This window comes from Gordonia liuliyuniae (genome assembly GCF_021739025.1).
Classification (GTDB): Bacteria; Actinomycetota; Actinomycetes; order Mycobacteriales; family Mycobacteriaceae; genus Gordonia; species Gordonia liuliyuniae.
The window spans coordinates 457,581-506,419 of the sequence record NZ_JAKKOT010000005.1 but is presented as its reverse complement, the minus strand read 5'-3'; the positions used below and the strand labels follow the sequence as shown (position 1 = coordinate 506,419).

Genomic DNA, 48,839 nt, shown 5'->3' with positions numbered 1-48,839 from the left:
ATTCCGAACCCGGAAGCTAAGCCCTCCAGCGCCGATGGTACTGCACCCTAACCAGTGTGGGAGAGTAGGACACCGCCGAACTAAACCCGAGTTAGAGCCCCCAACACCACGTGTTGGGGGCTCTAACCCTATCTCGGCGCTTACCTCTATCTCGGCGCTCGCGCGTCGTGGGCGAGCGGTCGCCGATAGACTATGCAGTCCAGTTGAGGTAGTCGGCCATGGCGCCGGACCACAGACGGGTTTGCACCGTCCGAGGATGGTCGCCTGCCCGCCGGCGCGGAGCGGCGGTACGCCGCGTACGCCCTGGAGTAGACCGCGCAGTTGGACGCCTTGTTGTCCGCGATGGTCCCCGCACGTCCGTGATGTCGTAGGCATCGCCTACACTCGGCGAGTGTGAGACTCGTGATTGCCGAATGCCAGGTCGACTACGTCGGCCGTCTGACCGCGCACCTGCCGATGGCGAAGCGTCTGATTCTCGTGAAGTCGGACGGTTCGGTGAGCATCCATGCGGACGATCGCGCGTTCAAGCCGCTCAACTGGATGAGCCCGCCCTGCTGGCTGTCCGAAGAGGCGGCGCCCGAGGGCAGCGACGCGCAAGCGGTGTGGGTGGTGACGAATAAGGCTGGCGAGCAACTGCGGATCACCGTGGCCTCGGTCGAGCACGACTCGTCGCACGAGTTGGGGTTAGATCCCGGGCTCGTGAAGGACGGTGTCGAAGCCCATCTGCAGGAGTTGCTCGCCGAACACGTCACGACTCTCGGCGAGGGGTACACGCTGATTCGCCGCGAGTACATGACAGCCATCGGGCCGGTCGACATCCTGTGCCGCGACGCGGACGGCGGCACGGTCGCCGTCGAGATCAAGCGACGCGGCGAGATCGACGGCGTCGAGCAGCTGACTCGATACCTGGACTTGCTCAACCGTGACGCGACCCTCGCGCCCGTCGCGGGAGTCTTCGCGGCGCAGGTCATCAAACCGCAAGCGCGGACCCTGGCAACCGATCGTGGAATCCGTTGCGTGACACTGGATTACGATCAGCTCCGCGGTACTGAGAGCACCGAGTTCAGGCTGTTCTGACTCTCGACTCAGGCGCTGGCCGTGCGGTGCCCGTCGTCGCTCGGCGCCTTCTCGTCACGCCCAGACGGGCCGTAGCGGTCCTTGTCGTAGTCGTCGATCGAGTATTCGTCGTCGACGGCGTCGAGCACATCGGTCGACTGAGTGGCCGGGGTGTCGGCGTCCGGCTGATCGCCCGCGGTGAAGCGGTCACGGCCCGACAACGTCCGGTTGAGCAGATCCAGATCGTCGGATTCGTCGATCGCCACCAGATCCCGTTCGTCGCCCGACAGCGCGAGCGCCTCGGGCAGGTCGGTGAGATGCTGGCGCAGAGCGTCCAAGTGGTCGAGGATCTGGCCGTGCGCGTCGTGAGCGGCGCCCGCCAGTTCGCGCGAGCGCGCGAGCCGACTCATCGCGACCGAATGCGCGGCGCCGCCCAGTCGCGCACCCTCCGCCTCCGCGTCGGCGACGATTTCCTGGGCGCGACGACGCGCGTCGTCGAGAGCGGCTTCGGCCTCTCGTCGGATTCGGTCGGCCTCGGCGTCGATGTCGGCGGCGCGTCGCTCGGCGTCGGTGATGAGGGAGTCGGAGTGCTCTTGCGCGAGTTCCTTCGTGCGCTCCGCGGCGGCCGCCGCGTCGTCCCGCTCCTGCTGGGCGTTCTGACGGGCGACGCTCAACGTCTCCGCAGCCTCGTCACGGGCGTTCGCACGAAGTTCGGCGGCTTCGTCGGTGGCGAGTTGAAGCATCCGGGACACACGGTCGCTCATCCCGGCGACGGTGGTCGGCGGCACCGACAGGGTGTCGACCTCCCGCTGAAGACCGTGCATCTGGGCGCGAGCCTGCTCGAGGCGTTCGTGCAGGTCGTCGGCGCTCGCGTGCGCGGAGTCACGATCGGCGGCCATCATCTGAAGCTCGGCGTCGAGCCGTCGAATGTGGTCGGTGACGTGATCGCGGTCGTACCCGCGCATGACGATCGGGAACGGGCTCTGACGCTGGCCAGGAGTTGACATGCCTCTAGTGTAGGGCGGCGAACTCCGGTACTACCGGACCCGCCGCCCCGTGTCCTCGCACAGTTTGGTAGAAGCCGGGATGCTAGTGCGCGTCAGCTGCGGGTTCGACGAGTTCGAGGAGGACCCCGCCCGCGTCTTTCGGGTGCACGAAGTTGATCCGCGAATCGGCGGTGCCGCGCTTGGCCGTGGGGTAGAGCAGACGCACGCCTGCATCGGTCAGACGCGTCGTGATCGCATCGAGGTCGGTGACCCGCACCGCCATCTGCTGAAGTCCCGGACCGTTGCGGTCGATGAATTTCGCGATGGTCGACTCCTCGTTCAACGGGGCGAGAAGCTGGATCAGTGCGCCGGTACCGCCGCGCGGGCCGACCATCGCCTCGCGGACGCCCTGCTCTTCGTTGATCTCCTCGTGAAGATTCTCGAAGCCGAAGTTGTCGCGGTACCAGGCGGCGGACGCGTCGAGGTCGGCGACGGCGATGCCGACGTGGTCGATGCCGACGACGAGGTCGCCGACCGAGGCCAATGCGCCGTCGTCAGAGGTGGTGCTGTTCACATGCTCGGATGCAGAGTTACTCATTCCCTAACGGTAGCTTGGAGGGGACTATGCACTGTTTTCGACTAGGAGTTGGCTGAATGTCCGACAACACCACCGTCATCGTCTCGGGCGCTCGCACGCCGCTGGGACGCCTCATGGGAACGCTGAAGGGACACTCCGGTGTCGACCTCGGCGCCGTCGCTGTCAAGGGCGCACTCGAGCGTGGCAACGTCGATCCCGCAGAGGTCGACTACGTGATCATGGGCCAGGTCCTCACCGCGGGCGCCGGGCAGATGCCCGCCCGCCAGACGGCGGTCAAGGCGGGCATCGGCTGGGACGTCCCGGCGCTGTCGATCAACAAGATGTGCCTGTCGGGCATCGACGCCATCGCTCTCGCCGACCAACTCATCCGCGCCGGAGAGTTCGACTGCGTCGTCGCGGGCGGCCAGGAGTCGATGACGCAGGCGCCGCATCTGCTCCCGGGGAGCCGCGGCGGCTTCAAGTACGGCAACACCGAGCTCGTCGACCACACCGCGTACGACGGGCTGCACGACGTCTTCACCGACCAGCCGATGGGCGGCCTCACCGAGGAGCACAACGCCACCGACGGCTTCACTCGGGAACAGCAGGACGAGTTCGCCGCACGCAGCCACCGGTTGGCCGCCGCTGCCGCTGCGAACGGCGTCTTCGACAATGAGATCGTTCCGGTCCAGATCCCCCAGCGCAAGGGCGACCCGGTCACCTTCACCACCGACGAGGGGGTCCGCGCCGACACGACCGTCGAGTCGTTGAGCAAGCTGCGCCCCGCATTCGCCAAGGGTGGAACGATCACTGCGGGCAACGCGTCGCAGATCTCCGACGGTGCGTGCGCCGTCGTGGTCATGAGCAAGGCGAAGGCCGAGAAGCTGGGTCTCACCTGGCTCGCCGAGATCGGCGCCCACGGCGTCGTCGCGGGCCCGGACTCGTCGCTGCAGGAGCAGCCGGCCAACGCCATCCTCAAGGCGTGCGCGAAGGAGGGCATCACGCCCGCCGATCTCGATCTGCTGGAGCTCAATGAGGCGTTCGCCGTCGTCGGCCTCGCGTCGACCAAGTCTCTCGGCGTCGACCCCGAGATCGTCAACGTCAACGGCGGTGCGATCTCGCTCGGCCACCCGATCGGCATGTCCGGCGCTCGCATCACGCTGCACCTGGCACTCGAACTCGCCCGCCGCGGCGGCGGGGTCGGCGCTGCCGCACTGTGCGGCGCAGGCGGCCAGGGAGACGCGCTCATCGTGCGCGTCCCGAAGGCGTGATCGGCATGAAAGACTTCTTCACTCTCACCACTCCCGCGAAGTGCTTCCGCTTCTTCGCCGTCGTCGAAGCCATCACCTGGGCCGCGCTGCTCATCGGCATGGCGTTCAAGTACGGGGGCGGCATCGATTCCGCGGTGCGGTATCCCGGAATGGCGCACGGCGCCGCGTTCGTCATCTACCTGATCGTCACCGTGTGGGCGGCGATCGCGTTGAAGTGGAACATCAAAACCCTCATTCTCGCCGGCCTCGCGTCGATTCCGCCGTTCTTCACGGTCTGGTTCGAGGTGTGGGCCCGCCGCAACGGGCACCTGGGTGAACTGTCGCACGATGCGAACGCACGTGGCGGCGATGAAGCCGACCGTGACAAACTGACAGTGTGAGCAGTCCTATGAACCGCAGGCAGACCGCAGCAGCGGCCATGCAGCAGGCAGGCGCCATGTCGGGTGCCGTCGATCTGTCCGTTCTGAAAGAACGTGCCGAGGCTCAGCGGGCGCGGGCCGCAGCGCCCGCCCCGCAGCCGGGCGCCGAGCAGCAGGCTCCCGGCCCGCCCCCCGAGGGGGCGTCGATCATCGACGTCACCGAGGCGACCTTCGAGTCCGATGTCGTCGCGCGGTCGGACAGTCAACTCGTCATCACTCTCCTGTGGGCGGGGTGGAGCGAACCGAGCGTCCAGCTGGCTCAGCTCCTGGAACAGCTCGCGGCACGTGCGGCAGGTGCATGGACGCTGGCGCGCGTCGACGTCGACGTCGCTCCGCGGATCGCGCAGGCGTTCGGCGCGCAGTCGGTGCCGATCGCGATCGCGCTCGCGGGCGGGCAGCCGGTGTCGGCGTTCGACGGCAGGCAGCCGCTCGAACAGGTCGGTGCGTGGCTCGACGAGGTCACCTCGAAGATGGGCATCCCGGCCCCCGACGCGGGTGTCGACGAGCCCGAGCCGGAAGACGATCCGCGTATGGTGGCCGCCGAAGAACTGTTGAACTCCGGCGACTTCGACGGCGCACTCGCCGCCTACGAGGCGATCGTCGCGTTGGAGCCGACCAACACGGAGGCCGCGTCGGCGGCGCGGAACGTGAAGTTCATGATCCGCGCGCAGGAACACGACCCGACGATCTTGGAGACCGCGCAACCCGGCGACATCGACGCCCAGTTCGCGGCCGCCGACGTCCTGCTGCTCGGTCAACGTCCCGAGCAGGCCTTCGATCGGATCATCGACGTCGTTCGCTCCGCTGACGGCGACGACAAGGCCCGCGCACGCACCCGCCTGTTGGAGCTCTTCGAGCTCTTCGACCCCGCGGAGCCCTTCGTGGTCTCGGCTCGCCGGAAGCTCGCCGCCGCGCTCTACTGAGTAGTCAGACCGGGCGCGACACTAGTGCTGAACGTCGTTGTCGGGCGCGAGCCAGACCGACGAGCGAGCGGGCAGGGCCACCCAGGCGCTGGCGCTGCGGCCGTGACTGGGCTGCGGGTACGCGTGGACGGCGCCGAGATTGCCGACGCCCGACCCGCGATAGTCGAGGGCGGCGGTGTTGAGGATCTCGCGCCAGCGTCCCGCGACCGGCAGCCCAATCCGGTAGTCCGGGAGATCGTCGTCGGAGAAGTTGAACAGGCATGCGACGAGATCGTCCCCGTCGGGGTCGCAGCGCACGAACGCGACGACGGCGTGCTCCGTGTCGTTCGTGTCGAGGATGTCCAGACCGGCGGCATCGGCATCACCGCGATACAGGGCGGGTCTGGCCCGCATGAGTCGGCCGAGGTCGCTGACCAGACGTGCGATCCCGCGGTGGACGGGCCCGTCGTCGCCGTGGAGCGCACCCCAGTCGACACCGAGATGATCGGACCATTCGCCGACCTGACCGAATTCCTGGCCCATGAAGAGCAGGTTCTTCCCGGGATGCGCCCACTGGTAGGCGAGGAGCGCGCGCACGTGGTCGGCACGCGCCCGGTCGTCGCCCGGCATCCGCGTGGTGAGCGTGCCTTTACCGTGCACCATCTCGTCATGGCTCAACGGCAGCACGTAGCGTTCGCGGACGGCGCCGGTCAACGAGTCGAGCAGGGCCGGGTTCTGCCCGCCTCGGTCGGCGGGTTCGGTCCCGAGGTAGTCGAGGGTCCGGTGCATCCAGCCGAGGTCCCATTTGAAGTCGAAACCCAGCCCGCCGTCGGCCGTCGGTGAGGTCACGCCCGGCCACGCCGTCGACTCCTCGGCGATCATCAGCACACCCGGATGATCGCCGCGGACCAAGTCGGTGAGGTCGCGCAGGAAGTCGACGGCCTCCTCGTTGCGGTGACTGCCGTCGGGCGCGGGCCGCCAGTGGCCCGGACCCCGCGAGTAGTCGCGGTAGAGCATGGCGGCGACGGCGTCCACGCGCAACCCGTCGACATGGAACTCGTCGCACCAGTAGCGGGCGCTCGCCAGCAGGAAGCTGCGCACCTCGTCGCGCCCCAGATTGAATGCGTACGTTCCCCAATCGGGTTGTTCGCGCCGCAGCGGGTCGGCGTGCTCGTAGAGCGGGGTGCCGTCGAACTCGCCGAGCGCGAACGGGTCCTTCGGAAAGTGCGCGGGCACCCAGTCGAGGATCACCCCGAGTCCGCGCCGGTGGCAGTGGTCGACGAGGTACCGCAGATCGTCGGGCGCACCGAACCGTGCGGTCGGTGCGAAGAATGAGCCGACCTGATACCCCCACGACGGCCCGTACGGGTGCTCGGTGAGCGGCAGCAGTTGCAGATGGGTGAAGTTCAGTTCGGTCACATGGTCGGCGAGCAGATGTGCGGCACGCCGATAGTCCAGACCCGGGCGCCACGACCCGAGGTGCACCTCGTAGACGCTCAGCGGGCGGCGGACCGGGTCGGCCAGCTCCCGGTCGGTGATCCAGTCGGCGTCCGACCACGCGTACTGCGACGGGGCGTCGACGATTGACGCGGTCTCCGGTGGACACTGTGTTCGATGGGCGAGGGGATCGGCCTTGTCGCGGATCAACCCGTCGGCTCCGACGACCCGATACTTGTACCGGTCACCGACGGAAGCGCCCGGCACGAACAACTCCCACACGCCGTCGCGACGGGACATCGGATACTGCTGCGCACCCCACGCGTCGAAGTCGCCGAAGACGGCGACGCCTCGCGCGTTGGGCGCCCACACGGCGAAGTCGACGCCGGATACCTGGCGACCCGACGCTGTGGTTCGACGGCGGGCGAACGCGCCGAGCACGTCGACGACGCCGTCCGGGCCCGCCCCGATCGCGACGCGCTCGGCCGCGCTCGACCGCGGACCGAACAGATACGGATCGTCGACGTCCACCGTGACGTCGCCGTAGTCGACCGAGAACCAGTAGTCGGTGCAGGGGAGATCGGTGCGGGGGAAATCTGGGCGGTCCGCTGTGAACAGCGGGCCGTCGACGTGGCGCAGCGGCTCACGGCTCCCGTCCGACGAGACGATGTGGCCGCCGCGCGCTCCGGGCAGCAGTGCGCGGACGATGCCGTCGTGCGCGCCGAGCACCGTCTGCGGGCTCGGATGCGTGCCCGCCAACAGTCGTGCGATCGAATCCACGCCCGGCTATCCCGCGGTCAACCGTCGGAGCGCGGCGACGACGGCGCCCTTGTCGCGCGTCTTCCAGAACGGTGGCAGGCCCGCCATCAGGTATCCGCCGTAGCGGGCGGTGGCGAGCCGGGGATCGAGGACGGCGACCACGCCGCGGTCGGCCGTCGACCGCAGGAGACGACCCGCGCCCTGCGCCAGCAGCAGGGCTGCGTGATTCGCCGACACGGTGAGGAATCCGTTGCCGCCCCTGGCGTCCACATCGCGTTGGCGTGCCGACAGGAGCGGATCGTCGGGCCGCGGGAACGGGATGCGGTCGATCATCACCAACTGGAGCGACGGCCCGGGAACATCGACGCCCTGCCACAGCGACAGCGTGCCGAACAGGCACGTCGCCTCGTCGTCGGCGAACCGTCTGATGAGCGTCGACGTCGCGTCGTCGCCCTGGCACAGGATCGGGAAGTCGACACGTTCGCGCAGCTTCTCGGAGGCCTCCTTCGCGGCCCGCATCGACGAGAAGAGACCGAGGGTCCGTCCGCCTGCGGCGGTCATCATCTCGACCATCTGGTCGAGCGTCGCCGCCGCGATCCCGTCGCGGCCGGGTGGCGGCAGGCGGTCGGCGACGTACAGGATCGCCGCCTTCGGGAAGTCGAACGGCGAGCCCGCGTCGAGTCCGCGCCAGCCGTTCCCGCGTGCCCCATCGTCGTTGACGTCCCCGTGCGGTGGCAGGCCCCATGTGCGCGCGAGCGCGTCGAAGTTGCCGCCGAGCGTCAATGTCGCAGACGTGAGAATGACCGTCGAGTCAGTGAACAGCGACGTCCGCAGCAGGCCGGCCACCGACAGCGGGGCGATCCGCAGCGTGTGGCGCGTGTTGTTGCGGAAGTCGTCGACCGCCTTCCAGACGACGTCGAACCGCTTGGTGATGTCTGCCTCGCCGAACACGGTGAGGGTGCGGACCACGGTGTCGTGGAGCGAGTCGGTCGCCGACATCGCCATCTGGCGGGCGGCCGCGGCCTCCGGGTCCGTGCCGGGTTTGGCGGGTCCGATCTCGCTGCGCGCGTTCCACAGCCGGTCACGCAGGGAGGCGAAGATCTCGCCTGCACCGTTCGGCAGACGGGTCCACTCGCCATTCTGCGACTCCTCGAGGAGGATGCCGAGCTGCTCGCCCGCGCCGACGAGCGCGTCGGCCGTCTCGTCGGAGACGAGCTTGCCGAGGCGGCGGGCCACCAGGGTGACGCCCGCGGCGGAGATCTCTTCGGTGGTCACCGACGTGATGCGGTCGACCAGTTCGTGGGCCTCGTCGATCACCACCACTTTGTGTTCCGGCAGGATCGTCGCCGGACTCATCGCGTCGATCGCGAGCATCGCGTGGTTGGTGACGATGACGTCGGACGCCCCGGCCTTGCGCCGGGCGATCTCGGCGAAGCAGTCTTCGCTGTACGGGCAGGCGTTGGCGCCGAGACACTCTCGGGAGGTCACACTCACCTGACGCCACGAGCGGTCTGACACGCCTTGCGGCAGGTCGTCGCGGTCGCCGGTCTCGGTGTCGGAGGTCCACTCGCGCAGACGCGTCACCTCACGGCCGGTCCGCGACAGCTCGAAGGCGTCGAACAGTTCGGTGTCGGGTTCGTCCGCGACACCCGTGTGCACTTTGTTCAAGCACAGATAGTTGGCGCGGCCCTTGAGGATCGCGAACTTGGGTTCGCGACCGATCGGTTCAGCCAACGCCGACGCCAGCCGCGGCAGGTCGCGTTCGGTCAACTGGCGTTGCAGCGCGATGGTCGCCGTCGAGACGACCACCGTCTCGTTCGATTCGACGGCGTGCCGGATCGACGGGACCAGGTACGCCAACGACTTGCCGGTGCCGGTGCCCGCCTGCACGGCCAGATGCTCGGCGTCCTCGATCGCTGAGGCGACGGCGGTCGCCATCGTCACCTGTCCGTCGCGTCGGGTGCCGCCGAGCGCGGCGACCGCGTGGTCGAGGAGCTCGGGGACCTCGGGGACGCTCACGCGGCAGGCGTGCCGGTGTGCAGCAGCGTCCCGGTCACCTCGACGCCCGCCTCCCGGAGTTCGTGCAGGGCGGTCGTGGTGGTCGCTTCGGCGACGGCCGCGGTGAAGTCGAGCAGGACGCGGGTGTGCAGGCCGAGGCGCGCCGCGTCGACGGCGGTGGCGCGCACACAGTGATCGGTCGCGATGCCGACGACGTCGACCGCGGTGATCTCGCGGGCGCTCAACCAGTCGGCGAGCGACGTCCCGTGGACGTCGGCCCCCTCGAAACCGGAGTAGGCGGCCGAGTAGGCGCCCTTGTCGAAGACGGCTTGGAACGGTTCGGTGTCCAGCGTCGGATGGAAGCCGACACCGTCGGTACGCGCCACGCAGTGCGGTGGCCACGAGTCGACGAAGTCCGGATCGTCGGAGAAGTGTGACCCGGGATCGATGTGGTAGTCGCGGGTGGCGACGACGGTCGAGTAGTCGCTGGTGATCGTGTTGACACCGGCTGCGACTGCGGCCCCGCCGATGACGGCGAGTGACCCTCCCTCGCAGAAGTCGTTCTGCACATCGACGACGATCAGGGCTCGGTGGGTGGACATCATTTCTCCGGTCGCGTGATGTAGCGGGTGCCGACGGCGGGATCGCCATGGCTCAGGCCCAGGCCCTCCCACGGCAGGGAGACGAGGCCGCGTGCGAGATGCTCGCGGGCGTCGGCGAGCGTCGGAACGTCGTCGACGGCGCGCCCACCGCGCACCAGCGGGATCTGTAGATCCCTGGCCTTGAGGCTACCGAGTCCGTCGACAGCCCAATAGCCTGCCACACCCTCATCCGCCACATCCCCGTCTGCGATACCCCCGCCGGTCACCACGATCTCCTCGACGATGGTGCCGGTGTCACGCGCGGCGCGTAGTGCGCGCTTGGCCCCGCCGTGACTCTCTTTGCGGCTCGAGCGTTTGGCGACCGGGACGCCGTCCACCTCGACCAGCTTGTACACCATGCCCGCGGTCGGTGCGCCGCTGCCGGTGACCAGCGCGGTGCCGACGCCGTAGGTATCGACGGGCTCGGCCCGCAGAGACGCGATCGCGTACTCGTCGAGGTCGCCGGAGACCACGATCTGGGTGGAGGTGGCGCCCAGGCCGTCGAGTTGGGCGCGGACCTGGCGCGCGAGGACGCCGAGGTCGCCGGAGTCGATGCGGACACCGCCGAGTTCAGGTCCCGCGACGGCGATCGCGTTCTCGACGCCCTGCCGGATGTCGTAGGTGTCGACGAGCAGCGTCGTCCCGGTGCCGAGTGCGTCGATCTGCGCGGCGAACGCGGCCTTCTCATCGCTGCCGTCGGCCGTCGCGAACGACAGGGTGAAGGCGTGTGCCGCGGTGCCAGCACTCGGGACACCGTAGGTGCGGGCGGCTTCCAGGTTGCTCGTCGCGGTCAGTCCCGCGAGGTAGGCGGCGCGCGCTGAGGCCACCGCGGCCCGCTCGTGGGTGCGCCGCGAACCCATCTCGATGATCGGTCGACCGGCGGCCGCGCTCACCATGCGGGCGGCAGCCGAGGCGATCGCACTGTCGTGGTTGAGGATCGACAGGATCACCGTCTCCAAGACGACGCCTTCGGCGAAGCCGCCGCGCACGGTCATGATGGGGGAGCCGGGAAAGTAGAGCTCGCCCTCTCGGTAGCCGTCGATGTCGCCGGAGAAACGGTAGTCGGCCAGCCAGTCGAGGGTCGGCTCGTCGACGATGCCGCGCAGGGCGGAGATCTCGTCGCCGGAGAAGCGGAACTCCTCGAGAGCTTCCAGGACACGGCCGGTGCCGGCGACGACGCCGTACCTCCGGCCGTCGGGGAGTCGTCGGGCGAACACCTCGAACACGCACTGACGATCTGCGCGCTCGGCCTTGATGGCGGCGGAGATCATGGTCAGTTCGTACTGGTCTGTCAGCAGCGCGGTACCGGTCACATTCGCTACCCTATTACTCATGGTGCGCGATGAGTCGACGCCGGGCACGAGCACCGGTACCGCGGTGGCAGAACCCGAGGTCGTGACGGACCGACCGTGGGTGGCCGTGGTCTGGGACGACCCGGTGAACCTCATGAACTACGTGGCGTACATCTTTCAGAAGCTGTTCGGATATTCGGAGGCGCGAGCACGCGAACTCATGATGCAGGTACACAACGAGGGCAAGGCGGTCGTCTCCTCGGGCGACCGCACCAAGATCGAGATCGACGTCCGCAAGCTGCATGCGGCCGGTCTGTGGGCGACGATGCAGCACGACTCGTGAGGCGACCCCGATGAGGACGTGGCGTCGGACCGGGACCGGCACACAGGTGCGGATCTGCTCGAACCTGGAGACCTACGAGTGCCAACTGCTCGCCTCCATGGTCGAGTCGATCTCCGAGTTGCTCGTCGAACGCGGGGACTCGGCGCCGAGTGACGAGTTGTCGGCGCTCACCGGCATCGCCACCGGCCATTCGCGTGCGCCGGAAGACGTGACGCTGGGACGGCTCCTGCCCGACTTCCATCGCCCCGACCAGGAGGACGAGTTGACCGCCGCATCGGTGGCCTCGGACCTCAACGGCGGACTCCGAAGCGTCAACGAACCCCACATCATCGACGCCAAACTCGACGCGGCACGTACCGTCCTGGACACCCTGCCTCCCGGTGGCGGCGACATCCGGCTGACCGAAGCGGAAGCCGACCGCTGGCTGTCGGCGCTCACCGACGTGCGGTTGGCGCTCGGCGCGATGCTCGGCATCGACGACGAGCCGATGCGGCTGCCGCCCGACCATCCGCAAGCCGCGCACCGTGACGTGTACGACTGGCTGTCGGTGGTGCAGGGGCTGCTCGTCGAAGCGTTGATGTCAGACGAGTGGACGCAGTCGGACTGGGACGTCCCCGAATGACCGATCGACTGCCCGTCGCGCAACCGGGGAACCGGATCACCGACGTCGCCGGAATCGGCGTCGGACACCACCATTTGATCGACGACGTGGTCGTGGTCGGGACGGCTACCGAGCCCGGGGCGGGCTGGGCGACCGGCGCAACCGTCGTGACCGTCCCGAGCGGGGCGACATGCGCGGTCGACGTGCGCGGCGGCGGTCCGGGCACGCGGGAGACCGATCTGCTCGAACCGGGCAACAGCGTGCGCGGCGCCGACGCCGTCGTGTTGACCGGCGGCAGCGCGTACGGACTGTCCTCGGCGGACGGCGTGATGCGCGGACTCGAATCGGCGGGCATCGGGCTGCCGATGGACCGTCAAGGCCACGTGGTGCCGATCGTGCCCGCAGCGGTCATCTTCGATCTGCCCGTCGGCGGGTGGGAGAACCGACCGGACGCGGAGTTCGGGGAGCGTGCGCTCGCCGCGGCGGGAACCGAGTTCGCGGTCGGCTCCGTCGGTGCGGGCGCGGGCGCGCGCGCCGGGGTACTCAAAGGCGGAGTGGGGACCGCGTCGATCACGGTGACTGACGGGCCCGCACGGGGGCTGACCGTCGGAGCCCTCGTCGTCGCGAACCCCGTCGGCCAGGTGGTCGACCCGCAGACCGGGCTGCCGTGGGGTGCCGAAGACCTCGCCCACCACGGGCTGCGGCCGCCTGCCGTCGCCGAGTTGACCCGGCTGCGGGCGCTCGAAGCGAAGGGCACCGTCCTGAACACCACGATCGGCGTGGTCGCCACCGATGCGACGTTGTCGGTGCCCGCCGTGCGCCGGCTCGCGATGTCCGGGCACGACGGGATCGCCCGCGCCGTCCGACCTGCCCACTCGCCGCTCGACGGCGACACGCTGTTCGCGGTCGCGACCGGTGCGCGGATCGCCGACCCGGACGCCGCCGTCGACATCCCGTCCGGCATGGAGTCGGACATCGCCGTCGTCGCCGCGCTGGCTGAGGCGTCCGCGACGGTCGTCCAACGGGCCATCGTCGCGGCCGTCGTGACCGCGCGCACCGTGGCCGGGATCCCGTCATACCGCGACGTCGTCGCATCAGCGTTCGCAGGCGGCTTCGCGTTCGGGGCTGGAGACGAGTGACCGCGAACCTGCCGGATCCGTTCGCGGACCACTCTGCCGGCCGAGCGGCGTCGAGACCCTGGGACCGCTGGTTGCAGATCGTCATCGTCCTGGCGGTCGTCACGGCGATCATGTTCGCCGTCGAGCTGCTCGACGTCGTGATGGACGGTCGCCTCGACACACACGGCATCGTGCCGCGCACGTGGTCGGGTCTGCCGGGAGTCGTCTGGGCGCCGTTCCTGCACGCTGACTTCGCTCACCTGATCTCGAACCTCATTCCGGGCTTGGTACTCGGGTTCTTCGTCCTGTTGAGTGGTCGTGCGCTACTGGTGACCGCCGTCGTGTGGGTGGTGTCTGGGCTCGGAGTGTGGTTGACGTCCCCGTCGATGTCGATCACGGTCGGCGCCTCGGGAATCGTCTTCGGATGGTTGACGTTCTTGATCGTGCGCGGCCTGTTCAATCGTGACGTGTGGCAGGTGGTCGGCGGCCTCGTCATCCTGGTCGTCTACGGCGGCATCCTGTGGGGTGCGTTGCCGGGGACGTCCGGCGTGTCGTGGCAGGGGCACCTGTTCGGCGCCGTCGGCGGCGTGCTCGCGGCGTGGATGACCGCGACCTCGGCTTCCGGTAAGCCGTCCACCGGCCGGAAGGCCATCCAACCGGGAGGACTGTCCTGAACCACGGACCCATCGGAATCTTCGATTCCGGCGTCGGCGGCCTCACCGTCGCGCGCGCGGTGATCGATCTGCTGCCCGACGAGGACATCGTCTACATCGGCGACACGGCGAACGGTCCCTACGGACCGCTGACGATCCCGGAGATCCGGGGTCACGCATTGTCGATCGGCGACGAACTGATGCGGCGTGGCGTCAAGGCGATCGTGATCGCCTGCAACACGGCGTCGGCCGCGATGCTCCGTGACGCACGGGAGCGGTACGCGCCGATCCCGGTGATCGAAGTGATCCTGCCCGCCGTCCGACGTGCCGTAGCGGCGACTCGCAACGGCAGGATCGGTGTCGTCGGGACGGAGGCGACCATCGCCTCGCGCGCCTACCAGGACTCGTTCGCGGCGGCCCGCGACATGGAGATCATGGCCGTCCCGTGCCCGCGGTTCGTCGACTTCGTCGAACGCGGTGTGACCAGCGGACGCCAGATCCTCCAATTGGCCCAGGGATATCTGGAGCCGTTGCAGGAGGCGAGCGTGGACACCGTCGTTCTGGGGTGCACTCACTACCCGTTGCTCTCGGGCGTCATTCAGCTGGTGATGGGCGACGAGGTGACCCTCGTATCGAGTGCCGAAGAGACGGCGAAGGACACGTTTCGGGTGTTGACCGAGACCGAGTCGCTCAATCCGCACGACGGGCGTGAAGCCCACCGGTTGTTCTCTGCGACAGGCGATCCGGAGCAGTTCACGAAGTTGTCGCGACGCTTCCTCGGCCCGCAGATAAACCATGTGACGCACTTCTGACGAGTCTCCTGTGATCTGTCTCGCTTCAGGTGTGCCGCGAATCGGTCGATCACCCGCGCCCCGTTCGATGCTTGATTCCGAGTTGAGCATGGCAAAGTGGGCTGTATGCGATTGACGGTGCTCGGGTGTTCGGGGAGCGTGAACGGCCCCGGTGCCGCGTGCTCGGGCTATCTACTTCAGGCCGACGGCCACGAGCCGGTGCTGATCGACTGCGGGCACGGGGTGTTCGGCGAACTGCTCCAGCACGCCGATCCGAATCGCGTCGCCGTCCTGCTGAGTCACCTGCACGCCGATCACTGCATGGACATGCCCGCGATGCTCGTGTGGCGTCGGTGGGCGCCGGAGATGGCGACCGAACGGTCGCTCCTGTACGGTCCGGCGGGCACCGCGCTGCGCATCGGTGCGGGGGCGTCGGAGTACCCGGGGCAGGTCGACGACATCTCCGACACCTACGACGTCCGAGAATGGGTGGACCGGACGGCGGTCGACATTCACGGTCTGCACATCGAGCCGTTCAAGGTGGACCATCCGCCGAGCACATTCGGTCTGCGCATCACCGGACCGGACGGCGAAGTGTTCGCGTACAGCGGTGACACCGGCGTGTGCGACGAGGTGGTCGAGCTCGCCCGCGACTGCGATCTGTTCCTGTGCGAGGCGTCGTGGACTCACGAGCCCGCCGCGCGGCCGATGGGGCTGCACCTGTCCGGGACCGAAGCCGGCCAGGTCGCCGCACGCGCTTCGGCGCGCTCGCTGGCCTTGACCCACATCGTCCCGTGGAGCGACGCCGACGCCATCTTGGACGAGGCGTCCGCCGCCTACCCTGGACCGCTGCAACTGGTGCACCAGGGACAGGTCATCGAGGTCCGCCCGCCGCTGTAAGACGCCTGGGGATCACGCCCTGGGCGTGAGTAGTTTGCGCTCAGGGCGTGATCGTTCCTGCCCAGGGCATCACTTTGTGCTCAGGCCTCAACCCTGTGCACAATCTCGTGCCCTGGGCGTGGGCGAGCGGTCGGCTGTCACGCCCTGGGCGTGACATGCTCGATGTATGGCCAAGCGATTGTTGGACGTCGCCGTGATCGTCGTCGCGACCGCCATCGCGATAGCCGTCGCACTGTGGGTCACCCCGATGCAGACGGTGGAGGCGGTCGGGCAGACGGTCCGTGTGGGTGCGACGCAGCCCTCCTTATCGTGGAGCGGACTGTCGTGGAGCGGCCCGGGCGAAGTGGATCTGTTCGGGCAGGAGCTGCCGACCACTATCGAATTCTCCGGACCGATCCGGCCGCGCCTCGAACTGACCGATCTGCAGTTGACCGGGCAGCTCACCGATCTCGCCGGACCCGACAGCGACGAGTCCGCGCGGTCGGCGGCGCAGCAGGAGTTGACGGATGCGCTCGTCAGTGGCTGGCGAAACTATCTGATCCTGCAAGTCCTCATCGTCGCGGCGGTGACGGTGCTGCTGCTCGGCGCGATCGCGGGCTGGCAGCGGCGGTCGCTCAAACCGTCGATCGCGTTCGTCGCCGTGGGGGCGCTCTTCGCGGTGGCTGTCAACGTCGGGGCGTTCGTGTCGACGGCGTTCTCCACCACCGACCAGCTACGAGGCATCGATTCGCTCGCGTCGCTCGTCGGCGCCGCGCCGGCGGCCGTGGCCGCACCCCGCGAGACGCCGACCGGAGTGGCGGGCAAGGTCGTGGTGATCGGCGACTCGACAGCGGCCGGGATCGGCAATCCGGCGTTGGCCGCGCCGACGCGGGAGGACTCCGCCTGCGAGCGGACCAGCGGATCGTTCGCCGTCGCATTGGACCGATCCACCGGGTGGGAGGTGGCCAATCTGGCTTGCAGCAGTGCCACCATTCGAGAAGGGCTGCTCGGCGATCAGGAGCGCGGAGGCGACGAGGTGCCGCCACAGCTGCCCCGGGCGTTGGCCGACGCACCGGGCGCGCTGATCATCAGCGTCGGCGCGAACGACGTCCGCTGGTCGCAGATGATCGGTCTGTGCGCGACACTGCCGGACTGCGGCGGGGCCGCGACGGACGCGTACTTCCGGCAGCAGTTGTCGGTGTTCACCCGTGACTATCTCGTCTTGCTCACCCAGTTGCGGTCGTTGCCCAACCCTCCGACGGTCGTCATCAACCAGTACTACGATCCGCTGTCGGACGACACCGCCTGCGTGCGCGACCTCGGCATCACCGAAGAGAAGGAGAAGGTTCTGCGGGGTTGGCTGCAGTCGCTGAACACGGTGCTCGCCGAGGGGGCGCGGGCGTCGTCGTTCCAGACGGCGCTGCCGTCGTTCGCCGGGCACGGGGTGTGTTCGACGGCTCCGTTCGTGCAGTCGATCGACGGAGCCGCGCCGCTGCATCCGACCACTGCAGGGGGTCTCGCGATCGCGCTCGCCGACCAGGCGGCGCTCCTCGAATCTGGATTCCGGTAATGACCCGCGCTCAGAACGGCGGCTCACCCCAGTAAGCGTCGGATGCGCTCTCGGCAGCGAGGCGAGCACGTCGATTGACAGCGCCCACCGTTGAGCGACCGACAGCGCGCGACGTTGCGTGAACTTCTGCGACCGATCCGGGAACGTCACCCTCGCGTCCGCGGGTGCCGCGTAGTCGATCGGCTGCCCGCACAGATGACACGGCTTGCCCGGCGTGCCCCTGAGCATGGACACGGACCGGCGGACACGAGACGACGGGTGCAACGAGAAGCCCGCACCGATTGGTGCGGGCTTCATTTGAGCAGCGGGCGTCGCTGCGCTTCTGGTTCTAACCCCTGCTGACCTGGGCTGCCAGGTAGTCACGGGCGGGCGTGTTGGAGGCACGCGGTCGTGACCGAAAGCATGTAGCTGTATGTACTACAGTTGTAATACACTAGAGGCGTGGACGTGGACTGGAGTCACCGGGGCGAATACATGCGAGCCAAGCATGGCATCACGGTCGCCTGGGCAAACGAGGCGCTCGCCGACCCGGATGCCTTGGTCGAGGTACCCGACCCAGCCAGCAAGTCCGGGGTCAGCGACCGAACGACAGGATGGTCCACCGGTGCCGGAGACCTCGTGGTGGTCATCACCACCACCGAGGAGGACGGCACGACGTACGGACTCAACGGGTGGCTGGCCAACTCCACCGCTCGACGCAAATACGACAACCAGAAGGGATCGACAGCATGAGCACCAAGAAGATGGGCAGACTCGAGCAGGCCCTCGCCGAAGCTGACGAGATCGAACAGAACCCCGACCGAGTAGTCCGCAACGATGTGAAGGTCACGCGCGGGCATGGCCGCGCTCGTACACTGCAGGTCAGGCTCAACGACGACGAGATGGACGCGATCGAGGCGATCGCTGCCGAGCGTGAGCTGCCGGTCTCTACTGTCGCCCGGGACATTCTCCTGCAGAGTCTTGACCGCGTGAACGTCCTAGGTCATCACGTCGGACCAGAAGAGATCGACTACGCGATCGAGACCTTGGCTATGCTGCGCGACGATCCTGCGTTGATCGTGCGCGTCAAAGAGACTACCGAAGACAGCCCCGCCGGAGGTCAGCGTAGGACCGTCGTCGCTGACAGTCCGACCTCCCGTAGGCTCCGTACGTCATTGAGACGGTAGAGCTTCTCGTCCTCGCTGGTGATCCAGTGCGAGAGCACGCGCCCGTTGTGCCGCCATGCCCTCGGCTGGAGCTTGCCCTTGGCCCGCCAGTTGTGCCAGGTGCTCTTGGCGATCGGCTCCCCGAGCTCACGCATCACACGTTGAATCTCGTCGGCGCGCATCAGGTAGCCGGACAGCTCGGTGAGCAGCTTCTGTTCGAGTGCCCGAGCGTCGTGGGTGGTGCCGCATCGCACGCACACCACGACGTCGGCACCGACGGTGACTGTCTCCCCCGGCTCGGTGCGGGCTGCGTACAGCGGCACCCACACACCTGCGGTGCGCCGTGCGACATGGTGCCCACGACTGCCGGACACGGCCCCGGTAGATCGGCGGCAGCGGACGGTCGATGGTCTCGAGTCTGCGCCGGGCCACCGTCGTCGGCTCGTCGAGGGCGAGCGCCGCGTCCGGCGAGCACGCTAGCCGGTCAACGTGGGCGGCCAGGTCGAGTCGCGCTGTGTCCTTGCATTCGATAGTTACGCGCTGCCCGTGCAGGCGCACGCCGCCGATGTCGCCTTGTCGCGGCTTCCGTTCTTGACGCGGCGGTCGATCCGGTCGTCGACGTGCGCAGCGAGGCAGTCGGCGATCTCACGTTCGAAGCGCGACCCAGCAGCCTTCGTAGATGACCTCGTGCGTGTCATCGGCTCAGCTCCTGCGCGTCGAGGCGACGGCAGCGGGTGAGCGCGCCGCTTTGGGTTTCGATCCACCCGTTGGGGTCACACCGGCTGCACTCGTCGATGGCTCGCCGTCGCGAGTCGAGCAGAGCGCGGTCCATCGTCACCTAGGGGGCCTTCTCGCATTCGCTGCTTTGGCGGCGGATTTCGCGAGCGACGGAGATGATCTCGCCGGGCTCGGGTGCGGTGACCGCAGTGTCGGCGGCCCGGCATACGACAGCATCGAGCAGGTCGCGCTTGCCGAGCTTGTGTCGGTTGAACATGTCGGCCCACACGTCGGCGGTGACGCGGGTGGATACCTGGCACCGCCGAGGACGGCGCGGACGGCCGACCGGTGGACCGGTTCGGCGCGCGTGCGCCGCGGGTCCTTCGATGAACAGGGCGCGATGTTGCAGACCGCGACCGGTAGGCCGTGGCTGACCCGCAACGAAGGCTCCTCGAATCTGGATTCCGGTAATGACGGTGAGTCAGAGATACTGACGGTGACTCAGAACGGCGGCGTGCCCCAGCGGGCGTCGGACTCGGCCTCGGCGGCGAGCCGGGCACGTCGGTTGACGGCGCGCCGGTGGGCGCGGGCCCGGTGTTTGCTCGCGGTGCGTGAGCTCTCTGCGCGGCTCATCGGCCGGATCGATGAGCCCGGGCGAGCTCTGTGGGCCGTGCCTGCACTGCATGTGCCCGAGTTCAGGGACCAACCAGTTGTTCAAGGCCTGCTGGCGCACCGTGTATCCGTCCGGTGTGGTGACCTCGGTCCAGACGACGCCGTTCGCATCGACGAATTGACTGTCGACCCAGCCGTCACCGTATGTCTTGAGCAGGTGATGGAACCGGCACTTGGGATTGAGATTGCACGGGCAGGTGGCCCCGCCGTCGGCGGGGGCGTCGTGGTTGTACTCGCACACGTGGTCGAGATCTGATTTCCACGCGGGTCGGTCGCATCCCGGCCACGAGCATGCTCCGTACACGCCGCGGATCACCGCGTCGCACGCGGTCGTCCGGGCGGTACGGGTCGGCGGCCTGGTGGGGGTGAGCCGCGACGTCGTCGAGGTCCACATCCCGACGTACCGCGTCGGCGCGGCCCGCGATGTCCCGGGCGTGCTCGGCTGAGATCGGGCCGAATCCGTCGAGGTAGGCGGGCGAATCATCGGAGCCGTCGAGGACCTCCTTGCGGCAGACGACGTGCAGGACGACGTTCGTGCAGCGTTCTGCGACAGCGTGATCCGAGAGCTCGGCCATGCAGTCGGCACGCTCGCACGCGCAGGTGAACGCCATGCCGTTGATCCGGGCGAGCGCAGCATCGGACCTGCGGTGTGCGACCGAGCGAGGGTCGTGTTCGCAGACACCCGCGATTATGGCGTTGATCGACTCGAACGACAGTGCTGCGTCCTCCGCGGATGTGGTGACGATCATCTGGGAGAGGTCGGCATCGAGCGGTGCGACGATGACTTGCTTGCCGGCCTTCGTCGACTCCCGTGCCTCGTGCGCAGCATCGGGATCGAACGCGACGACCACCGCGCGCACGGTTTTGGCCACGCGCGGAACAGACAGCCCGCCGATCTCGCGGAGGCGCAGAGCGGCGTCCGCGTCGATCGCGGCGAGCAGTTCCTCGTCGACGACGTTCGCGGTCTCCAGGACCGCCTGCGCGAAGGCGTACGGGGACATCAGGCCATCGCGCATCACGCGCCCGATCGCCGGGATCCGGTCGAAGCACGCGAGTGCACGATCGAGGAAGCCCTCGGCCGCGCGACGTCCGACGTGGGCGACGACGGCGTACGCTGCGGCGACCTGCGTGAACGGATTGCACACACGGTCGTACTCGGAGTCCTCGCTGTAGGCGGGGTCGGCAAGGCGGCCCTCGTAGGCGGCGTGCAGCGCGCGGTAGCGGTACCAGGTGAGCGTGCCTTCGCACGCGGCGACCTCGCCGGCGAACGCGATCAGATCGCCGCCCCCGTCGGTCGGCAGCCGCAGTTCGACAGCGAGGTCGTCACCGTCGACCCGGTACGAACCGCTCGAGCCGAACCGGCCGGACGATGCGCTCGGGGCGATGAGCGTGGCATTCATTCTGACCTCCACGGCTTCCCCTTTCGGTATGAGTGACCAACCTAATTGTTAGATCGTTTATGTGTTCGATTATAGGGAGGGGGTCTGACAATTCCGAGAGCCCGAACTGTGCTCCTGCGCGGTCCGGATAGAATCGCGACCGTGAGCACACGAGAAGACGGCAGGGCCGACAACGAGTTGCGCCCCATCAAGTTCACCCGCGGATTCACTTCGCATCCGGCGGGATCGGTCCTAGTGGAGTTCGGGAACACGCGTGTCATGTGCACCGCGTCGGTCGCCGAGGGGGTCCCGTCCTGGCGGCGCGGCTCGGGGCTCGGTTGGCTGACGGCCGAGTATTCGATGCTCCCCGCGGCGACCCACGAGCGAAACAAGCGTGAATCGGTGCGCGGAAAGATCGGCGGACGCACCCACGAGATCAGCCGACTCGTCGGGCGGTCGCTGCGAGCCTGTATCGACCTCGCCGCACTCGGTGAGAACACCATCGCCATCGACTGCGACGTCCTCCAAGCCGACGGCGGCACCCGCACGGCAGCCATCACCGGGGCGTACGTCGCCCTCGCTGACGCCGTCGCCTGGCTCGGCGCCGCGGGTAAGCTCAACGACCCGCAGCCGCTGTCGTGCGTCATCGCCGCGATCAGCGTCGGCGTCGTCGACGGCCGTGTCCGCCTCGACCTCCCGTACGAGGAGGACTCACGCGCCGAAGTCGACATGAACGTCGTCGCCACCGACGCGGGCACCCTCGTCGAGATCCAGGGCACCGGCGAAGGTGCGACGTTCCCGCGTCGTACCCTCGACGCGATGCTCGACGTCGCGACCGAGGGCATCGAGCAGCTCGTCAAAGCTCAGCGCGAGTCGCTCGCCGAGCTGTACCCGGGTGTCCTGCCCACGCCGACGAAGTGAGTTCACGCGTCCTGCTCGCGTCGGGCAACGCGAAGAAGCTCGCCGAACTGAGACGCATGGTTGACGGCGCCGAGATCACCGGACTCGACGTGCTCGGGCTCGGCGATGTCGACCCGTACCCCGAACCCGTCGAGGACGGGGCGACGTTCGAGGACAACGCGCTCCTCAAAGCGAGGGAAGCCGTGGCGCGTACCGGCCTCGCGTCTCTCGCGGACGACTCGGGCATCGCGGTTGACGCACTGAACGGAATGCCGGGCATCCTGTCGGCGCGCTGGAGCGGTCCGGGCGGACAGGACGGGGCCGGACAGAACGGGGCCGGACAGGACGGGGCCGGACAGGACGAGCGCAACAACGACCTGCTCCTCGCGCAGCTGGCCGACGTCCCGACCCCGCGACGGGGCGCGGCGTTCGTATCGGTCTGCGCGCTCGTGCTGCCCGACGGTAGCGAGACCGTCGTCCGCGGCGAGTGGCGCGGCCAGATCGTGGGGGAGCGGCGCGGCACAGGCGGCTTCGGCTACGACCCGCTGTTCCTCCCCGACGACGACATCGCCGCGGGACGGACCGCGGGCGAGCTGAACCCTGCAGAGAAGGACGCGCTCAGCCACCGGCACAAGGCGTTGCAGCAACTGCTTCCCGCGCTGGCGGAGTTGGCGGAAGCCTGAACATCCGTCGGACGAGCAGCAGGGATCAGAGGTCGAACTGCTGCTTCACATCGCGGGTGCGGATGTGCTCGAAGTAGAACGACAGGAACGGGATGGTACCGGCGATGGCGGTCGTGATCAGCTTGCCGATCGGCCACCGCGCCTTGATGCTGAGATCGACCGTCATGATCAAGTAGATGAAATAGATCCAGCCGTGGGCGATGCCGACCCAACCGAAGCCGTCGACGTCGAATCCGTACTTGGCGATCATCTCGGCGACGAGCAGGAGCAGCCAGACACCCGTGATCCAGGCGAGGATCCGGTAGCGCAGGAGCGCTGACTTGATCCTCGTAAGTGCGACGGGGCCTGGCGTCGCGGTGGCTGTCGGGGTCTTGTCGGTCACGTGTCGTCCTTCAGTGCAGTCAGGCGTCGGTGCAGTCACGCTTCTGGGTTCTCAAGCTTCTTGGTTCTCACGCCTCTGTGCTTTCAAGCTTCTGGGCGCCGGTCGTTGAGTTCGGCGAGGTACCGGTTGTACTCGGTGAGTGCGTCGTCGGGCGCGCTGTCGAGGACGGCGACGGTCGGGTCGGCGGCACTCGGCCGTTCGGGCAGGATGCCGTCCGGAATCTCGGCGGGTCCGCGCTTGGAGGTCTTCTCGACGACTGCGTCCGGGTCGGCCTCCATCACCACGAACCGTCGGTACGCGTAGAGCACGGCGATGGCGAAAGCCGGCCACTGCAGGGCGTACCCCAGATTCTGGAAGGTGCCAGACGTCGACTCGAAGCGACTCCACTGCCACCACGCGAGCGCGAGACACGCGGCCGCCGCGATGACGACCAGCGCGATCAGCGCGGGGCGATGTCGCTTCTGGATGGGGGATGCAGCCTCGGTCACGACCTCCACGGTACCTGGCACTGCGAAGCGATCTGACTCACAGCGCCCGCTCGACCCGCACGACGAACGACGTCACACCGGACTCGCGTCGGTAGTCGACGTCGCCGCCCAACAGGCGGGCGTTCTCGCGGGCTATCGCCAGGCCCAAACCGGCGCCGCCCGTTCGGGTTCGAGCGTCCGACGCCTTGTACAACCGCTCGAAGACACGCGGCAGGTGATCGACGGAGACGCCGTCGCCGTGGTCGGACACCGTGACGGTGAGCGTCGTGCCGTGCCGTTCGAGATCGACGGTGACCGGTGGCGCACCGTGGCGGACCGCGTTGCCGACGAGGTTCGTGACGATCGCGGTGAGCCTGCGCGGGTCGGTCGAGAACTCGCCGCCGACCGATCCGGTGACCGGGACGTCGTGCCAGCCGCGTCGTCGGACCGCATCGGTGATGAGTGCGTGCACGTCGACGGGTTCGGCCAGGACGTCGGACAGGCCCGCGTCGCGCCGGGTCATCTCCAGGAGGTCTTCGACGAGCGCCGACAACGCGGTGATCTCCTCCGACATCAGGCGCGCCGCTCGCCCGCGGACCCCGGTGTCGTCGGACAACTCCTCGTGGAGCACCTCTGCCGCCGGCACGAGGGCGGCGAGAGGAGAGCGCAGCTCGTGCGAGACGTCGGCGACGAAGCGGGTGGAACGCTGTTCCTCGTCCCGGAGGACGGCGGTCACGGCATCCTTCTGGTCGAGCATCTCGTTGAGCGATGCAGTCACGTCGTGGAGTTCGCGCACGCCGGTCGACGGCATGCGCACGGACGCGTCGCCCGCCGCGATCTGTTTGGCCGTCGACTCCACAGTCCGCAGCGGCCGCACCACCGTGCGCACCACGAAGGCGCCGAAGGCGATGCCGAGGACCACCGCGCCCGCGACGGATGCGACCAGGATGGTCCGCAGCCGGTCGAGTTTCTCGCCGACCCCTTCGAGAGGTCGGACGGCGAAGTAGCTGACCCGATCGTCGCCGTGTGATCGGCTGTAGCCCATCGCGACCCGCTCCGACGGCAGCCGTTCGAATCGGTAGACGCCCGGCGACGATTCGACCGAGCTGCGCACCGAGTCGGGGATCTGGGACAGGACGTCGTTCCGATCGAACGTCACCACCCCGTCGCGGACCACCGCCACGTCGGGCGGGGACGGACCGTCGATGCGTGTCTGCTCCATTTCCTCGGTGAACACCGCCAGCGCTGCGTTCTGGGCGTCCTCGTACGCCCACGACCGCGCCGACAACGTGATCGCGCCGCCGACACCGAGTGCCGTTGCGCACACGACGAGGACCGTCCCGAGCATCACTCGGGCTCGCAAGCTCGGCAGCAGGCGGGAGATCACGGAACGAAGCGGTAGCCGAAACCGCGGACGGTCTCGATGAGACTCACGTCGGCGGGATCGATCTTCGCGCGGAGTCGTTGGATCGCGTTGTCGACGAGCCGTGAATCGCCGAGGTACGTCTGATCCCACGCCATCTCGAGGAGTTGGTCTCGCGACAGGACTTGACCCGGATGGTCGGCGAACGCGAAGACGAGACGCGTCTCGGTGGGGCTGAGCGCGATCGGCTCGCCGTCGCGCGACACCTGGACGGCCGTTCGGTCGACGGTGAGGCCGCCGAACGTGATGACGTCGTGGCGCGGTGGTGAACCCGGCTCGACCGCGTTCACCCGGCGCACGTTGGCCTTGACCCGTGCGTCGAGGACGCGCGGGCTCACTGGCTTCACCACGTAGTCGTCGGCGCCCGCCTCGAGGCCTGCGACCATGTCGATGTCGTCCGACCGTGCCGTCAACATGATCACCGGGACGTCGCTGATCGCTCGGATGGCTCGGCAGACGCTGAAGCCGTCGGAGCCGGGGAGTCCGATGTCGAGGATTACGGCGTCGACCGACGACAGCAGAGTCGGGAGCGAATCGCCGGGATCGGACGCGACTGACGTCACCGTGTAGTCGAGACGCTCCAGACTCATCTTGAGCGCCTCGACGATCTGTGGATCGTCCTCGATCAGCAGCAGCCGCGTCATCGTCGCAAGTGTCGCACAGAGCGACCCCGCACAGGCAGAACACACTCGGCCGCGAACGCAGCAGCCACCGCGACCAACCAGCCGCCGATCACGTCCGACGGGCGATGCCATTGGAGTCCGACGACGGCGACCGACACGACCGCTGTACCGGCGAGCGAAGCGACAGCGACCACACGACGCAGACGCTCGGGGCTGACGGCGATCAGCCCGAACGCTGCCGCGGCGAACGCGGCGACGGTGTTCGAGGGGAACGAGTTGGTCAACGACCCGACACCCAGAGCGGGCCGCTGCAGCCCGGTCTTGAGGAAGACGGCGATGGCGACGGCGCCTAGGACCAGGATCGTCGCGTGGCCGGCGAGCCGGGGGGAGCGTCGCACCGCGCAGACGATGGCGAGGACGACACCGATCCCCCCGAGCACCGCCAACTGGTGGTCGCCGAGCCATCCGCTGGTCGGAACGTCGCTCCCGAAGTGGGCGGCCCAGGACTGCATCGTCTGCTCGTCAGAGGCCTGACCGGGATACGACCGGACGAACACGCCGAAGGTTCCGGCGAGAAGCGCGAAGGCGACGACGGCGCCCGCGAAGGCGCCGACGCGGCGAGAAGCGGTTTCGGACATGGAACCACCGTGCCCGACGACTGTCCCAGAACCGCGGCACCGGACGGTCGGAGTGTCGCAGTCGTGTCGCAACCGGTGGTGTGAGCCGGGTTTCGTAAGGTGGCTGGGTGACTGCGAAGGTGCCCGACCTGCTGGCCGAACTGGCCGCGAACGACGACCCGAAGACGCGCGCCGTCAACGAACGGCACGGCGACGACCACGGAGTGAAACTGTCGGTGCTGCGCGGCATCGCCAAACGATTGAAGAAGCAGCAGCCGCTCGCCGTCGAACTGTGGGCGACGGCCGACACCGCGGCTCGCCTGCTGTCGTTGTTGATCTGCAGGCCGAAGGAGTTCGGCGCGGACGAGCTCGACGCGATGCTGCGTGACGCTCGAACACCGAAAGTCCACGACTGGTTCGTCGGCTACGTCGTCAAGAAGAGTCCGCACCGCGAACCGCTGCGAATCGCGTGGGCCGTCGACCCCGATCCGGTCGTCGCCGCTGCCGGATGGTCGTTGACGGCCGGTCGCGTGGCCTCGGATTCGGAGGGACTCGACCTGCCCGCGCTCCTCGACACCGTCGACGCCCAGATGAAGGACGCCCCGGACCGATTGCAGTGGGCGATGAACACGACACTCGCGCAGATCGGTATCGCCCACCCGGAACTGCGCGAGCGCGCCGTCGAGATCGGCGAGCGGCTCGAAGTCCTGAAGGACTACCCGACGTCGCCGGGCTGCACCTCGCCCTACGCGCCGGTGTGGATCGCGGAGATGGTGCGCAGACAGGGGTAGATCTTCACCGTCTGTCGACGATCAGGCGGGTTCCGCGGCGCCCTGGGCTTCGTCTGCTGTCGGCTGCGCCGACAGGTACCGCTCACGTGAATCGTCGAGCTCAGCGAGCCACGCGGTGTGGTGGACCGTCGCCATCGTCCCGGTCATCACCGACCGGTACGCCTGGTCGCGATAGGTGAGGATGTTCGACTTCTTGTCCTTCTTCCAGGCCAGGAAGGTGTCGACGACCTCGTCGAGATCGAACATCGGATAATCGGTCTGGTCGATCAGGTCGCGAATGTAGTCGGCCTGGAATCGGACGGCAGCCGGGTCGTCGTCGACCTTGCTGTACGCGTCGAGCCACGCGTCGATGTGTGCCTGACGGGCGGCGGCGTCGGGTAGCTCGATGCGGCCGAGGATCAGATCGCGGACGAACCACGCTTGCGCGTCGAACATGTTGAAGGTGAACCACTGATCCTGTGCACCGAGGTAGTGAATCCTCGGGTTCGCCTGCCACGTGACGCCGCGATACAGACCGGTCGGGTACAGGTTGTTCGGCGAATCGATCTGCGCGTCGTGCGGAAGGAACGGGTAGTGGTGCAGGTAGCCGGTGCACAGGACCACTGCGTCGAACTCGCGTGACGTGCCGTCGACGAACGTCGCGACCGAGCCGTCGAACCGGCTGACCTGCGGAACCTCGTCGACGCCGTCGGGCCACGCGAAGCCCTGCGGCGCGGACCGATAGCTCATCGTGACCTGGCGGGCACCCATCTTGTGCGACTGGATACCGATGTCTTCGGCGGAGTACGACCCGCCGATGAGGAGCAGCCGCTGGCCGGCGAAGCGCTCGGCTCCGCGGAACTCGTGGGCGTGGATCACTTCGCCGGGGAACGTCTCGATACCGTCGAAGTCGGGCACGTTGGGGAACGAGAAGTGCCCGGTGGAGACGATGATCTCGTCGAACACCTCGGTGAGTGTCTTCTTGTGTCGCAGATCGTCGACGGTGAGCGTGAACTTCTGCGTCTCGTCGTCGAACTCGCTCCAGCGGACCGCGTGCGCGAACAGGACCTTGTCCTTCACGCCGGACTGCGATGCGCGGCCGTCGATGTAATCCCACAGCACTTCACGGGGAGGGTAGGAGGAGATCGGCCGGCCGAAGTGCTCGTCGAACGTGTACTCGGCGAACTCGAGGGCTTCCTTCGGCCCGTTGGACCACAGGTTGCGGTACATGCTCGAATGCACCGGCTCCCCGTAGTGGTCGGTGCCTGTCCGCCACGTGAAGTTCCACTGCCCGCCCCAGTCGTCCTGCTTCTCGTAACAGACGATGTCCGGAACCTCGGAGCCGTGGCTCTCGGCCGACTTGAAAGCGCGCAGGGCGGCCATTCCGCTCGGCCCCGCACCAATGATCGCAATCCTTCTTCTACGCTGCACCAATACCTTCCCACCCGCGAGAACCTCTCCGGATGACATGTCCACTGTCGACAGTGAGCGACGGTGAAGTCAATTCCTGGTCATGTATTAGAATTGATCGTTTCGGATTCTCATACGGGCCGTCGGCGCTGCATCGGATCTCGGCCGCACGGTGACATCGGTGTTACCGGCAGATCACCGACATCTCGCGTCGGCACCCCGCCGACCAGTGCGTTCGCCGCCGCCGCCAGGATCGTGGCAACGACTGGAGGAACAGAGATGATGAACGATCGACAGATCACCTTGCGTTTCATGGCCGCGCCGACGGATGTGGCGACCGTTGGCGGCGGTGTCCGCGGCGGTCGGATCCTCGAATGGGTCGACAAAGCCGCGTACGCGTGCGCGGCGGCATGGTCGGGCGGCTACAGCGTCACCGCCTATGTCGGGAACATCAGCTTCGGGCGGGACATCGCGTCCGGTGACCTCGTCGAGGTGATCGCAACCCTCATCCACACCGGCCGGACCAGCATGCACATCGAATGCGAAGTGCGGTCGGCCGACCCGCGCGTCGGCACGTTCACCCAGGCGAGCCGATGCTTGCTGGTCTTCGTCGCCGTGGACGAGGACGGCACACCCACCCCGGTGCGGCAGTGGGTTCCGATGCGCGCGGACGACGTCGCCCGCGAGATGTTCGCACTCGAACGGTCGGACATCCGCAGCAAGATCACCACGGCGATGGCCGACGCCGACTACTCCGGTGCGACGGCCGCGCTCGAAGCGTCGACCCGGTTCCTGGCGGCGCCCACCGACATCAACTGGGGCGGCAAGGCGCACGGTGGTCGCGTCATGGGGTGGATCGACGACGCCGCGTATCTGTGCGCGGTGCGGTGGTGGTCGGGGGAGGCCGTCACCGTCTACATGGGCGGGGTTCGCTTCTACCGGCCGATCCACATCGGTCAGGTCGTCGATGTGACCGCCCGGCTCATTCACACCGGCCGCCAGACGATGCACGTCGCCGTGCATGTGTATGCGCATTGGCCGCGCGAGGGGTCGCACACCAGGCGGCTGGCCGCCCACAGTCTGACGGTTCTCGCCGCGCTCGACACGGCGGGCGACGCCACCGACGTCACCCCGTGGGCACCCCAGCTGCCGAAAGACGTCGCGTTGGAGACGCATGCGCGGGAACTGATCGCGATCCGCGGGCGCAGGTCGCCTGCGAAGGAGCATCGCATGGTCGAGATCTGACCAGTGTCGGGCAGAAGTCTCACCTATACGGCGCAGATCCCGAAATTTCGGCTCGAGTGTCCATATAGGTGAGAGCTGTGCCAGAGCGGTGCGCGAGAAGGGACTTGAACCCTCACGTCCGTAGACACTGGAACCTAAATCCAGCGCGTCTGCCAATTCCGCCACTCGCGCATGCACGCGCGACGCGTGCAGGAATACTGTACCGGTACTCTCGGGCCGTGACGGCATACCCTCTCGCTGACCCCGGCCTCGTCGACGCACTGGGCGCAGCTCTGCGCGCCGCGGACTTCTCGTCCGACGGGATCGACGGGCTGCTCGGCGAACAGGCGGGCGCCGCGCTCGTCGGCGGCACCTGGTGGCCCGCCCTGCGGGCGACCCGTCGGGCTCCCGTGCAGAAGCAGGCGCTCGCCACGTTGATCCGGCTCTTCCTGCTCGGCTCGACCGAACCGGAGGCGGACGTCGCGGCCGCGTTCGGCGGGCTCGCGGTGGACGATCTCGTCGACGGCGGGGTCCTCGCACGAGACGACCACGGTGTCCGGGCGCTCCTCGATATCCGCCCGCACGGCAGCGACGACGCCGACTACCTCGTCGTCGCCGACCAGGACGCGTCGATGCGTTCGGGCGCCGTCGCGCACGACCACGTGCTGGGTATCGGGGGCGCGTCGATGTCGTTGGCGCAGGCCGTCATCCGCACACCCGCAGCGCGGGCCCTCGACCTGGGGACCGGGTGCGGTGTGCAGGCGCTGCACATGAACGGGCATTGCGGCGAGATCGTCGCCACCGACACCAACCCGCGCGCACTCGCGTTGGCCGCGGCCACCGCGCGCCTCAACCAGATGAACTGGGACCTCCGCGACGGCAGCCTGTTCGAGCCGGTCGCGGGCCAGACGTTCGACCTGATCGTCTCCAACCCGCCGTTCGTCGTCGGCACCGGAGCGCAGGACTATATCTACCGTGACTCCGGAATCGTCGGTGACGGGGTGAGCAGGCACCTCATCGAGAACGCCCGCACCCACCTCAATCCGGGCGGCATCGCACAGATCCTCGCCAACTGGGTCGTCTACGACGAGGAGAACTGGGACGAGCGCATCCGAACCTGGGTCGACGCCAGCGGGCTCGACGCCTGGGGCGTGCAACGTGAACTCGCCGACCCGATCACGTACGTGTCGCTGTGGGTGTCCGACGCGGGGGAGTCGCCCGTCGAGGCCGCGCGCCGCGGAGCCGATTGGCTCGACTGGTTCGAACGTGAAGGCATCGTCGGCGTCGGCATGGGGTCGGTGACATTGCGCCGACCCGTCGAGGACCGGCCCGCCGACGTCGTCATCGAGGAGATCACTGCCGCCGGGCAGGAGGTGACCGGCTTCGAAGCGCAGGCGTGGTTCAACCGACGCGACTTCCTTCGCGCCACGTCCGACGCCGATCTTCTCGCCGCACGTCTGCGGACGGCTCCGGTCTTCCTCGAGTCCCAGTCATTGCCGGGCGACGACGGCTGGCAGCAGGTCAGCGCATCCGTCACCCGCCCCGGGGGGCCGGGCGCAGTGCTCGGGGTCGACGAAGTCCTGACGGCGCTCATCGCCGGATGCCGCGGCGAAGTCCCGCTCGGCGCGCTCATCACTCTCCTCGCCGACTTCCACGGCGTCGACGCCGATGCACTCGCCGAAGCGGCCATGCCCAGCGTCCGTGAGGCGATCGGTCGAGGAATCCTATTCGTCGTCGAGTGACCGGCGATCCTCAACCAGCCGCGATGTCCAGTGCGGCGGCGAGGTCGGCGCGTAGGTCGGCGACATCTTCCAAGCCCACCGAGAAGCGGAGGTGCCCGTACCTGCGGAAACCGTCGGGGTAGGCGGCGACGCGCGGGCCGGCTGTGCCGACGTGGACGATCAACGACTCATCGTGTCCGACGGACACCGCCGAGGTGATGACTCGCAGTGCGGCGACGAAACGGTTCTGCAGGTCAGGGTCGCCGTCCAACGCGAACGACATGATGCCGCCGAAACCGGCGTCCGGCCCGGCGACCCCGCCGAACTGGCGGATCGCAGTCTCGTGCTGCGGATGCGACTCGAGCCCCGGGTAGGCGACGTACGCGATCCGCTCGTCGGCCTCCAAGAAACGCGCGAGCTCCAACGCCGACGCCTGATGCTGACGCAACCGCAGCGGCAGCGTCACCGAACCGCGCATGATCAGCCACGCATTGAACGGGGAGATCACCCCGCCGACGTCAACCATCGCCTCCGACCGGATCGGTTCGACTGCGTCGGCCCGACCGACCACCGCTCCGCCCATCGCGTCGCCGTGACCGTTGATGTACTTGGTCAACGAGTGCACGACGAGGTCGGCTCCGTGATCGAGCGGCCGGAACAGCGGCGGGGGAGTGAACGTCGAATCGACGACGAGCAGAGCGCCGCCCGCATGCGCGACCTCCGCGAGCGCCGAGATGTCCGCGACCTTCGTCGTCGGATTCGCGATCACCTCGGTGACGATCAGCCGTGTGTTCGGGCGCATCGCCGCACGCACAGCGTCGAGGTCGGTGATGTCGACGAACGTCGCATCGATGCCGTACTTGCGGGGCAGCAGCGACGTCCACAACTTGTACGTCGCCTCGTACGTCGCGTCGGCGACAACGACGTGATCGCCGACCGAGACATGGCCGAAGAACACCGCGTGCAACGCGGCCACGCCGGAGGCGAGCGCGACGGCGTCCTCACCGTGATCGAGCGCCATCAGCTTGTTCTGCAACGCGATCTGGTTGACCCCGGTGTTACGGGTGTACGTCAGATGCTCCGGATTCGACCAGTCCATCGTCGACGGGTCCTCGGGCAGCCGGTACGAGTTGGCCATCGTGATCGGCAGCCGAATCGCGGCGCCTTCGGCGTCGGACCCCGGCGCGTGGTTGCCGCCGTGCACGCTCCACGTCTGCTCGCCGACGGTCGACGGATCGCGCCGGTCGGGTCGCTGCCCCACCCGGTCCTGCCCCTCTCGGTCCTGTCCTGAGTCCCGGTCCTGTCCCGAGTCGCCTTGGCCTGTCATGACACCTTCTCTCCTCGCCGAACACGGGTCGACGCACCGCGGACCGCCCGCACGGGCAGCCGATGGAGCTTGTCGATCCCGAACCGGGTGCGGGCCTCCGCCCACGCCCAACAGATCGCGAAGACGCCGAGCGCCATACCGACCGACAGCGTCTGCGACCACGGGCGCTCGATCAGCACCGCGGGGATCACCAGAAGGCACGTCGCCTGGATCACGTAGGCGTCGAGGCTGCGGGCGCCGGTCGAGACCAGCGGACGCAGCACGTCGCGACGAGACCAGCGTAGGACTCGCGTCAGCACGCCGTACAACGTGGTCACCACCAGGAACGAGACGACGACGCGGACCGGGCCTAGATGCACCTTGTCGATCAGGAAACTCGCATGCGGCAGAACGTCGTGGGAACGGATCACGTCCTCGATCGTGAAGGCGAGCGCCAACGACACCGCGATCAGCACCGGCAGCACGAGATCGATGCGGTCGGGGATCCGCCACGCCTCCCACTGCCATCCGGCCACCAACGCCAACATGAACACGATCTGCCAGGCGGCCCAGTTCTGAATGCCATACCAGTCGGGCGCGGAGTGAATCATCATCCACGATGCGGGCCACGCCTGGCTCACCACGTACAACGCGATCGACGCGGTCGCCACCACCGGCCACCATCCACGCACGAGCAGCGCGATGGCTCCGACCGCGACGACCATCAAGATCAGGTACATGAGCAGAATGTTGCCGCCGCTCGGCAGATACCGGAGTGTCAACGCCCACTCGATCTTGGTCCAGGTGTCGGGGCGATACGGGAGCACGGCGATCGACCGGAACTCGCGTCCGGTCATCTCCGTGGCCACCCAGACCGCCACCAGGCCGACCGCCGCCTGACACACGTAGAGCACCGCGATCCGTCTGAGGAGACGAGTCATGCTGTACCGCAACGAGAAACGCTCCGTCCACCGTCGGTGGACGATGCCGAGCACGAGACCGGACAACAGAACGAACGCACTCATCCCGTCGACATACGGGAATGAGTGCGTCGGTTCGGCCGCCCAGGTGCCGTCGGCGAAGTGAAGGCTGACCATGCTCCAGATGGCCAGACCCCGCAACGCGTCGATCGCGAGGTCGCGCCTCACCGTAGGTCGGTGGGCGACCGGCGCAGCGGTGTCAGATCAGCGCGGCTCACGTGTACAGGTCGGCGATCGCCTGCTTGTACGAGTCGTGGATGACACTGCGCTTGAGCTTCAGCGTCGGCGTCAGCTCGCCGGTCTCGATCGTGAAGTCGGTGTCGAGCACCGAGTACTTCTTGATCGCCTCGGCGTTCGAGACCTTCGAGTTCGCGTCGGCGACGGCGGCGTCGAGCTCGGCGCGGATCTGAGTGTTCGTCGTGAGCTCTACCAACGGTGTCGACGCGGGCAGATTGTGACGTTCCAGCCAGCCGGGGAGGGCCTCCGTGTCGAGAGTGATCAACGCGGCGATGAACGGCTTCTGATCGCCGACGACGAGGCACTGGCTCACCAGCGGATGCGCACGGATCGAGTCCTCGAGTTGCGCCGGGGACACGTTCTTGCCGCCCGCGGTGACGATGAGCTCCTTCTTGCGGCCGGTGATGAACAGGTAGCCGTCTTCGAGTCGACCGATGTCACCGGTGTGGAACCAGCCGTCGCGGATGGCGTCGGCCGTGGCCGCCTCGTTCTGCCAGTAGCCGGTGAACACCATGCCGCCCTGCAGCAGGATCTCGCCGTCCTCGGCGATCTTCACCGTGACGCCTGGGACCGGACGGCCGACCGAACCGATGCGGCTGTGGTCCTCGTTGTTGGCGGTGACCGCCGCGGTCGTCTCCGAGAGCCCGTAGCCCTCGTACACGGGGACGCCCGCACCGCGGAAGAAGTGGCCGAGGCGGTCGCCGAGCGGGGCTCCGCCGGAGATCGCGCCCTCGCAGTTCCCGCCGAGCGCGTCGCGGAGCTTGCCGTAGACGAGCTTGTCGAAGACACGGTGCTTGACCTTGAGCGCAAGGCCGGCACTCCCGGCTTCGGTGGCCCGGCTGTACTCGATCGCCGTGTCGACCGCCTTGGCGAAGATCGCTCCCTTGCCGCCGTCGATCGCCTTCTGCTCGGCAGTGTTGAAGACCTTCTCGAACACGCGCGGAACCGACAGCACGTAGCTCGGCTTGAACACCGCGAGATCGGCGACCAGATTCGGGATGTCGTTGGTGTGGCCGAGCACGACCGCGTTCTCCACACAGCCGACGGCGACGACGCGCGCGAATACGTGGGCCAACGGGAGGAACAGGAGCGTCGACTTGCCCTCCTGGAGTCCGTTGCCGACGGCTTCCGCGGTGGCGGCGCACTCTTCGAGGAAATTCCGGTGCGTCAACACGACGCCCTTGGGCCGTCCGGTGGTGCCCGACGTGTAGATCAGCGTCGCGGCATCGGCTGCCGTCGCGTTCGACTCCCGCTCGGCGAGTGCCGAATCGGGGACATCGGCGCCGCGCTTGCGCAGCGCGTTCATGGCGCCGTCGTCGATGACGAGGGTCTCGCGCAGAGCGGGTGCCCCGGCGATCACCTCCTGGTGCTTGCTGCGGTGTTCGACGGTCTCCAGGATCAGGACCGATGCCGCCGAGTCGGTGAGGATCCACTCCACTTGGTCGGGGGAGGAGGTCTCATAGATCGCGACCGTGGTGGCGCCCGCGCGCCAGATCGCGTAGTCGAGCACGCTCCACTCGAAGCGGGTCGACGACAGCAGTGCGACGCGGTCGCCCGCGTTCACACCTGCGGCGATCAACCCCTTCGCTGTCTCGTCGACCTCGTCACCGAACTGGGAGGCGGTGACTGTCACCCAGTTGCCTCCGTCGCTCCGGCGTTTGAACAACGGCAACGTCGGCCGCTGTGCGCGATACTGCTGCAGCTTGCTGATCGTGGTCGTATTCGGGTCGACGGTGGTGATGGAGGGAGTGGTGTACTCCTGCATCGTGAAACCCCTTCGGCGAGAAGTGCGCAACTCAGGCAGCGCTGGATATGTGAGTCGCACAGTACCGTAGAGAGTGGTGAGGGGTGTCACAGCCCTATTTCGGGGTAGCATCTATAGGCGATGACTACCGAAAACCCTGACTCTGCCGCTTCTGATTCCACCGGCGGCCCCACTCCCGGTTCCACGTTCGACGACTTCGGTATCGACGGCCGTGTGCGCGCGGCGATCGACGAAGTCGGGTACGAGACCCCGTCGCCCATCCAGGCGGCCACCATTCCTCCACTCATGGACGGGCGCGACGTCGTCGGCCTGGCCCAGACGGGAACCGGTAAGACCGCGGCATTCGCCATCCCGGTCCTGTCGAACCTCGACCCGTCCGCACGCAAGCCGCAAGCGCTCGTCTTGGCGCCGACCCGCGAGCTCGCGCTTCAGGTCGCCGAGGCATTCGGGCGCTACGCGAGCAAGATGCCCGAGGTGAAAGTGCTGCCGATCTACGGCGGACAGAGCTACGGCGTCCAGCTGGCGGGGCTGCGGCGCGGCGCCCAGGTGATCGTCGGCACCCCGGGCCGCGTGATCGACCACCTCGACAAGGGCACCCTCGACCTGTCCGAACTCCGGTTCCTCGTGCTCGACGAGGCCGACGAGATGCTGACGATGGGTTTCGCCGAAGACGTCGAGCGCATCCTCGCCGACACTCCCGACCAGAAGCAGGTCGCGTTGTTCTCGGCGACGATGCCCGCGTCGATCGGCAGGCTCGCACGCAAGTACTTGAACAACCCGCAAGAAGTCACGGTCAAGGCGAAGACCGCGACCGCGCAGAACATCACGCAGAAGTATTTGCAGGTGTCGCATCACCGCAAGCTCGACGCGTTGACCCGCATGCTCGAAGTGGAGCAGTTCGACGGGATGATCCTGTTCGTCCGCACCAAGTCGGCGACCGAAGAGCTCGCCGAGAAACTGCGGTCGCGCGGGCTGTCCGCAGTGGCGATCAACGGCGACATGGTGCAGGCGCAGCGTGAGCGCACCATCAACCAGCTCAAAGACGGCTCCATCGACATCCTGGTCGCGACCGACGTGGCGGCGCGCGGCCTCGACGTCGACCGCATCTCGCACGTCGTCAACTACGACATCCCGCACGACGTCGAGTCGTACGTGCACCGCATCGGTCGTACGGGACGCGCGGGACGGTCGGGCATCGCGCTGCTGTTCGTCTCGCCACGCGAACGTCACCTGCTCCGGTCCATCGAACGGCACACGCGCCAGCAGCTCGAAGAGATCGATCTGCCGAGCGTCGACGACGTGAACGCGCAGCGCGTCATCAAGTTCTCCGATTCGATCACCTCGAACCTCGGATCCGATCATCTCGACATGTTCCGGGGCCTGGTGGAGAACTACGCCCGCGAGAACGATGTCGCGATGGCCGACATCGCGGCAGCGCTCGCTCTCGAGTCGCGCGACGGCGGCTTCCTGATGGCGCCGGATCCGCCCGCCGGCCAGCGCCGTGAGCGCCCCGAGCGCGAACGTCGCGAACGGGCTCCGCGCAACGGCAGCGGGCATTTCGCGACGTATCGGATCGCCGTTGGCCGCAAGCACAAGGTGTCGCCGGGCGCGATCGTCGGAGCCATCGCCAACGAGGGCGGTCTGACGCGCGGAGACTTCGGCAATATCAGCATTCGCGACGACTTCTCGCTCGTCGAGCTCCCGAACGATCTCGATTCGGAGACCATCAACCTGCTCAAGCACACGCGTATCGGTAAGAACCCGATCGATCTGCGCCCCGACCTCGGCGCCCCGCGCGGCCGGGGAGGCCAGAAGTACAACAAGCGCGACGGCTACAACAAGCGCTCACCGCGCGTCGCAGGCCGCGGTCGCGGCTGAGACCGCCGGGGCGTCCGGTCAGTCCCCGTCGATGACCTGCTGGATCCGCGGTCCCCACTGCGCGATGACTTCGTCGCGGGTGAGGTCGGCGAACAGCGGTACCCCCAGGAGATAGCGCATCGTCGCGACGCCGAACAGCATGCTGACGACGATGCGCGCGGTCTCCACGGAGACGTCCGTCGACTGCGCGACGAGCGGGACCATCTCGGACGAGGCGAACTCGGCGAACGCGCTGGGCGTGCTCTCGTCGTTGATCGCCGAGCGCAGCAGGCCCTGCATCGCACTCCCGGTCTCGTTGCCCTCCCAGACGCCCGTGAACTCGGTGATCATCCGTTCGCCGAGTTCGTCGCGCGGGCAGTCGGTCGCTCGGAGGATCTGATCGGCCGGATCGATGGGCACTTCGAGGGCGGCGACGAACAGCCCGTGCTTGCTCCCGAAGTAGTAGGGGACAAGCGCGACGTCGACGCCTGCCTCGGTGGCTACCGAGCGCATCGACGTGTTCTTGAACCCGTTGCGTCCGAACAGGTTCTGCGCGGCGCGCAGAATGTCGTCACGGGCGGTGGAGTCACCGGTCCGGCGTCCGGGGCGGCGGGGGGACTTGTCGACCATGTCTCCATTGTACGCTTATTTCAACGGATGTTGATTTATTGACTGGATCGTCGTCCGTCAGGACGCTCGTCGTCTGCCGCCGGGATCTTACAGTGGCGCCCGCAGCAGGTCGGGGAGTATTCGCGCGGCGGTACCGGCGAGCCGCACCGTCGCGGACCGGGTGACCGCCGACGGCTCAGGGTTCACCTCGATCACCCGAACGCCCGCCGCCGCCGCACGTTCGGGCAGCTCAGCCGCCGGATAGACGACCCCGGTGGTGCCGACCACGATCATCAGATCTGCCGCGTCTACAGCGGCCTCGGCGCGGCCCCAGTCGCCCGACGGCAGCGACTCGCCGAACCAGACGACTCCGGGCCGGACCGACGCCCCGCACAACGGGCACGACGGCCGGGGCGTCGCGACGGAGACGTTCGGGGACTCGCGTCGCCCGCAGCCCTCGCACCGGGGCTCGAACAGGCTGCCGTGCAGATGGCTCGCGACGGCACTGCCGGCTCGCTCGTGCAGATCGTCGACGTTCTGGGTGACGACCGACGTCGAGATTCCGCGACGTCGGCCCAGCTCGGCGACCGCCCGGTGCCCCGCGTTCGGGGCCACCGCCCGCACCTGGGCCGCCCGGTCGGCGTACCAGGCCCACACCAGGTCCGGGTCGGCGGCCCAGCCGTTTGGAGACGCCAGAGACATCGGATCGTGGTTCTCCCACATCCCCGTGAGCGCGTCACGGAACGTGGGGATCCCGCTCTCGGCCGACATGCCCGCGCCGGTGAACACGACGATCGATGACGCCTCGTCGACCAAGGTGCGCGCTCGACGAAGGTCCGCGGAACTCACGGCAGCGCTGCGATCGTCGAACGGAGTTGTGCCGCAACGGTCTCAAGGTCGCCCGCGCGGCGGGTGAGGAGCCCCTTCGCGAACGTCAGCTTGTCACCCGACCGGCGAGGAACGACGTGGACGTGCGTGTGGAACACCGTCTGCATCGCGGCCCGCCCGTCGTTGAGGGCGAGATTCACGCCGTGGGCTCCGAACTCGGTCCCCTTGAGCGCGTTCGCGACTCGTTGTGCTGCCGCCAGCAGGGGGGTGCCGTACCGAGGGTCCAGATCGGACAGGCCCGACGAGTGTCGGCGCGGGACCACCAGCGTGTGGCCGCGCGCGATCGGTGCACGGTCGAGGAAGGCGACGACGTCGTCGTCGGCGTAGACGACGTGTGCCGGCCCGCGCTCGGCGACGATGTCACAGAAGACGCATGCGTCGACAGTCATACGTGGAGTCTAGACAGCAGCGGACCGAGCGCGCTGTCAGGCGCGTCGGCGGTGCGCGCGAGTGGCTGACCAGCGGACATTGTGTGACGACAATCACGAGAACGACTTTTTGTGCAGGTCGATTCGGTTACCCCTCGGTCTACTGGCGGGTATACCTGCGGGTCGCGCAAAACGTGAGGGTTTCCTCACGTTCGTGTGCCACGATGGTCGCGTTCCCGCACACCGGCCGATCAGGAGTATCCGTGACCCTCGACCAGTTCCGCTCAAGCAATCGCATCCCCGCCTCGGGCGAGTCGTCCGCAAGTCTGATCGACCGATTCGGTGCAGGCGAGAGCTACGCGATCAGCTTCGGCGGACAGGGCGGGCCGTGGCTGCCGAGCCTCGCCGAGCTCGTCGCCGACGCCGACCTCGGTCGTGTCATCGACGCGGTGCTCACCGACGCTGCCGATCTGCTGGCGCCGATCGCGGACGCCCTCGCCGCAGCGGGGAGCGATCGATTCGTTCCCCTCACCTGGCTGGCCGCCCTGGACGCCGAGGAGTCCGTGCCGACCGACGGCGAGCTGGCAGGCGCACACCTGTCACTGCCCGGCATTCTGCTGACCCAGCTCGCCGCGATCGCGAACCTCGCCAAGCAGGGGCTCGACACCCAGACGCTGCCGCCCAGCGCCGTCATCGGCCACTCGCAGGGCCTGCTCGCCATCGATGCCGTCGGCACCGCCGAGCACCCGCGTGAACACACCGACGCCGAACTCCTCGCCGTGTCTCAGTTGATGGGCGCCGCCGCCACCCTCGTCGCGCGCCGCGCGGGCCTGCTGGGCTCGGCCGACGGCCACCACGAAGGCGTCTCGCCGATGGTCGCCGTCTCCGGCGTCGCGCCGCGCGAGATCGACGCGATGCTCGCCGAGTACGCGCAGAGCCTGCCCGAGGGCGCCGTCGGTCTGCCGACCGTCGCGATCGTCAACAACCGGCGCTCCGTCGTCGTCTCCGGCGCACCCCGTCACCTCGCGGGCTTCGCGCGGCTGTGCGAGACACGTGCCGCATCCGACGCAGCCGATCGAAAGGCCAAGCGGACCGGCGGGAACCCGTTCGCACCGGTCTTCGACGAGCTGCCGGTGACCGTCCCCTTCCACCACCCCGACCTCGCGTCCGCCGTCGACCTCGTCGTCGAATGGGCCGCTCGGTGCGGCATCGACACCGAGTTCGCGCACCGTCACGCCACCCGCATCCTGGTAGACCCCGTCGACTGGGTCGACCAGATCGGCGACGTCGTCGAGTCCGGTGCGTCCTGGATCCTCGACTTCGGGCCCGCCGACCTCGGTGCACGTCTGGCCGCGTCGGTCGTCCGCGGCCAGGGCGTCGGCGTCGTCGCCGCAGCCACCCGCCGCGGCCAGCGCAGCCTGTTCGTCCCCGGCAGCGCCCCCGCCGTCGCCGCAGCGTGGTCGACGTTCGCGCCGCGCCTGGTGTCGCTGCCCACCGGCCGAGTCGGCGTCGACACCGGATTCACCCGACTCACCGGTCGGTCGCCGATGCTGCTCGCCGGCATGACCCCGACCACCGTCGACCCGGCCATCGTCGCCGCCGCAGCCAACGCAGGCCACTGGGCCGAGCTCGCGGGCGGCGGCCAGGTGACCGAAGAGATCTTCGCCGCCAACGTCGACAAGCTGACCGGCCTGCTCGACGAGAACCGTCAGGTCCAGTTCAATTCGCTGTTCCTCGACCCGTACCTGTGGAAGTTGCAGCTCGGCGGCAAGCGACTCGTGCAGAAGGCGCGCGCCCAGGGAGCGCCGATCGACGGCGTCATCATCACCGCGGGCATCCCCGAGCTGGAGGAGGCCGTCGACCTCGTCGCCGAGCTCACCGAAGCCGGCCTGCACTACGTCGCGTTCAAACCAGGCACCGTCGACCAGATCCGCGCCGTCATCCGTATCGCCGCCCAGACGCCCGAGTACCCGATCATCGTGCAGATCGAAGGCGGTCGTGCGGGCGGACACCATTCGTGGGAAGACCTCGACGACCTCCTGCTCGCCACCTACGGCGAACTGCGTGAACGCCCGAACGTCGTCATCTGCGTCGGCGGCGGCATCGGCACACCCGAACGCGCGTCGGAGTACCTGACCGGTGCATGGGCCACCGCCCACGACTACCCGGCCATGCCGCTCGACGGCATCCTCGTCGGGACCGCCGCCATGGCGACCCTGGAGGCGACGACCGCACCCGAGGTGAAGCAGCTCCTCGTCGACACCGAAGGGTGCCCGGACTGGGTCGGCGCTGGCCACGCGACCGGCGGCATGGCGTCGGGCCGCAGCCAACTCGGCGCTGACATCCACGAGATCGACAACTCCGCGTCGCGCTGCGGCAGGCTCCTCGACGAGGTCGCAGGCGACGGTGACGCCGTCGCCGACCGTCGCGACGAGATCGTCGCCGCGATGGAGCGGACCGCCAAGCCGTACTTCGGCGACGTCGCCGAGATGACGTACGGCGAATGGCTCGGCCGCTACGCCGAACTCGCCGTCGGCACGCCGGAGGAGTCTTACCCGTGGGCGGACATCACCTGGCAGGCGCGCTTCGTCGACATGCTGCGCCGCACCGAGGCCCGCATGCACGAACAGGACTCCGGCGAGTTCGAGTCGCTGTTCGGCGACACCGTCACCGACGCGTACGCCGCCATCGAGCTGCTCACCCGTGACTACCCGGCAGTCGACGCCGACATCCTGCACCCCGCCGACGTCGCATTCTTCCTCGAGCTGTGCCGGACCCCCGGCAAACCCGTCAACTTCGTCCCCGTCATCGACAAGGACGTGCGGCGCTGGTGGCGCAGCGACTCGCTGTGGCAGGCGCACGATGCGCGCTACCCGGCAGACGAGGTCTGCGTCATCCCCGGCACCGTCGCCGTCGCTGGCATCACCCGCGTCGACGAGCCGGTCGGCGACCTGCTGAACCGCTTCGAGAGCCAGACCATCGCCGACCTGCGCGCGGTGGGCGCCGAACCCGAAGTGGTCGCCGGCCGCCGTCGGCGCGGCATCGTCGACCAGTCGAGCCCGCTCAGCATTCTCATCGAAGCCGAGGACGTCCTGTGGGCGGGCCGCCAGGCTCGCAACCCGATCGCACTCCTGGGTGACCGCGAACAGTGGACGATCATCGACGGCGAACGCGCCGAACATCCCAACGGTGCGGTCATCGCATACGTCCCCGACGCCGAAGCCGCCGACGACGAGATCCGACTCGACCTGACCGTGCCCGTCTCCGGCAGCGTCCTGCGCATCCCGTTCATCGGCGACCTCCGAGTCGTCGACGGCGGCAGCCCGCGCGTTGCCACCGTCGACGCCGCAGGCGCCATGCGTGACCTGCTCACCGTCGCCGCGGGCGGCCAGCTCACCGTCACCGACGGAACCGTTCCCAGCGCACGTGCCACCGTCTCGTGGCACGCCGACTCGATCGCCGACCACAGCGGGGCCACCAGCGTCAGTCTGCCGAGCACTCTGCGCGCGGTCACCCCGTCGTCGCCGAACGGTTCCGCAGTGCCGGACGCACTCGTCGTCGCCTGCTGGCCGACCGTGTTCAGCGTCATCGGGGCTGCCTCGACCGACGACGGACTGCCCGTCGTCGAAGGCCTACTCGACCTCGTCCACCTCGACCACGCGATCACGCTGGCCGGAACGGTGCCGACCGTCGACACCGACCTGACCGTCACCGCTCGCTGCCTCGGCGTCACCGACGCCGACGTCGGCCGAGTCGTCGGCGTCGAAGTCACCGTCACCGACGGCGAGACCCCGGTCGCACAACTCGTCGAGCGTTTCGCGATCCGCAACCGGATCGGCGACGCGACGCTCGCCGACCCGGTCCGCGCAGGCGGCGCGATCACCGACGAGCGCACCGGCACCCGGAAGCACGTGCGCTCGGCGACGGTCACCGCACCAGACCGCATGAACGGATTCGCCGTCGTCTCCGGCGACCGCAACCCGATCCACACCGACGCGCTCGCCGCACGACTGGCCGGCCTCGGCGATCCGATCGTCCACGGTATGTGGCTGTCGGCCGTCGCCCAACAGGTCGTGACCGCCGCATCCGTCGCGCAGCCCGTCCCGGCGCCGCGCGCGCTGCGCGGCTGGACCGCCCGCTACCTCGGCATGGTCCGGCTCGGCGACACCGTCGACATCCGCGTCGACCGTGTCGGCATCGATGCGGGCCGCGAGGTCGTCGAGGTGACCGCCAAGGTCGGCGGCGAACTCGTCATGGCCGCGACCGCGCTGCTCGACGCGCCGCGCACCGTCTACGCGTTCCCCGGCCAAGGCATCCAGAGCAAGGGCATGGGCCTGGACGCGCGGTCGCGCAGTGCTGCGGCCCGCGAGATCTGGGACCGCGCCGACAAGCACACGCGCAAGGCGCTCGGCTTCTCGATCCTTGCCGTCGTCCGCGACAATCCGACCACCCTCGTCGCAGGCGGTGAGCGCTACCACCACCCGGACGGCGTCCTGTTCCTGACGCAGTTCACGCAGGTCGCGATGGCGACGCTGGGTGTCGCGCAGATCGCCGAACTCCGTGAAGTCGGAGCCTTCGTCGACGGGTCCATCACGTGCGGTCACTCCGTCGGCGAGTACAACGCACTCGCCGCATGCGCGGGCGTGCTGCCCCTCGAAGCCGTCCTCGAAGTCGTGTTCCAGCGCGGCAGCGCCATGCACCACCTGGTTCCGCGTGACGCGAAGGGCCGAAGCGACTACCGGTTGGCGGCGATCCGGCCGAGCCAGTTCGGTCTGGCCGACGACGACGTCGAGAACTTCGTCGACTCGATCGGCGAGGAGAACGACGAGTTCCTACAGGTCGTCAACCTCAACCTGCTCGGCTCCCAGTACGCGATCGCAGGCACCGTCCGCGGCCTGGAACTGCTCGAGGCCGAGATCGACCGTCGTCGCGCCGAGTTCGGCGGCAAGCGTGCGTTCATCCTGGTCCCGGGCATCGACGTGCCGTTCCACTCGACGGTGCTCCGTGCGGGCGTACCCGAGTTCCGAGGCAAGCTCGACGAACTGCTGCCCGAAGTCATCGACCCGGACATCCTCGTCGGGAACTACATTCCGAACCTGGTCCCGCGCCTGTTCAACCTGGGCCGCGACTTCGTCCAGGAGATCGCCGACCTCGTGCCGTCCGAGCCGCTCGACGCCGTCCTCGCCGATTGGGACACGTGGGCCGCGAAGCCGGCAGCACTCGCTCGCATCATGCTCATCGAGTTGTTGGCCTGGCAGTTCGCCAGCCCGGTTCGCTGGATCGAGACGCAGGACCTTCTGTTCTCGCCGGTCGAACAGGGCGGTCTCGGCATCGAACGGTTCGTCGAGGTCGGCGTCAAGTCGGCGCCGACCCTCACCGGCCTGGCCCGCAACACCCTGAAACTCGCACCCTACGGCGCCTCCGTCACCGAGGTGCTCAACGTCGAATCGGACGAGCAGCTGCTGCGCGCCGACGACAGCGCACCCGAGCCGATCGACGACGAGGTCGCCGATGAGGCGCCCGCCGAAGCCGCTGCGCCCGCACCGGCTGCCGCACCTGTCGTCGCGGCTCCCGTCTCGGCTGCGGCCGCAGGCCCGCGCCCCGACGACATCGCCTTCGGCCCAGCCGATGCGGTCCGTGCCGTCATCGCACTCTGGACCAAGATGACGCCGACGCAGATCGGTGCGGTCGACACCATCGAGTCGTTGTGCGACGGCGTCTCCTCGCGCCGCAACCAGCTGCTCCTCGACATCGGCGGCGAGCTCGGTCTCGGCGCCATCGACGGCGCAGCCGAAGCGGACATGGGAGCCCTCGCGACGACCGTCGAGACGCTCGCCCGCGGCTACAAGCCGTTCGGCGATGTGCTGACCGACGCCGTCGGCGACCAGATCCGCAAGGTCGCAGGCCCCACCGGCAAGCGGCAGGCCTACATCACCGACCGCGTCACCGACACCTGGCAGCTGGGCGCAGGCTGGGCGCAGCACGCACTCGTCGCAGTCGCTCTCGGCTCCCGTGACGGCGCGAGTGTGCGCGGCGGCGACCTCGGCGACCTGCTCGAGGGCGGCGTGTCCACGGCAGCCGACCTCGACGCGCTCATCGACCGTTCGGTCCGGTCGGTCGGTGCAGCGCGCGGTATCGCCGTCGAACTGCCCGCGGCAGCGTCGTCGGGCGGCGGCGCCGTCGACTCCGCGGCCCTCGATGCTTTCGCCGACCAGGTGACTGGCCCCGACGGCGTTCTGGCGACCACCGCGCACACGATTCTCGCCAAGCTCGGCCTCGTCGACCTCGAATCGGCTGGTGACGTCCTCGATGACCCGAACGCCGTCGCCGCTCAACGCATCAGTGACGAGCTCGGCGCCGACTGGGTCCGCACCGTCACCCCGACGTTCGACGAGAACCGCGCGGTGCTGCTCGACGACCGCTGGGCCAGCGCCCGCGAGGACCTCGCACGGCTGTGGCTCCAGGATGAGGACGTCGTCGACGCCGATCACGACGTGATCGTGGCCCGCCTGCGCGGCGCCGGGTCCACCGTCGCCGAGCACGCCACCTGGTGGCAGGGTAAGGCGAGCCGCCGCGGCTTCGATGTCCACGCCCGATTGTTCGCGGCGATCGCCGAGGCTGCCGAGTCGACCGAACGCGGCGAGTTCGCCGACGACGTCGCCGTCGTCACCGGTGCGTCGCCCGACTCGATCGCGGCGTCCGTCGTCGGCAGGCTGCTCGGCGGGGGAGCGACCGTCGTCGCCACCACATCGCGTCTGAACAGCGAACGACTCGCCTTCTACAAGAAGCTCTACCGCGACAACGCGAGTGCGGACGCCGCCCTCTGGGTGGTGCCGGCCAACCTCGCGTCGTATGTCGACGTCGACGCCGTCGTCGACTGGATCGGCACCGAACAGACCGAGAACCTGGGCGCCACGACCGGTGTCGTCAAGGAAGCCATGACGCCGACGCTGCTGTTCCCGTTCGCGGCGCCGCGTGTCGCGGGCGACCTCACCGATGTCGGCGGTCGCGCCGAGCTCGAGATGAAGGTCCTGCTGTGGTCGGTGGAACGACTCATCGCCGGACTGGGCGCGATCGGGGCCGACCACGATCTCGACTCGCGAGTCCACGTGGTGCTTCCGGGCTCGCCCAACCGCGGCATGTTCGGCGGCGACGGCGCGTACGGCGAAGCCAAGGCCGCGCTCGACGCACTCGTCACCCGCTGGGGCGCCGAGGAGTCGTGGGGTTCGCGCGCGACGTTGGCGCACGCGCTCATCGGTTGGGTGCGCGGCACCGGCCTGATGGGAGCCAACGACGGGATGGTCGCCGCCGTCGAGGCCGCGGGCGTCCGCACCTGGAGCACCGAGGAGATGGCCGCCGAACTGGTCGCGCTGTGCTCGCCCGCCGTCCGTGAGGGTGCGCGCCGCGAACCGGTGATCGCCGACCTCACCGCCGGACTCGACCCGAACATCGACCTGAAGGCACTGGCCGCCCAGGCAGCGCCCGCCGACTCGGCAGTCGAGGACACCGCAGTCGAGGACACCGCAGTCGGGGGCACCGCACCGGTCAACCCGCTGGTCGCCGCGCTGTCGGCGCCGGCACGCGCCGACCTCCCGACCGCGCACGAGTGGCCGGCGATCGAGGCGCGGCCCGAAGACATGGTCGTCATCGTCGGAGCGGGCGAGGTTGGCCCCTACGGTTCGGCCCGCACCCGCTTCGAGATGGAGGTCGACGAGAAGCTGTCGGCGGCGGGCGTACTCGAACTCGCATGGAACACCGGCCTCGTCACCTGGGAGGAGACGCCCAAGCCGGGCTGGTACGACGTCGAATCCGGTGACCCGGTGGGCGAAGCCGAGATCGCCGACCGGTACCACGACGAGGTCGTCGCCCGCTGCGGCATCCGTCGCTACGCCGACGAGGGCGCGATGGTCGACAACACGTCGCCGCTGCTGGAGTCGGTGTTCCTCGACGAGGACCTGACCTTCACCGTGCCGAACGAGGCATCCGCTCGGGCGTTCGCGTCGGCCGACCCGGAACGCACCCGGATCGTCGCCACTGAGTCGGGCGACTGGTCGGTGACCCGCCTCGCGGGCACCGAGATCCGTGTGCCGCGCCGCTTCGAGCTTTCGCGCACCGTCGGCGGCCAGATCCCGACCGGCTTCGACCCGGTCCGTTGGGGCGTCTCACCCGACATGGCCGAGTCCGTCGACCGGGTCGCGCTCTGGAACCTGATCGCCACCGTCGACGCGTTCCTCACCGCGGGCCTGACACCGAGCGAGCTCATGCGCTGGGTGCACCCCGGTCTGGTCGCCAACACGCAGGGCACCGGCATGGGCGGCATGACTTCGATGAGGTCGCTGTACGTCGACACGCTGCTCGGTGAGTCGAAGGCAAACGACATCCTGCAGGAAGCGTTGCCGAACGTCGTCGCCGCACACGTCGTGCAGTCGTACATCGGTTCGTACGGTGCGATGATCCACCCGGTCGCGGCCTGCGCCACTGCAGCGGTCTCGGTCGAGGAGGGCGCCGACAAGATCCGGCTCGGCAAGGCGCTGTTCGCCGTGGCGGGCGGGTTCGACGACCTCGGCATCGAAGGCATCGTCGGCTTCGGTGACATGTCGGCGACCGCGGACTCCGCGGCGATGGAGGCCAAGGGCATCGACGAACGTCGCTACTCGCGGGCCAACGACCGCCGGCGCGGCGGCTTCGTCGAGTCGGCCGGCGGCGGCACCGTCCTGCTGGCGCGCGGCGACATCGCCGCGCAGCTCGGGCTGCCGGTCCTCGGCGTCGTCGCGTGGGCGCAGAGCTTCGGCGACGGCGTCCACACCTCGATTCCGGCTCCCGGACTCGGCGCACTCGGCGCGGCCCGCGGGCAGGCGTCGTCGCCGCTCGCGACGTCGCTCGCCTCGCTGGGCGTGAGCCCGGACGATGTGGCCGTCGTGTCCAAGCACGACACGTCCACCCGCGCCAACGACCCGAACGAGTCCGAACTGCACGAGCGTCTGGCCGGAGCCATCGGCCGCGGCGACGGCGCACCGCTGTTCGTGGTGTCGCAGAAGTCGCTGACCGGCCACGCCAAGGGCGGTGCGGCCGCGTTCCAGCTGATCGGCCTGTGCCAGGTGCTCCGCGACGGCGTCGTCCCGCCGAACCGCAGCCTCGACTGCGTCGACGAGAAGATGGCCGAGTACCCGCATCTGGTGTGGCCGCGGGAGACGCTGCGGATGGGCGAGAAGTTCCCGCTCAAGGCCGGTGTCCTCACGAGCCTCGGCTTCGGCCACGTGTCCGGCCTGATCGCCGTCGTCCACCCGGAGGCGTTCGTGGCCTCGCTCGACGAGTCGGCTCGCGACGGTTACCGTCGTGCGGCGACCGCCCGCCTGCGGGACGGCAAGCAGCGGCTGCTGTCGTCGATGTGTGGCGGTGACGC

General features: G+C 68.5%; 43 protein-coding genes, 1 tRNA gene and 1 rRNA gene (1 of these 45 only partly in view). 21 read left to right on the top strand and 24 right to left on the bottom strand.

Annotated features, from left to right (window positions below; translation table 11 throughout):
- Together rrf and nucS are read left to right on the top strand one after the other, a co-directional pair.
- Positions 1–81: ribosomal RNA gene (gene rrf, locus L5G28_RS19565) — 5S ribosomal RNA — on the top strand; the annotation flags it as partial.
- Positions 82–393: 312 nt separating this feature from the next.
- Positions 394–1,077, top strand: a complete 684-nt coding sequence (gene nucS / locus L5G28_RS13235) for an endonuclease NucS (protein WP_236997622.1) — start codon at positions 394–396, stop codon at positions 1,075–1,077.
- Positions 1,078–1,085: 8 nt separating this feature from the next.
- On the opposite strand, the gene L5G28_RS13230 is transcribed toward nucS, so the two are convergent.
- Positions 1,086–2,063: a hypothetical protein gene (locus L5G28_RS13230; RefSeq protein ID WP_237001920.1), complete on the bottom strand. Its 978-nt coding sequence runs from the start codon at positions 2,061–2,063 to the stop codon at positions 1,086–1,088.
- An 82-nt stretch (positions 2,064–2,145) separates the two neighbouring features.
- Positions 2,146–2,640, bottom strand: a complete 495-nt coding sequence (mce, locus tag L5G28_RS13225; protein WP_237001919.1) for a methylmalonyl-CoA epimerase — start codon at positions 2,638–2,640, stop codon at positions 2,146–2,148.
- Between the two features lie 56 nt (positions 2,641–2,696).
- On the opposite strand from mce, the gene L5G28_RS13220 reads away from it, so the two are divergent.
- The 3 genes from L5G28_RS13220 to L5G28_RS13210 are packed head-to-tail and all read left to right on the top strand — an operon-like array spanning position 2,697 to position 5,232.
- On the top strand, positions 2,697–3,890 hold the full coding sequence (locus tag L5G28_RS13220; RefSeq protein ID WP_237001918.1) for an acetyl-CoA C-acetyltransferase: 1,194 nt from the start codon (positions 2,697–2,699) through the stop codon (positions 3,888–3,890).
- 5 nt (positions 3,891–3,895) lie between these two features.
- Positions 3,896–4,270, top strand: coding sequence for a DUF3817 domain-containing protein (locus tag L5G28_RS13215; RefSeq protein ID WP_237001917.1), 375 nt, complete (start codon positions 3,896–3,898; stop codon positions 4,268–4,270).
- Positions 4,271–4,326: 56 nt separating this feature from the next.
- The gene (locus L5G28_RS13210) at positions 4,327–5,232 is read left to right on the top strand and encodes a tetratricopeptide repeat protein (protein ID WP_236997661.1); all 906 of its coding nucleotides are present in this window, start codon (positions 4,327–4,329) and stop codon (positions 5,230–5,232) included.
- Between the two features lie 21 nt (positions 5,233–5,253).
- Here L5G28_RS13210 and glgB read toward each other — a convergent pair whose 3' ends face one another.
- The 4 genes from glgB to L5G28_RS13190 are packed head-to-tail and all read right to left on the bottom strand — an operon-like array spanning position 5,254 to position 11,359.
- Positions 5,254–7,428 (bottom strand): 1,4-alpha-glucan branching protein GlgB, encoded by a 2,175-nt coding sequence (gene glgB / locus L5G28_RS13205; protein ID WP_237001916.1) that lies wholly within the window; start codon positions 7,426–7,428, stop codon positions 5,254–5,256.
- 6 nt (positions 7,429–7,434) lie between these two features.
- On the bottom strand, positions 7,435–9,426 hold the full coding sequence (locus L5G28_RS13200; protein ID WP_237001915.1) for an ATP-dependent DNA helicase: 1,992 nt from the start codon (positions 9,424–9,426) through the stop codon (positions 7,435–7,437).
- Entirely contained in the window at positions 9,423–10,007 is a 585-nt protein-coding gene (locus tag L5G28_RS13195; RefSeq protein ID WP_237001914.1) for an isochorismatase family protein, read from the bottom strand. Before L5G28_RS13195 ends, L5G28_RS13200 begins: the two co-directional genes overlap by 4 nt.
- The gene (locus L5G28_RS13190) at positions 10,007–11,359 is read right to left on the bottom strand and encodes a nicotinate phosphoribosyltransferase (protein WP_372477223.1); all 1,353 of its coding nucleotides are present in this window, start codon (positions 11,357–11,359) and stop codon (positions 10,007–10,009) included. The genes L5G28_RS13195 and L5G28_RS13190 overlap by 1 nt, the downstream gene beginning before the upstream one ends.
- A 19-nt stretch (positions 11,360–11,378) precedes the next feature.
- Here L5G28_RS13190 and clpS point away from each other — a divergent pair, with 19 nt between their 5' ends.
- From clpS to L5G28_RS13145, 9 genes are all read left to right on the top strand, one after another.
- Complete coding sequence (gene clpS, locus L5G28_RS13185) at positions 11,379–11,681, top strand: ATP-dependent Clp protease adapter ClpS (protein WP_236997613.1); 303 nt, start codon at positions 11,379–11,381, stop codon at positions 11,679–11,681.
- A 10-nt stretch (positions 11,682–11,691) separates the two neighbouring features.
- A complete protein-coding gene (aosR, locus tag L5G28_RS13180) occupies positions 11,692–12,303 on the top strand; it encodes an oxidative stress transcriptional regulator AosR (protein WP_237001912.1) in 612 nt (203 codons plus the stop codon).
- The gene (locus tag L5G28_RS13175; protein ID WP_237001911.1) at positions 12,300–13,421 is read left to right on the top strand and encodes a P1 family peptidase; all 1,122 of its coding nucleotides are present in this window, start codon (positions 12,300–12,302) and stop codon (positions 13,419–13,421) included. Before aosR ends, L5G28_RS13175 begins: the two co-directional genes overlap by 4 nt.
- A 110-nt stretch (positions 13,422–13,531) precedes the next feature.
- Positions 13,532–14,074, top strand: a complete 543-nt coding sequence (locus L5G28_RS13170) for a rhomboid family intramembrane serine protease (protein ID WP_237001951.1) — start codon at positions 13,532–13,534, stop codon at positions 14,072–14,074.
- On the top strand, positions 14,071–14,865 hold the full coding sequence (gene murI / locus L5G28_RS13165) for a glutamate racemase (RefSeq protein WP_237001950.1): 795 nt from the start codon (positions 14,071–14,073) through the stop codon (positions 14,863–14,865). Before L5G28_RS13170 ends, murI begins: the two co-directional genes overlap by 4 nt.
- A gap of 105 nt (positions 14,866–14,970) precedes the next feature.
- Positions 14,971–15,744, top strand: coding sequence for a cyclic nucleotide-degrading phosphodiesterase (locus tag L5G28_RS13160; RefSeq protein WP_237001910.1), 774 nt, complete (start codon positions 14,971–14,973; stop codon positions 15,742–15,744).
- Positions 15,745–15,910: 166 nt separating this feature from the next.
- On the top strand, positions 15,911–17,293 hold the full coding sequence (locus L5G28_RS13155) for a GDSL-type esterase/lipase family protein (protein ID WP_237001909.1): 1,383 nt from the start codon (positions 15,911–15,913) through the stop codon (positions 17,291–17,293).
- Between the two features lie 441 nt (positions 17,294–17,734).
- A complete protein-coding gene (locus L5G28_RS13150) occupies positions 17,735–18,025 on the top strand; it encodes a transposase (RefSeq protein ID WP_237001908.1) in 291 nt (96 codons plus the stop codon).
- A complete protein-coding gene (locus tag L5G28_RS13145) occupies positions 18,022–18,459 on the top strand; it encodes a YlcI/YnfO family protein (RefSeq protein ID WP_237001907.1) in 438 nt (145 codons plus the stop codon). Before L5G28_RS13150 ends, L5G28_RS13145 begins: the two co-directional genes overlap by 4 nt.
- Here L5G28_RS13145 and L5G28_RS13140 read toward each other — a convergent pair.
- From L5G28_RS13140 to L5G28_RS13125, 5 genes are all read right to left on the bottom strand, one after another.
- Complete coding sequence (locus tag L5G28_RS13140) at positions 18,393–18,761, bottom strand: hypothetical protein (protein ID WP_237001906.1); 369 nt, start codon at positions 18,759–18,761, stop codon at positions 18,393–18,395. The two genes, L5G28_RS13145 and L5G28_RS13140, sit on opposite strands and share 67 nt — an antisense overlap.
- Positions 18,762–18,971: 210 nt before the next feature.
- Complete coding sequence (locus L5G28_RS13135; RefSeq protein WP_237001905.1) at positions 18,972–19,136, bottom strand: hypothetical protein; 165 nt, start codon at positions 19,134–19,136, stop codon at positions 18,972–18,974.
- Positions 19,137–19,276: 140 nt separating this feature from the next.
- Positions 19,277–19,432 (bottom strand): hypothetical protein, encoded by a 156-nt coding sequence (locus L5G28_RS13130; protein ID WP_237001904.1) that lies wholly within the window; start codon positions 19,430–19,432, stop codon positions 19,277–19,279.
- Between the two features lie 224 nt (positions 19,433–19,656).
- Entirely contained in the window at positions 19,657–19,788 is a 132-nt protein-coding gene (locus tag L5G28_RS19325) for a hypothetical protein (RefSeq protein WP_265744165.1), read from the bottom strand.
- 176 nt (positions 19,789–19,964) lie between these two features.
- Positions 19,965–21,227 carry a DUF222 domain-containing protein gene (locus L5G28_RS13125; protein ID WP_237001903.1) on the bottom strand — a complete coding sequence of 421 codons (1,263 nt, stop codon included), beginning with the start codon at positions 21,225–21,227 and terminating at the stop codon, positions 19,965–19,967.
- A gap of 141 nt (positions 21,228–21,368) precedes the next feature.
- On the opposite strand from L5G28_RS13125, the gene rph reads away from it, so the two are divergent.
- A complete protein-coding gene (rph, locus tag L5G28_RS13120; RefSeq protein ID WP_237001902.1) occupies positions 21,369–22,127 on the top strand; it encodes a ribonuclease PH in 759 nt (252 codons plus the stop codon).
- Positions 22,124–22,789 carry a non-canonical purine NTP pyrophosphatase gene (locus tag L5G28_RS13115; RefSeq protein ID WP_308191978.1) on the top strand — a complete coding sequence of 222 codons (666 nt, stop codon included), beginning with the start codon at positions 22,124–22,126 and terminating at the stop codon, positions 22,787–22,789. Before rph ends, L5G28_RS13115 begins: the two co-directional genes overlap by 4 nt.
- Positions 22,790–22,814: 25 nt before the next feature.
- On the opposite strand, the gene L5G28_RS13110 is transcribed toward L5G28_RS13115, so the two are convergent.
- The 5 genes from L5G28_RS13110 to L5G28_RS13090 all read right to left on the bottom strand — a co-directional run bounded on the left by L5G28_RS13110 (position 22,815) and on the right by L5G28_RS13090 (position 26,322).
- The gene (locus L5G28_RS13110) at positions 22,815–23,171 is read right to left on the bottom strand and encodes a DUF3817 domain-containing protein (RefSeq protein WP_236997600.1); all 357 of its coding nucleotides are present in this window, start codon (positions 23,169–23,171) and stop codon (positions 22,815–22,817) included.
- Positions 23,172–23,254: 83 nt separating this feature from the next.
- A complete protein-coding gene (locus L5G28_RS13105; protein WP_237001901.1) occupies positions 23,255–23,659 on the bottom strand; it encodes a transcriptional regulator in 405 nt (134 codons plus the stop codon).
- A 37-nt stretch (positions 23,660–23,696) separates the two neighbouring features.
- Positions 23,697–25,025 (bottom strand): sensor histidine kinase, encoded by a 1,329-nt coding sequence (locus L5G28_RS13100; protein ID WP_237001900.1) that lies wholly within the window; start codon positions 25,023–25,025, stop codon positions 23,697–23,699.
- A complete protein-coding gene (locus tag L5G28_RS13095) occupies positions 25,022–25,705 on the bottom strand; it encodes a response regulator (protein WP_237001899.1) in 684 nt (227 codons plus the stop codon). Before L5G28_RS13095 ends, L5G28_RS13100 begins: the two co-directional genes overlap by 4 nt.
- Positions 25,702–26,322: a phosphatase PAP2 family protein gene (locus L5G28_RS13090; RefSeq protein ID WP_237001898.1), complete on the bottom strand. Its 621-nt coding sequence runs from the start codon at positions 26,320–26,322 to the stop codon at positions 25,702–25,704. The genes L5G28_RS13095 and L5G28_RS13090 overlap by 4 nt, the downstream gene beginning before the upstream one ends.
- A 107-nt stretch (positions 26,323–26,429) precedes the next feature.
- Here L5G28_RS13090 and L5G28_RS13085 point away from each other — a divergent pair, with 107 nt between their 5' ends.
- Entirely contained in the window at positions 26,430–27,092 is a 663-nt protein-coding gene (locus tag L5G28_RS13085) for a DNA alkylation repair protein (protein WP_237001897.1), read from the top strand.
- Between the two features lie 21 nt (positions 27,093–27,113).
- On the opposite strand, the gene L5G28_RS13080 is transcribed toward L5G28_RS13085, so the two are convergent.
- Complete coding sequence (locus tag L5G28_RS13080) at positions 27,114–28,541, bottom strand: trimethylamine monooxygenase (protein ID WP_265744162.1); 1,428 nt, start codon at positions 28,539–28,541, stop codon at positions 27,114–27,116.
- A gap of 219 nt (positions 28,542–28,760) precedes the next feature.
- Between L5G28_RS13080 and L5G28_RS13075 the strand changes: the two genes are divergently transcribed.
- A complete protein-coding gene (locus L5G28_RS13075; RefSeq protein ID WP_237001895.1) occupies positions 28,761–29,726 on the top strand; it encodes an acyl-CoA thioesterase in 966 nt (321 codons plus the stop codon).
- A gap of 89 nt (positions 29,727–29,815) precedes the next feature.
- Here the strand turns inward: L5G28_RS13075 and L5G28_RS13070 are convergent.
- A tRNA-Leu gene (locus L5G28_RS13070) sits at positions 29,816–29,897 on the bottom strand.
- A 47-nt stretch (positions 29,898–29,944) separates the two neighbouring features.
- Between L5G28_RS13070 and L5G28_RS13065 the strand changes: the two genes are divergently transcribed.
- Complete coding sequence (locus L5G28_RS13065; protein ID WP_237001894.1) at positions 29,945–31,447, top strand: DUF7782 domain-containing protein; 1,503 nt, start codon at positions 29,945–29,947, stop codon at positions 31,445–31,447.
- 10 nt (positions 31,448–31,457) lie between these two features.
- On the opposite strand, the gene L5G28_RS13060 is transcribed toward L5G28_RS13065, so the two are convergent.
- Genes L5G28_RS13060 through L5G28_RS13050 form a run of 3 tightly spaced genes read right to left on the bottom strand, consistent with a single transcriptional unit; the run spans position 31,458 to position 35,714 of the window.
- Positions 31,458–32,753 carry a trans-sulfuration enzyme family protein gene (locus L5G28_RS13060; RefSeq protein WP_237001893.1) on the bottom strand — a complete coding sequence of 432 codons (1,296 nt, stop codon included), beginning with the start codon at positions 32,751–32,753 and terminating at the stop codon, positions 31,458–31,460.
- A complete protein-coding gene (gene opgC, locus L5G28_RS13055; RefSeq protein WP_237001892.1) occupies positions 32,750–33,880 on the bottom strand; it encodes an OpgC domain-containing protein in 1,131 nt (376 codons plus the stop codon). The genes L5G28_RS13060 and opgC overlap by 4 nt, the downstream gene beginning before the upstream one ends.
- Before the next feature lie 46 nt (positions 33,881–33,926).
- Positions 33,927–35,714: an AMP-dependent synthetase/ligase gene (locus L5G28_RS13050; protein WP_237001891.1), complete on the bottom strand. Its 1,788-nt coding sequence runs from the start codon at positions 35,712–35,714 to the stop codon at positions 33,927–33,929.
- A gap of 120 nt (positions 35,715–35,834) precedes the next feature.
- Between L5G28_RS13050 and L5G28_RS13045 the strand changes: the two genes are divergently transcribed.
- On the top strand, positions 35,835–37,592 hold the full coding sequence (locus L5G28_RS13045; RefSeq protein WP_236997586.1) for a DEAD/DEAH box helicase: 1,758 nt from the start codon (positions 35,835–35,837) through the stop codon (positions 37,590–37,592).
- An 18-nt stretch (positions 37,593–37,610) separates the two neighbouring features.
- On the opposite strand, the gene L5G28_RS13040 is transcribed toward L5G28_RS13045, so the two are convergent.
- The 3 genes from L5G28_RS13040 to L5G28_RS13030 form a co-directional block, all read right to left on the bottom strand.
- A complete protein-coding gene (locus tag L5G28_RS13040; protein ID WP_237001890.1) occupies positions 37,611–38,201 on the bottom strand; it encodes a TetR/AcrR family transcriptional regulator in 591 nt (196 codons plus the stop codon).
- 87 nt (positions 38,202–38,288) lie between these two features.
- Entirely contained in the window at positions 38,289–39,029 is a 741-nt protein-coding gene (locus L5G28_RS13035) for an NAD-dependent deacylase (RefSeq protein WP_308191977.1), read from the bottom strand.
- The gene (locus tag L5G28_RS13030) at positions 39,026–39,457 is read right to left on the bottom strand and encodes an HIT family protein (protein WP_237001889.1); all 432 of its coding nucleotides are present in this window, start codon (positions 39,455–39,457) and stop codon (positions 39,026–39,028) included. Before L5G28_RS13030 ends, L5G28_RS13035 begins: the two co-directional genes overlap by 4 nt.
- Before the next feature lie 242 nt (positions 39,458–39,699).
- Here L5G28_RS13030 and L5G28_RS13025 point away from each other — a divergent pair, with 242 nt between their 5' ends.
- Positions 39,700–48,839, top strand: partial view of a type I polyketide synthase gene (locus tag L5G28_RS13025; protein ID WP_237001888.1) — the 5' portion only. It continues 118 nt past the right edge of the window; only the first 9,140 of its 9,258 coding nucleotides appear in the window; the start codon lies at positions 39,700–39,702; its stop codon lies off the right edge, out of view.

What these genes read in the sequence shown, in the direction of transcription:
- L5G28_RS13075 (WP_237001895.1), top strand. Translation starts at nt 28,761, where the DNA reads ATGATGAACGATCGACAGATCACCTTGCGTTTCATGGCCGCGCCGACG.
- L5G28_RS13135 (WP_237001905.1), bottom strand. Translation starts at nt 19,136, where the DNA reads ATGACACGCACGAGGTCATCTACGAAGGCTGCTGGGTCGCGCTTCGAA.
- L5G28_RS13220 (WP_237001918.1), top strand. Translation starts at nt 2,697, where the DNA reads ATGTCCGACAACACCACCGTCATCGTCTCGGGCGCTCGCACGCCGCTG.
- L5G28_RS13030 (WP_237001889.1), bottom strand. Translation starts at nt 39,457, where the DNA reads ATGACTGTCGACGCATGCGTCTTCTGTGACATCGTCGCCGAGCGCGGG.
- L5G28_RS13145 (WP_237001907.1), top strand. Translation starts at nt 18,022, where the DNA reads ATGAGCACCAAGAAGATGGGCAGACTCGAGCAGGCCCTCGCCGAAGCT.
- L5G28_RS13170 (WP_237001951.1), top strand. Translation starts at nt 13,532, where the DNA reads ATGTTCGCCGTCGAGCTGCTCGACGTCGTGATGGACGGTCGCCTCGAC.
- aosR (WP_237001912.1), top strand. Translation starts at nt 11,692, where the DNA reads ATGAGGACGTGGCGTCGGACCGGGACCGGCACACAGGTGCGGATCTGC.
- L5G28_RS13195 (WP_237001914.1), bottom strand. Translation starts at nt 10,007, where the DNA reads ATGTCCACCCACCGAGCCCTGATCGTCGTCGATGTGCAGAACGACTTC.
- L5G28_RS13095 (WP_237001899.1), bottom strand. Translation starts at nt 25,705, where the DNA reads ATGACGCGGCTGCTGCTGATCGAGGACGATCCACAGATCGTCGAGGCG.
- L5G28_RS13040 (WP_237001890.1), bottom strand. Translation starts at nt 38,201, where the DNA reads ATGGTCGACAAGTCCCCCCGCCGCCCCGGACGCCGGACCGGTGACTCC.
- L5G28_RS13130 (WP_237001904.1), bottom strand. Translation starts at nt 19,432, where the DNA reads ATGTTCAACCGACACAAGCTCGGCAAGCGCGACCTGCTCGATGCTGTC.
- L5G28_RS13080 (WP_265744162.1), bottom strand. Translation starts at nt 28,541, where the DNA reads ATGTCATCCGGAGAGGTTCTCGCGGGTGGGAAGGTATTGGTGCAGCGT.
- L5G28_RS13160 (WP_237001910.1), top strand. Translation starts at nt 14,971, where the DNA reads ATGCGATTGACGGTGCTCGGGTGTTCGGGGAGCGTGAACGGCCCCGGT.
- L5G28_RS13215 (WP_237001917.1), top strand. Translation starts at nt 3,896, where the DNA reads ATGAAAGACTTCTTCACTCTCACCACTCCCGCGAAGTGCTTCCGCTTC.
- mce (WP_237001919.1), bottom strand. Translation starts at nt 2,640, where the DNA reads ATGAGTAACTCTGCATCCGAGCATGTGAACAGCACCACCTCTGACGAC.
- L5G28_RS13045 (WP_236997586.1), top strand. Translation starts at nt 35,835, where the DNA reads ATGACTACCGAAAACCCTGACTCTGCCGCTTCTGATTCCACCGGCGGC.
- L5G28_RS19325 (WP_265744165.1), bottom strand. Translation starts at nt 19,788, where the DNA reads ATGAGCCGCGCAGAGAGCTCACGCACCGCGAGCAAACACCGGGCCCGC.
- L5G28_RS13155 (WP_237001909.1), top strand. Translation starts at nt 15,911, where the DNA reads ATGGCCAAGCGATTGTTGGACGTCGCCGTGATCGTCGTCGCGACCGCC.
- L5G28_RS13175 (WP_237001911.1), top strand. Translation starts at nt 12,300, where the DNA reads ATGACCGATCGACTGCCCGTCGCGCAACCGGGGAACCGGATCACCGAC.
- L5G28_RS13090 (WP_237001898.1), bottom strand. Translation starts at nt 26,322, where the DNA reads ATGTCCGAAACCGCTTCTCGCCGCGTCGGCGCCTTCGCGGGCGCCGTC.
- clpS (WP_236997613.1), top strand. Translation starts at nt 11,379, where the DNA reads ATGGTGCGCGATGAGTCGACGCCGGGCACGAGCACCGGTACCGCGGTG.
- L5G28_RS13210 (WP_236997661.1), top strand. Translation starts at nt 4,327, where the DNA reads ATGTCGGGTGCCGTCGATCTGTCCGTTCTGAAAGAACGTGCCGAGGCT.
- L5G28_RS13060 (WP_237001893.1), bottom strand. Translation starts at nt 32,753, where the DNA reads ATGACAGGCCAAGGCGACTCGGGACAGGACCGGGACTCAGGACAGGAC.
- L5G28_RS13125 (WP_237001903.1), bottom strand. Translation starts at nt 21,227, where the DNA reads ATGAATGCCACGCTCATCGCCCCGAGCGCATCGTCCGGCCGGTTCGGC.
- L5G28_RS13050 (WP_237001891.1), bottom strand. Translation starts at nt 35,714, where the DNA reads ATGCAGGAGTACACCACTCCCTCCATCACCACCGTCGACCCGAATACG.
- L5G28_RS13230 (WP_237001920.1), bottom strand. Translation starts at nt 2,063, where the DNA reads ATGTCAACTCCTGGCCAGCGTCAGAGCCCGTTCCCGATCGTCATGCGC.